The 56561-nt window shown below is 69.7% G+C and carries 55 protein-coding genes, 3 tRNA genes and 1 pseudogene (1 of these 59 running past the window's edge); 33 read left to right on the top strand and 26 right to left on the bottom strand.

What is annotated here, in order from left to right; all coding sequences use genetic code 11:
• Window positions 1-314 precede the first annotated feature (314 nt).
• The 5 genes from sigM to FM051_RS33280 all read left to right on the top strand — a co-directional run bounded on the left by sigM (window position 315) and on the right by FM051_RS33280 (window position 4494).
• Window positions 315-932 (top strand): RNA polymerase sigma factor SigM, encoded by a 618-nt coding sequence (sigM, locus tag FM051_RS33260; protein WP_158850414.1) that lies wholly within the window; start codon window positions 315-317, stop codon window positions 930-932.
• Window positions 929-1690 carry a hypothetical protein gene (locus FM051_RS33265; RefSeq protein ID WP_158850416.1) on the top strand — a complete coding sequence of 254 codons (762 nt, stop codon included), beginning with the start codon at window positions 929-931 and terminating at the stop codon, window positions 1688-1690. Before sigM ends, FM051_RS33265 begins: the two co-directional genes overlap by 4 nt.
• 138 nt (window positions 1691-1828) lie before the next feature.
• The gene (gene trxB, locus FM051_RS33270; protein WP_158850418.1) at window positions 1829-2821 is read left to right on the top strand and encodes a thioredoxin-disulfide reductase; all 993 of its coding nucleotides are present in this window, start codon (window positions 1829-1831) and stop codon (window positions 2819-2821) included.
• A 32-nt stretch (window positions 2822-2853) separates the two neighbouring features.
• Window positions 2854-3180, top strand: a complete 327-nt coding sequence (trxA, locus tag FM051_RS33275; protein ID WP_158850420.1) for a thioredoxin — start codon at window positions 2854-2856, stop codon at window positions 3178-3180.
• 171 nt (window positions 3181-3351) lie between these two features.
• Window positions 3352-4494, top strand: a complete 1143-nt coding sequence (locus FM051_RS33280; protein ID WP_158850422.1) for an N-acetylmuramoyl-L-alanine amidase — start codon at window positions 3352-3354, stop codon at window positions 4492-4494.
• A gap of 222 nt (window positions 4495-4716) precedes the next feature.
• Here the strand turns inward: FM051_RS33280 and FM051_RS33285 are convergent, their stop codons facing one another.
• Window positions 4717-4941 carry a hypothetical protein gene (locus FM051_RS33285; protein ID WP_158850424.1) on the bottom strand — a complete coding sequence of 75 codons (225 nt, stop codon included), beginning with the start codon at window positions 4939-4941 and terminating at the stop codon, window positions 4717-4719.
• A 41-nt stretch (window positions 4942-4982) separates the two neighbouring features.
• Here FM051_RS33285 and FM051_RS33290 point away from each other — a divergent pair, with 41 nt between their 5' ends.
• Window positions 4983-5402, top strand: a complete 420-nt coding sequence (locus FM051_RS33290) for a hypothetical protein (RefSeq protein ID WP_158850426.1) — start codon at window positions 4983-4985, stop codon at window positions 5400-5402.
• A gap of 51 nt (window positions 5403-5453) precedes the next feature.
• Here FM051_RS33290 and FM051_RS33295 read toward each other — a convergent pair whose 3' ends face one another.
• Together FM051_RS33295 and FM051_RS33300 are read right to left on the bottom strand one after the other, a co-directional pair.
• A complete protein-coding gene (locus FM051_RS33295; protein WP_158850428.1) occupies window positions 5454-6206 on the bottom strand; it encodes an ArsR/SmtB family transcription factor in 753 nt (250 codons plus the stop codon).
• 70 nt (window positions 6207-6276) lie between these two features.
• On the bottom strand, window positions 6277-6909 hold the full coding sequence (locus FM051_RS33300) for a GNAT family N-acetyltransferase (protein WP_158850430.1): 633 nt from the start codon (window positions 6907-6909) through the stop codon (window positions 6277-6279).
• A gap of 143 nt (window positions 6910-7052) precedes the next feature.
• On the opposite strand from FM051_RS33300, the gene FM051_RS33305 reads away from it, so the two are divergent.
• Together FM051_RS33305 and FM051_RS33310 are read left to right on the top strand one after the other, a co-directional pair.
• Entirely contained in the window at window positions 7053-8369 is a 1317-nt protein-coding gene (locus FM051_RS33305) for an aminotransferase-like domain-containing protein (RefSeq protein WP_158850432.1), read from the top strand.
• Between the two features lie 14 nt (window positions 8370-8383).
• Window positions 8384-9328, top strand: a complete 945-nt coding sequence (locus tag FM051_RS33310; RefSeq protein ID WP_158850434.1) for a D-alanine--D-alanine ligase family protein — start codon at window positions 8384-8386, stop codon at window positions 9326-9328.
• Window positions 9329-9464: 136 nt separating this feature from the next.
• Here the strand turns inward: FM051_RS33310 and FM051_RS33315 are convergent, their stop codons facing one another.
• The 4 genes from FM051_RS33315 to FM051_RS33330 form a co-directional block, all read right to left on the bottom strand.
• On the bottom strand, window positions 9465-10457 hold the full coding sequence (locus FM051_RS33315) for a ParB/RepB/Spo0J family partition protein (protein WP_158850435.1): 993 nt from the start codon (window positions 10455-10457) through the stop codon (window positions 9465-9467).
• Window positions 10454-11362 (bottom strand): ParA family protein, encoded by a 909-nt coding sequence (locus tag FM051_RS33320; protein WP_158850436.1) that lies wholly within the window; start codon window positions 11360-11362, stop codon window positions 10454-10456. Before FM051_RS33320 ends, FM051_RS33315 begins: the two co-directional genes overlap by 4 nt.
• A gap of 116 nt (window positions 11363-11478) precedes the next feature.
• Window positions 11479-12156 (bottom strand): 16S rRNA (guanine(527)-N(7))-methyltransferase RsmG, encoded by a 678-nt coding sequence (gene rsmG / locus FM051_RS33325; protein WP_158850437.1) that lies wholly within the window; start codon window positions 12154-12156, stop codon window positions 11479-11481.
• A gap of 176 nt (window positions 12157-12332) precedes the next feature.
• Window positions 12333-12791 carry an NUDIX domain-containing protein gene (locus FM051_RS33330; protein ID WP_158850438.1) on the bottom strand — a complete coding sequence of 153 codons (459 nt, stop codon included), beginning with the start codon at window positions 12789-12791 and terminating at the stop codon, window positions 12333-12335.
• A gap of 45 nt (window positions 12792-12836) precedes the next feature.
• On the opposite strand from FM051_RS33330, the gene FM051_RS33335 reads away from it, so the two are divergent.
• Complete coding sequence (locus tag FM051_RS33335) at window positions 12837-13826, top strand: methyltransferase domain-containing protein (RefSeq protein ID WP_158850439.1); 990 nt, start codon at window positions 12837-12839, stop codon at window positions 13824-13826.
• A 68-nt stretch (window positions 13827-13894) separates the two neighbouring features.
• On the opposite strand, the gene FM051_RS33340 is transcribed toward FM051_RS33335, so the two are convergent.
• The 5 genes from FM051_RS33340 to rpmH are packed head-to-tail and all read right to left on the bottom strand — an operon-like array spanning window position 13895 to window position 16330.
• A complete protein-coding gene (locus FM051_RS33340) occupies window positions 13895-14437 on the bottom strand; it encodes a Jag family protein (RefSeq protein WP_158850440.1) in 543 nt (180 codons plus the stop codon).
• 18 nt (window positions 14438-14455) lie between these two features.
• Window positions 14456-15502 (bottom strand): membrane protein insertase YidC, encoded by a 1047-nt coding sequence (gene yidC, locus FM051_RS33345; RefSeq protein WP_158850441.1) that lies wholly within the window; start codon window positions 15500-15502, stop codon window positions 14456-14458.
• A 3-nt stretch (window positions 15503-15505) separates the two neighbouring features.
• Window positions 15506-15778 carry a membrane protein insertion efficiency factor YidD gene (yidD, locus tag FM051_RS33350; RefSeq protein ID WP_053714550.1) on the bottom strand — a complete coding sequence of 91 codons (273 nt, stop codon included), beginning with the start codon at window positions 15776-15778 and terminating at the stop codon, window positions 15506-15508.
• Window positions 15775-16173, bottom strand: a complete 399-nt coding sequence (gene rnpA / locus FM051_RS33355) for a ribonuclease P protein component (protein ID WP_158850442.1) — start codon at window positions 16171-16173, stop codon at window positions 15775-15777. Before rnpA ends, yidD begins: the two co-directional genes overlap by 4 nt.
• A 13-nt stretch (window positions 16174-16186) precedes the next feature.
• Window positions 16187-16330: a 50S ribosomal protein L34 gene (rpmH, locus tag FM051_RS33360; protein ID WP_081915316.1), complete on the bottom strand. Its 144-nt coding sequence runs from the start codon at window positions 16328-16330 to the stop codon at window positions 16187-16189.
• 455 nt (window positions 16331-16785) lie between these two features.
• On the opposite strand from rpmH, the gene dnaA reads away from it, so the two are divergent.
• The 11 genes and pseudogenes from dnaA to FM051_RS33410 all read left to right on the top strand — a co-directional run bounded on the left by dnaA (window position 16786) and on the right by FM051_RS33410 (window position 29711).
• Window positions 16786-18348, top strand: a complete 1563-nt coding sequence (gene dnaA, locus FM051_RS33365) for a chromosomal replication initiator protein DnaA (protein WP_158850444.1) — start codon at window positions 16786-16788, stop codon at window positions 18346-18348.
• Between the two features lie 1384 nt (window positions 18349-19732).
• Window positions 19733-20869 carry a DNA polymerase III subunit beta gene (gene dnaN / locus FM051_RS33370; RefSeq protein WP_158850446.1) on the top strand — a complete coding sequence of 379 codons (1137 nt, stop codon included), beginning with the start codon at window positions 19733-19735 and terminating at the stop codon, window positions 20867-20869.
• A gap of 44 nt (window positions 20870-20913) precedes the next feature.
• Window positions 20914-21828, top strand: coding sequence for a phosphogluconate dehydrogenase (NAD(+)-dependent, decarboxylating) (gnd, locus tag FM051_RS33375; RefSeq protein ID WP_158850448.1), 915 nt, complete (start codon window positions 20914-20916; stop codon window positions 21826-21828).
• Between the two features lie 4 nt (window positions 21829-21832).
• Window positions 21833-22948 (top strand): DNA replication/repair protein RecF, encoded by a 1116-nt coding sequence (gene recF / locus FM051_RS33380; protein WP_158850449.1) that lies wholly within the window; start codon window positions 21833-21835, stop codon window positions 22946-22948.
• Window positions 22941-23567: a DciA family protein gene (locus FM051_RS33385; protein ID WP_274383811.1), complete on the top strand. Its 627-nt coding sequence runs from the start codon at window positions 22941-22943 to the stop codon at window positions 23565-23567. Before recF ends, FM051_RS33385 begins: the two co-directional genes overlap by 8 nt.
• A 236-nt stretch (window positions 23568-23803) precedes the next feature.
• Window positions 23804-25774 (top strand): DNA topoisomerase (ATP-hydrolyzing) subunit B, encoded by a 1971-nt coding sequence (gyrB, locus tag FM051_RS33390; RefSeq protein ID WP_158850451.1) that lies wholly within the window; start codon window positions 23804-23806, stop codon window positions 25772-25774.
• Window positions 25775-25808: 34 nt separating this feature from the next.
• Window positions 25809-28337: a DNA gyrase subunit A gene (gene gyrA, locus FM051_RS33395; protein ID WP_158850453.1), complete on the top strand. Its 2529-nt coding sequence runs from the start codon at window positions 25809-25811 to the stop codon at window positions 28335-28337.
• A gap of 26 nt (window positions 28338-28363) precedes the next feature.
• Window positions 28364-29314, top strand: coding sequence for a DUF3566 domain-containing protein (locus FM051_RS33400; RefSeq protein WP_158850455.1), 951 nt, complete (start codon window positions 28364-28366; stop codon window positions 29312-29314).
• Between the two features lie 63 nt (window positions 29315-29377).
• A tRNA-Ile gene (locus FM051_RS33405) sits at window positions 29378-29451 on the top strand.
• 35 nt (window positions 29452-29486) lie between these two features.
• Window positions 29487-29603, top strand: a pseudogene (locus tag FM051_RS52215) (DLW-39 family protein); the annotation flags it as partial.
• A gap of 35 nt (window positions 29604-29638) precedes the next feature.
• Window positions 29639-29711: transfer RNA gene (locus FM051_RS33410), tRNA-Ala, on the top strand.
• A gap of 325 nt (window positions 29712-30036) precedes the next feature.
• Here the strand turns inward: FM051_RS33410 and FM051_RS33415 are convergent.
• Entirely contained in the window at window positions 30037-30453 is a 417-nt protein-coding gene (locus FM051_RS33415) for a DoxX family protein (protein ID WP_158850457.1), read from the bottom strand.
• Between the two features lie 127 nt (window positions 30454-30580).
• On the opposite strand from FM051_RS33415, the gene FM051_RS33420 reads away from it, so the two are divergent.
• Window positions 30581-31135, top strand: a complete 555-nt coding sequence (locus FM051_RS33420; RefSeq protein ID WP_158850459.1) for a DUF2020 domain-containing protein — start codon at window positions 30581-30583, stop codon at window positions 31133-31135.
• Between the two features lie 57 nt (window positions 31136-31192).
• On the opposite strand, the gene FM051_RS33425 is transcribed toward FM051_RS33420, so the two are convergent.
• Window positions 31193-31804, bottom strand: a complete 612-nt coding sequence (locus FM051_RS33425) for a hypothetical protein (protein WP_158850461.1) — start codon at window positions 31802-31804, stop codon at window positions 31193-31195.
• Between the two features lie 87 nt (window positions 31805-31891).
• Here FM051_RS33425 and FM051_RS33430 point away from each other — a divergent pair, with 87 nt between their 5' ends.
• Genes FM051_RS33430 through FM051_RS33440 form a run of 3 tightly spaced genes read left to right on the top strand, consistent with a single transcriptional unit; the run spans window position 31892 to window position 34062 of the window.
• Window positions 31892-32449, top strand: coding sequence for a peptidylprolyl isomerase (locus FM051_RS33430; RefSeq protein WP_158850463.1), 558 nt, complete (start codon window positions 31892-31894; stop codon window positions 32447-32449).
• Window positions 32450-33334 (top strand): rhomboid family intramembrane serine protease, encoded by an 885-nt coding sequence (locus FM051_RS33435; protein ID WP_158850465.1) that lies wholly within the window; start codon window positions 32450-32452, stop codon window positions 33332-33334.
• Between the two features lie 2 nt (window positions 33335-33336).
• On the top strand, window positions 33337-34062 hold the full coding sequence (locus tag FM051_RS33440) for an MBL fold metallo-hydrolase (RefSeq protein ID WP_158850467.1): 726 nt from the start codon (window positions 33337-33339) through the stop codon (window positions 34060-34062).
• 15 nt (window positions 34063-34077) lie between these two features.
• On the opposite strand, the gene FM051_RS33445 is transcribed toward FM051_RS33440, so the two are convergent.
• Both FM051_RS33445 and crgA read right to left on the bottom strand, forming a co-directional pair.
• Window positions 34078-34491, bottom strand: coding sequence for a PH domain-containing protein (locus tag FM051_RS33445; RefSeq protein ID WP_238412832.1), 414 nt, complete (start codon window positions 34489-34491; stop codon window positions 34078-34080).
• Window positions 34492-34707: 216 nt separating this feature from the next.
• Window positions 34708-34974, bottom strand: a complete 267-nt coding sequence (gene crgA / locus FM051_RS33450; RefSeq protein WP_053714567.1) for a cell division protein CrgA — start codon at window positions 34972-34974, stop codon at window positions 34708-34710.
• Between the two features lie 1066 nt (window positions 34975-36040).
• Here crgA and FM051_RS54115 point away from each other — a divergent pair.
• Window positions 36041-37306 carry a class E sortase gene (locus FM051_RS54115; protein ID WP_158850469.1) on the top strand — a complete coding sequence of 422 codons (1266 nt, stop codon included), beginning with the start codon at window positions 36041-36043 and terminating at the stop codon, window positions 37304-37306.
• Complete coding sequence (locus FM051_RS50835) at window positions 37306-37464, top strand: hypothetical protein (protein WP_202919153.1); 159 nt, start codon at window positions 37306-37308, stop codon at window positions 37462-37464. The genes FM051_RS54115 and FM051_RS50835 overlap by 1 nt, the downstream gene beginning before the upstream one ends.
• 14 nt (window positions 37465-37478) lie before the next feature.
• Here FM051_RS50835 and FM051_RS33460 read toward each other — a convergent pair whose 3' ends face one another.
• Complete coding sequence (locus FM051_RS33460) at window positions 37479-38867, bottom strand: FAD-dependent oxidoreductase (RefSeq protein WP_158850471.1); 1389 nt, start codon at window positions 38865-38867, stop codon at window positions 37479-37481.
• A gap of 65 nt (window positions 38868-38932) precedes the next feature.
• Here FM051_RS33460 and FM051_RS33465 point away from each other — a divergent pair, with 65 nt between their 5' ends.
• Window positions 38933-39577 (top strand): aminodeoxychorismate/anthranilate synthase component II, encoded by a 645-nt coding sequence (locus FM051_RS33465; RefSeq protein WP_158850473.1) that lies wholly within the window; start codon window positions 38933-38935, stop codon window positions 39575-39577.
• A gap of 75 nt (window positions 39578-39652) precedes the next feature.
• On the opposite strand, the gene pknB is transcribed toward FM051_RS33465, so the two are convergent.
• The 7 genes from pknB to FM051_RS33500 form a co-directional block, all read right to left on the bottom strand.
• Entirely contained in the window at window positions 39653-41662 is a 2010-nt protein-coding gene (gene pknB / locus FM051_RS33470; RefSeq protein ID WP_158850475.1) for a Stk1 family PASTA domain-containing Ser/Thr kinase, read from the bottom strand.
• Between the two features lie 72 nt (window positions 41663-41734).
• On the bottom strand, window positions 41735-43201 hold the full coding sequence (locus FM051_RS33475) for a serine/threonine-protein kinase (protein WP_158850477.1): 1467 nt from the start codon (window positions 43199-43201) through the stop codon (window positions 41735-41737).
• The gene (locus FM051_RS33480; RefSeq protein ID WP_158850479.1) at window positions 43201-44670 is read right to left on the bottom strand and encodes a peptidoglycan D,D-transpeptidase FtsI family protein; all 1470 of its coding nucleotides are present in this window, start codon (window positions 44668-44670) and stop codon (window positions 43201-43203) included. The genes FM051_RS33475 and FM051_RS33480 overlap by 1 nt, the downstream gene beginning before the upstream one ends.
• Window positions 44667-46130 carry an FtsW/RodA/SpoVE family cell cycle protein gene (locus FM051_RS33485; protein WP_158850481.1) on the bottom strand — a complete coding sequence of 488 codons (1464 nt, stop codon included), beginning with the start codon at window positions 46128-46130 and terminating at the stop codon, window positions 44667-44669. Before FM051_RS33485 ends, FM051_RS33480 begins: the two co-directional genes overlap by 4 nt.
• A gap of 4 nt (window positions 46131-46134) precedes the next feature.
• Complete coding sequence (locus FM051_RS33490; protein ID WP_158850483.1) at window positions 46135-47559, bottom strand: PP2C family protein-serine/threonine phosphatase; 1425 nt, start codon at window positions 47557-47559, stop codon at window positions 46135-46137.
• Entirely contained in the window at window positions 47556-48017 is a 462-nt protein-coding gene (locus tag FM051_RS33495) for an FHA domain-containing protein FhaB/FipA (RefSeq protein WP_158850485.1), read from the bottom strand. Before FM051_RS33495 ends, FM051_RS33490 begins: the two co-directional genes overlap by 4 nt.
• Before the next feature lie 55 nt (window positions 48018-48072).
• Window positions 48073-49257 carry a DUF3662 and FHA domain-containing protein gene (locus FM051_RS33500; RefSeq protein WP_158850487.1) on the bottom strand — a complete coding sequence of 395 codons (1185 nt, stop codon included), beginning with the start codon at window positions 49255-49257 and terminating at the stop codon, window positions 48073-48075.
• A 116-nt stretch (window positions 49258-49373) separates the two neighbouring features.
• On the opposite strand from FM051_RS33500, the gene FM051_RS33505 reads away from it, so the two are divergent.
• The 3 genes from FM051_RS33505 (at window position 49374) to FM051_RS33515 (ending at window position 51177) form a co-directional block, all read left to right on the top strand.
• Window positions 49374-49459 (top strand) — tRNA-Leu (locus tag FM051_RS33505).
• 453 nt (window positions 49460-49912) lie between these two features.
• Entirely contained in the window at window positions 49913-50530 is a 618-nt protein-coding gene (locus FM051_RS33510) for a hypothetical protein (protein ID WP_158850489.1), read from the top strand.
• Window positions 50531-50544: 14 nt separating this feature from the next.
• Entirely contained in the window at window positions 50545-51177 is a 633-nt protein-coding gene (locus tag FM051_RS33515; protein WP_158850491.1) for an NAD(P)H-binding protein, read from the top strand.
• 206 nt (window positions 51178-51383) lie between these two features.
• Here the strand turns inward: FM051_RS33515 and FM051_RS33520 are convergent, their stop codons facing one another.
• Window positions 51384-52661 carry a D-arabinono-1,4-lactone oxidase gene (locus FM051_RS33520; protein WP_158850493.1) on the bottom strand — a complete coding sequence of 426 codons (1278 nt, stop codon included), beginning with the start codon at window positions 52659-52661 and terminating at the stop codon, window positions 51384-51386.
• Between the two features lie 72 nt (window positions 52662-52733).
• Here FM051_RS33520 and FM051_RS33525 point away from each other — a divergent pair, with 72 nt between their 5' ends.
• Window positions 52734-53921, top strand: coding sequence for an amino acid deaminase/aldolase (locus FM051_RS33525; protein ID WP_158850495.1), 1188 nt, complete (start codon window positions 52734-52736; stop codon window positions 53919-53921).
• Window positions 53922-53941: 20 nt separating this feature from the next.
• On the opposite strand, the gene FM051_RS33530 is transcribed toward FM051_RS33525, so the two are convergent.
• Window positions 53942-54556: a TetR/AcrR family transcriptional regulator gene (locus FM051_RS33530; RefSeq protein ID WP_158850497.1), complete on the bottom strand. Its 615-nt coding sequence runs from the start codon at window positions 54554-54556 to the stop codon at window positions 53942-53944.
• Window positions 54557-54675: 119 nt separating this feature from the next.
• Here FM051_RS33530 and FM051_RS33535 point away from each other — a divergent pair, with 119 nt between their 5' ends.
• On the top strand, window positions 54676-55920 hold the full coding sequence (locus FM051_RS33535) for a glycoside hydrolase family 1 protein (RefSeq protein ID WP_238412833.1): 1245 nt from the start codon (window positions 54676-54678) through the stop codon (window positions 55918-55920).
• A protein-coding gene (locus FM051_RS33540; protein WP_158850501.1) for an MFS transporter crosses the window boundary here: on the top strand, window positions 55917-56561 show its 5' portion. The gene runs 579 nt beyond the window's last position; the window shows 645 of its 1224 coding nt (coding positions 1-645); its start codon is at window positions 55917-55919; its stop codon lies off the right edge, out of view. The genes FM051_RS33535 and FM051_RS33540 overlap by 4 nt, the downstream gene beginning before the upstream one ends.

The following is a 56561-nucleotide window of genomic DNA, read 5'->3' on the forward strand; positions in this document are numbered from 1 at the left end:
CGGCGGTGGTCCGCAACCGCCTCAAACGGATGCAGTACCGCCCCGACCTGCTCGACGGGTTCATCGCACAAACCGGATTGATCACTACGCCACCATGACGTCACCCTGAACTGAAAAGGTCAGTAGCTTGTCGGTGTGGCCGAAGTGGGGGGGATCTCCGGTTGACCGCGCGCCCGCGGCGCCGTTCAGGCCGTGCGGCGGGCACTTCTCGTCGTCGTGGTGCGCGGTGATCAGGCGCGGGTCGCGCAGGTGCCACCGCCGACCCCGTGCAGGTGATCGAAGCCCGGTTGATCGAGCCCGATAGGCTCCCGGGCGTGACCGCCGCAGCCAGCTCGGACGCAGACCTCATCGCGGCGCACGCCGCGGGTGACCCTCATGCCTTCTCCGAGATCGTGCGCAGGCACCGAGATCGCATGTGGGCCGTCGCGCTGCGCACGCTGCGCGATCCCGAAGAGGCCGCGGACGCGCTGCAGGAGGCGTTCATCTCGGCCTTCCGCGCGGCGGCGAGCTTCCGGGCCGAGTCCCAGGTCACCACCTGGCTGCACCGAATAGTCGTGAACGCCTGCCTGGACCGGATGCGCAGGCGACAAACCAGGCCGACCGTGCCGCTGCCCGAGGCAGGCCCCGGCGAGCCGGTGGCTCCCCGTGACGCGATGGCCGAACGCGAGACCCGGCTGGTCGTCCAGGCCGCCCTCAACGAGCTGCCGGAAGAGCAGCGCGCCCCGATCATCCTGGTCGACGTGGAGGGCTACTCGGTCGCGGAAACGGCGCAGCTCCTGGGTATCGCGGAGGGCACCGTCAAGTCGCGGTGCGCCCGTGGACGGGCCAAGCTCGCCAAAGTTCTGGGTCACCTCCGGAACCAAAGTGCAGATGCGAACGTCCCAATGAACGATGTGCAGGTGCAACAGGGACGTCAGTTGGAGGAACGATGACCGGCAATGCGCGGCGTACCGGGCCGCCGTGGTCCGTCGACCTGCTGGCTGATCTGCACGCGGGGGTTCTGGACCCGCGGACCGAGGCCGAGCTGCGGCCACTGGTCGAGAACGATCCCGAGGCGCGGGAGATCCTGGCCGCCCTCGACGCGACGCTCGAAGACCTGCACAACCTGCCGCCGATCCCCATGCCGCGCCACGTGGCCGACCGGATCGACGCGGCGCTCGCCGAAGAGGCGCGCCCGACCGCACCCGTGATCGACTTCGCCCGGGCCAAGGCCCGCCGCAACAAGCGCCTCGGCTGGGGCGCGGGGTTGCTCGCGGCGGCCGCGGTCGCCGTCGGCGTCGCCGTGGTAGCGCTTCCACCGAGCACCACCGCAGGTCCCGACGGCGGTATCGCCAAGCCCGCCGAGACGACGTCGTCCCCGGTCACCGGCAGCGCCGCACCCGGCGACAGCGACCGGATGCCGGCGGTGCGCGACCAGAACTTCGGCCCGGTGTTCGGCGACGTGCTCAAGGCGCAGAACTACGGCCCGCTGGAGAACCAGGACAAGCTGGCCGACTGCCTGCGCGGCGCGAACATCGCGGCGGGCAAGCCGCTCGGTGTCAGCCCCATCACGCTGGACGACAAGCCGGCCGTGATGGCGATCCTGCCCGCGGGCGCGCCCGGCGCGTACCGGATCGTGGTGGTCGACCCCCAGACGTGCGGTCCGGACAACCCGGACGGCGTCCTGGCGAACAGCACGATCGAGCCGTGACCGACGCCGTACCCCACGCGGTAACCGCTACGTAGCCGAGCTCACTCGAATGGTGCGGAATTACCGCACCCTACGATCCGTTGTGCGAAGAGCCGGCCCGGGTGATCCCAGGCCGTGAGCGACTAACGGAGGTCGAGGGTGTCGGACGTTCGGAACCTGATCGTCGTGGGATCGGGGCCCGCCGGGTACACCGCGGGGGTCTACGCGGCGCGCGCCCAGCTCGAACCGCTGGTGTTCGAGGGCTCGCAGTACGGCGGCGCGCTGATGACCACGACCGAAGTCGAGAACTACCCCGGTTTCCGCGACGGCATCATGGGCCCCGACCTCATGGAGCAGATGCGGGAGCAGGCGAAGCGCTTCGGCGCCGAGCTGCGCGCGGAGGACGTCGAGGCGCTGGAGCTCGACGGCCCGGTGAAGTACGTCACGGCCAACGGGCAGCGGTACGCCGCCCGCGCGGTCGTGCTGGCCATGGGCGCGGCGGCGCGCTACCTGCACGTCCCCGGTGAGCAGGAGCTGCTGGGACGCGGCGTGTCGGCCTGCGCCACGTGCGACGGCTTCTTCTTCCGCGACCAGGACATCGCGGTGATCGGCGGCGGCGACTCGGCGATGGAGGAGGCGACGTTCCTCACCAAGTTCGCCCGCAGCGTCACGATCATCCACCGCCGCGAGGAGTTCCGCGCCTCCAAGATCATGCTGGAGCGCGCGCGGAACAACGAGAAGATCAAGTGGCTGCTGAACGCCGAGGTCGTCGAGGTGCTCGGCAAGAACTCGGTGTCCGGCGTGAAGACCCGCGACACGCGCACCGGTGAGGTGACCGAGCACCCGTTCACCGGGTTCTTCGTCGCCATCGGCCACGACCCGCGCAGTGAGCTGGTCAAGGGCCAGATCGAGCTGGACGGCGAGGGTTACGTCCAGGTCGTCGGCCGGACCACTCACACGAACGTGGACGGCGTGTTCGCCGCGGGCGACCTGGTCGACCACACCTACCGCCAGGCAATCACCGCCGCCGGGTCGGGCTGCGCCGCCGCGATCGACGCGGAGCGCTGGCTCGCCGAGCACGGGACCACGGAGGCCGCGGTCACCGCCGAGCACGTCGGCGGCGGCTACAGCGAGCCCGTCACCACCAGCTGAACCCGCTTCTTTTCTCACTAGGGAGAACACACATGGCAGGCTCCACCGTGGTCACGTCCGCTCAGACGTTCACCGACGACGTCCTGACCAGCGAAAAGCCGGTCCTGGTCGACTTCTGGGCGACGTGGTGCGGCCCGTGCAAGATGGTCGCCCCGGTGCTCGAGGAGATCGCCGCCGAGCACGCCGAGAAGATCACCGTCGCGAAGCTCGACATCGACGCGAACCCGTCGATCGCGCGTGACTACCAGATCATGTCGGTGCCGACCATGATCCTGTTCCAGGGTGGCCGCCCGGTGAAGCAGATCGTGGGCGCCAAGCCGAAGGCCGCACTGCTGAAGGACCTGTCCGACGTGCTCTGAGTGCAACCAACCGGGTGACCCGTCCGTCTTCCACAGAGACGGGCGGGTCACTCTTTTGTGGACGATTGACCACTGGTAGTAGCCCCGTCCCTGGCACCGGCTCGAGCAAGGCACAATAGGGCGTCAAGTTCAGCGTCGACGGGTGTCGGCGCCTTAGTGAGCGAGGGGTGCATGCTGCTACTCCGCCGCGGGGATTTCGGACCGGACGTCGCCGAGGTCAGGGCAACGCTGACGAAGCTCGGTCTGCTGTCCGATCCGCATCCGTCCCAGGTGTTCGACCTGCCGGTCGAGCACGCTGTGCGCGCGTTCCAGCAGCAGCGGGGTCTGATCACCGACGGTGTCGTCGGTCCCGCCACCTACCGGGCGCTGCGGGACGCGACCTACCGGCTCGGCGACCGCCCGCTGGCGTTCCTGATGGCACAGCCGGTGACCGGTGACGACGTGTCGGCGTTGCAGGAACGGCTGCTGGAGCTGGGTTACGACGCCGGCCGGGCCAACGGCGAGTTCGGTCAGCAGACCGAGCAGGCGTTGCGGAGCTTCCAGCGCGACTACGGCCTGATCGTGGACGGCATGTGCGGTCCCGACACGGTGCGCGCGCTGCGCCAGCTCCAGCCCAAGGTGCGCGGTGGCCGGCCGGTGTTCCTGCGCGAGCAGGAGCGGGTCCGCCGGGCCGGGCCGAGGCTGTCCGGGAAGCGCATCATCATCGACCCGGGTCACGGCGGTGACGATCGCGGTGTCGTGGTCGACGGCGTGGCCGAGGCCGACGTCATGCTCGACCTGGCCAGGCTGCTCGAGGGCAAGATGGCCGCCACCGGCATGGAAGCCCTGCTCACGCGCGGGCCGAACCACAACCCGGACGAGGGTGAGCGGGCGCGGTTCGCCAACGAGGCGGGCGCCGACCTGATCCTGTCGCTGCACGCCGACAGCAACTCGTCGCCGCTGGCGTCCGGTGTGGCGACGTTCCACTTCGGCACGGGCAACGGCACGTCGTCCACGGTCGGTGAGGCGCTGGCCGGGTTCATCCAGCGCGAGATCGTGGCGCGGACCGGGATGCTGGACTGCCGGACGCACCCGAAGACGTGGGACATGCTGCGGATGACCCGCTGCACGGCGGTCCGGGTCGAGGTCGGCTACCTGACCAACGCGGGCGACCGGCAGCGGCTGGCGAACCCGTCGTTCCGGGACGTGGTGGCCGAGGGCATCCTCGTCGCGGTGAAGCGGCTGTACCTGCTCGGCAAGGACGACCAGCCGACCGGCACGTTCACCATGGACGACCTGCTGCGACACGAGGTGGCCACCGGCAAGATCCGCTAGGCGATTCGTCCACTGGGCAAGATCGCGCTCAACGTGCTCCCTTGAGGTGGATTAGCGGCCTGATCAGGGCTTTTTGCCCCCACGGGGCGCTAGTTTTCGGCAAGGTGCCCGCGGAACACGGGTCCAGGTCGTTGGGCTGGTCGCTGGGTCGGCTCAGCAGGCCCCACCCTGGCCTTCCCGAGGGCAACTGGCACGCGTTCCTCCGCACCCAGCGCGCCTGACTCACCAGTCCGCCAGGACGTCGAGCACGTCGGCGACGGCGTCCTCGTCGTCCGCACGGTTCTGCGCGCGCAGGTCGAGCATGAGGTCGGTCAGCTCGTCGACCAGCCGCTCCGCCGGGATGCCCTCGGCCTGCCAGCCGTCGAGCAGTGTGCGAATCTTCTGGAAATCCCGCGATCCCTCGATGATCGCGAGTACCTTGCGCTGGATCTCCACCCCCATGTCCACAAGTCGATCTTATTGGCCGGCCGCCGCCGGCGAGGAGCACGATGGAGTTCTACCGCCTCGAACCAGAGGTAGCCGGTGCACTGGACGAAGGGACCGTCATCGACGCCGCGGCTCACCCGCCGCGCATCGAGGCGGTGCACTACGAGATCAGCGACTGGTCGGGTGATGACCTGATCGAGGCGTTCCCGGTGTACCTCGTCACCGACGACCTCGCCGACACGCTGGTCGACAGCGGCCTGGACGCGTTCCGCATCCGCCGCGCCACGGTGACCCTCTCCGAAGAGGCGCAGGAGATGCTGGAGGGCAAGGAGCTGCCGACCTTCCACTGGCTCGAGGTGACCGGCCAGGCCGGGGTGGACGACATCGGCGTCACCGACCAGGGGCAGCTCGTCGTCAGCGAGCAGGCGCTCGACCTCTTCCAGGGCGGCACGCTGGAGAGCTGCGAGATCGACCGCTTCTAGCACCGCCTCCCGACCGCTTCACGACCGCTTCCTGCCGGATCCGACCGGGCCTCAGCTCACGGGCATCTCCCACGGGATGCCCGGCAGCACGTGCCCGGTCTCCAGCAGCGACTTCAGGTTCGACAGCACCGCCGCCCAGCCGGCGGCCGCCTGCGCGCGCTCCGCGCCGTCGGCCAGGCCCTCGTGCGTCACGGTCAGCCGCACGATCTCGCCGTACGCCTCGATGCGGAACGTCACCGTGGACGTCACCGACGGCTCGGCCGGGTCCGCCCACGTGGTCACCAGGCGGCGCGGCGGGTCGGCCTCGACGACCTCGCCCACCACGTCGTCGACCTCCGACCCGTCCGCGCGCCGGTGCGCCCAGGTCGACCCCACCTGCCAGTCCGAGATGTTGCGATGACCCCAGTACTCGGCCGTCAGATCGGCGTCGGTGAGGGCCTCCCACACCCGCTCGGGCGTGCTCTCGATGTACGTCACGTACACGAACTCCGGCTTCACCGGTTCCTCCGCTCGTCGTTTCACGTCGCTGAGCACCCGCAACCGCGGCCGCTCGAACTTGTCGATCCACCGCTCCTGCACCTCGTGCAGCGGCACGGGGTTGAGGTAGTGCAACTTCTCCCGCCCCCGGCGGACGGTGCTGACCAGGTTCGCCGCCTCCAGCACGGCCAGGTGCTGGGTGACGGACTGCCTGGTCATGCCCAGTCGCGCGCACAGCTCGCCGAGCGTCTGCCCGCTCTCCTCGTGCAGCCGGTCGAGGAGGTAGCGGCGGGTCTCGTCGGCCAGGGCTTTGAACACCTTGTCCACGCCGCACGATATGCAGGCAATTACCTGCATGTCAACGCACGCCAAGAAACCCGCAGGTCAGAACGGGGTTTTACACGGGTCGGAAGCTGGGCTCCGCGGTCGACACGGTCACCGAGTTGAGCAGCCGCTCCAGCGCCGACTCCACGTCTTCCTTCCACGAAGACGCGCTGCGCAGCTCCAGCCGCAACCGCGGCCACCGGGGGTGGGGGCGCAACGTCTTGAAGCCCACCTGCAGGAGGAAGTCGGCCGGCGTGACGCAGCCCGGCCCGTCCTCGTCCGGCCTGGCGTCGCCGAACGCCTCGATCGCCTTCACGCCACGACGGGTGAGGTCCTTCGCCACCGTCTGCACCAGCACCCGGCCGAGGCCGCCGCCGCGGAACTCCGGCAGCACCTCCAGGCCCGTCATCAGCACCGCGTCGGGGCTGACCGGGGAGGTGGGGAACGCCAGTGACCTGGGCACGGCCGCCGGCGGGGCGTAGAAGACGGAACCGGCGGGAATGCCGTCGCAGTAGATGATCCGGCCGCAGGAACCCCATTCCAGCAGGACGCTGGAAACCCAGGCTTCCTTCTCGAACTCGGTGTCCCCGAACTCCTCGGCCTGGTCCTTCAGGTGCGGCGCGAGCTCCCAGAAGACACAGGTCCGGCTGTGCTTGGAGAGGTTCTCCAGGTTGTCCAAGGTGACGCCCACGACACGACGCGACACCCCGACCTCCAAGCCCCCGAATACATCCCCCACGAGGATAGGCGGATGTGACCCCCGCCCGGAAGGCAGATGCCACGAACGGGACGGCCGTTACACTCGGGCGGGAACAAACCCGCCGGTAACAGCCACCTACGGAGTTTCCCGTGAACCTACCCGGATTGCCCCCCAAGCAGGGAGCCAGAAGCCTCGACCCCCACCTGCGCCGGTACGCGGCGCGCACGGCGGGCATGACGGCATCGGAGATCCGGGCGCTCTTCGCGGTGGCGAGCAGGCCTGAGGTGGTGTCCCTGGCGGGAGGGATGCCCCACCTGGCGGCACTGCCACTGGAGTCGCTCAGCGCGGAGGTGGCCGACGTCATCGCCACCGAGGGCCTGGTCGCCCTCCAGTACGGCAGCGCGCACGGCGTGCCCGAGCTGCGTGAGCAGATCTGCGAAGTGATGGCGCTGGAGGGCATCAACGCCCACCCGGACGACGTGGTGGTGACCGTCGGCTCCCAGATGGGCCTCGACATGGTCACCCGGATCTTCTGCGACCCCGGTGACGTGGTGCTGGCCGAAGGCCCGTCGTACGTGGGCGCGCTCGGGTCGTTCGCCGCTTACCAGGCGCAGGTCGTGCACGTCGGCATGGACGCGGACGGCCTCATGCCGGACGCGTTGCGGGAAGCCGTCGCGGCCGTCCAACGCGCCGGGCAGCGGATCAAGTTCCTCTACACGATCCCGAACTTCCACAACCCGGCCGGCGTGACGCTCGCCGTCCAGCGCCGGGCCGAGGTCCTGGAGATCTGCCGCACGCACGGCATCCTCGTGGTCGAGGACAACCCGTACGGCCTGCTCGGCTTCGACGGCATCACCTACCCGGCGCTGCGGTCGACCGATCCGGACAACGTGGTGTACCTCGGTTCGTTCTCCAAGACGTTCGCGGCGGGCCTGCGGGTCGGCTGGGTGCTCGCGCCGCACGCGGTGCGGGAGAAGCTGGTGCTGGCCGCCGAGTCGGCCACGCTGTGCCCGCCGACGCTCAACCAGCTGATCGTGTCGCGCTACCTGACGACGCACGACTGGAAGGGCCAGATCAAGACCTACCGCGAGGCCTACCAGGAACGGCGTGACGCGGCGATCTCGTCGTTGGAACAGCACATGCCGGTTGGTTCCACGTGGAACAAGCCGAACGGCGGGTTCTACGTGTGGGTGACCGTCCCTGAGGGCGTCGACACCAAGGCGATGCTGCCGCGCGCCATCACCCAGCGCGTCGCGTACGCGTCGGGCACCGGCTTCTACGCCGACGGCCTCGGCAGCCGCCAGCTCCGCATCTCGTACTGCTACCCGACGCCCGAACGCATCCGCGAGGGCGTGCGGCGGCTCGCGAACGTCATCAAGGACGAGATCGAGCTGCACGAGACGTTCGGCCCCACGGTCGGCCGCGCGGTCTCCGGTCCGCACAGCCCATCGCCCGACACCGCTTGATCAGGAGTAGAGAGTTGTCGAACCGCTGGGTCGCAGTCCTGTCCGGGGGCCTTTCGCACGAGCGGGAGGTGTCCTTGCGATCCGGTCGCAGGTTGTCCGCCGCCCTCCGCTCGGCCGGCCTGGTCGTGGAGGAGTGGGATGCCGACGGCAACCTGCTCACCCGGCTCAAGGAGCACCGGCCGGACGCCGTCGTGGTGGCGCTGCACGGTGGCGAGGGCGAGAACGGGTCCGTGCAGACGATCCTGGAGCTGATGGACGTGCCGTTCGTCGGCACGGACTCGCGGGCGTGCCGCCGGGCCTGGGACAAGCCGACCTCCAAGGCGGAGCTGGCCCGTGCGGGTCTGACGACGCCGGAGTGGGCCGTGCTGCCGCACGCGACGTTCCGGGAGCTGGGCGCGCAGCCCGTGCTGGACGCGATGGTCGAACGGCTCGGGCTGCCGTTGATGCTCAAGCCGGACCAGGGTGGGTCGGCGTTGGGTGCCCGGGTGGTGCGTGACGCGGCCGACCTGCCGACCGCGATGGTCGGGTGTCTGGCGTACGGCGACACCGTGCTCGCCGAGCGGTACGTGGAGGGCGTCGAGGTGGCCGTGGCGGTGGTCGACGGTCCCGACGGGCCGTACGCCCTGCCGCCGGTGGAGATCGTGCCGGAGAACGGCGTCTACGACTACACCGCTCGGTACACCGCCGGGTTGACGGACTTCCACGCGCCGGCGCGGTTGGACGAGAAGGCGGCGCAGGCGGTCGGCGAGCTGGCGGTGTCGGCGCACCGGCTGTTGGGTCTGCGGGACGTGTCGCGGACCGACGCGATCGTGGCCGCCGACGGCACGGTGCACTTCCTCGAAGTGAACGTGTCGCCCGGTTTGACCGAGACCTCGCTCCTGCCGATGGCGGTCGAGGCGGCGGGGAAGTCGCTCGGCGAGATCTACGCGGGTCTGGTGGAGCGCGCCGTCGAGCGTTAGAGGTTCTCACTTTTACCTGACGGCCCGTGTCCGATTGGACACGGGCCGTCATCGTCACCGTGACATAAGGCCCCTGGGTGATCCCTTGCGGCCCGAACGAATCCCTTTTGTCCGTTTTTTCGCCGTGCCCGACGACCTACTCGGGAGACCGCGTTCGTTGCGCCGCTTCGGGCGACATGAGCTGAATAATGCGCTCCAAGTCGTCCACGGACCCGAACTCGACCACGATCCGCCCCTTCCGCTGGCCCAGTTCGACCTTCACCCGGGTGTCGAAGTTGTCGGACAACCGCTCCGCGAGCTCCTGCAGACCGGGCGCCTGCATCTGCTTGCGCCGCACCTGCTTCGCCTTGGCGGGCTCGGCGCTCTTGGCGAGCGTCACCGCCTCCTCGGTCGCGCGGACCGACATGCCCTCCGCGACGATCCGGGTTGCCAGCTCCTCCTGAACACCGGGGTCCTCGATCCCGAGCAACGCGCGGGCGTGGCCGGCGGACAGCACGCCCGCCGCGACCCGCCGCTGCACGGGCAGGGGGAGCTTCAGCAGCCGGATGGTGTTGGTGACGACCGGGCGGCTGCGGCCGATGCGGTCGGCCAGCTCCTCGTGCGTCACGCCGAACTCCTCCAGCAGCTGCTGGTAGGCCGACGCCTCTTCCAACGGGTTCAGCTGGACGCGGTGGATGTTCTCCAGCAGCGCGTCGCGCAGCATCACGTCGTCGGCGGTGTGCCGGACGATCGCCGGGATCGTCTTCAGGCCCGCGAGCTGGGTCGCCCGCCACCGCCGCTCGCCCATGACGAGTTCGTAGGTGTCCGCCCCGGTGGCGCGCACCACGATCGGCTGCATGAGCCCGAACTCGCGGATCGAGTGCTCCAGCTCGCGCAGCGCTTCCTCGTCGAAGACCTGCCGCGGCTGCTTCGGGTTGGTGCGGATCGCGGTGACCGGCAGCTCCTGGTACACCGCGCCGGCCACCTCCCCGGACACGTCGGGGTGCCCGGAAGAAGCAAGCGCAGGGGAGGACGACCCACCATTCGACAGAGACCGGAGCGTCGGCGCCCCCGGTGTGCCCGGCGGTGGGCCGCTCGGGATCAGGGCCGCGAGCCCGCGACCGAGGCCACCCTTGCGCTGTTCCGTCATGCCTGCCCCATCTCCGCGCCGAACTCGGCGATCTCCCGTGCCGCGTCGAGGTAGCTCATCGCGCCCCGTGAGCCGGGATCGTAGGTGAGCACCGTCTGAGCGAATCCTGGTGCCTCGGAGACCTTCACGCTGCGCGGGATCACCGTTTTGAGGACCGTGTCGCCGAAGTGGCCGCGCACCTCGCTGGTCACCTGGTCGGCCAGCTTCGTGCGGCCGTCGTACATGGTGAGCAGGATGGTGGACACGTTCAGCGTGGGGTTCAGGTGCGCCTGCACGAGTTCGATGTTGCGCAGCAGCTGCCCCAGACCCTCCAGCGCGTAGTACTCGCACTGGATCGGGATCAGCACCTCCTGCGCGGCGACCATCGCGTTGACGGTCAGCAGGCCGAGCGACGGCGGGCAGTCGATGAACACGTAGTCCGGCTTGATCGGGTCCAGCGCCTCGGGGCTCAGCGCCTCCTTCAGCCGGGACTCGCGGGCCACCATCGAGACCAGTTCGATCTCGGCGCCCGCGAGGTCGATCGTGGCGGGCACGCAGTAGAGGTTGGGGGACTGGTTGCTGACCTGAGCCGCCTCGGTGACGGACAGCTCACCGATCAGCACCTCGTACACGGACGGTGTGCCGGAGCGGTGTTCGACGGCCAACGCGGTGCTCGCGTTGCCCTGCGGGTCGAGGTCGATGACGAGGACCTTGAGCCCGTGGATCGCGAGGGCGGCGGCCAGGTTCACCGTGCTCGTGGTCTTGCCGACGCCACCCTTCTGGTTGGCGACCACCATGACCCGGCGACGGTCCGGACGGGGGAGTTGGAGGGAGTCGGGGTGCAGGACGCGGGTGGCGCGTGCCGCTTCTTCCGCGATGGGGGTCCACACGGTGCTGTCTCCTGCCGGTTCCACGTTGTTAGCCAAGTCTGCGTTGCCTACCGGGCGGAGCACTTCGCCCGCGCCCACCACACCTTCGGGTTCGGTTTCACGTGGAACACCGGCCGCTCGGAACACCGGTTGCAAGGGGTCGGGGTACACGTTCACCGATCCTTCCTTTTGCGACGCGCGCCTTCACGGCGGCTCGCCTGCTCGTCGCGCTCCAGGAGCACGACCGTCGTCGGCAGTTCGAGTACATCGCCACCGCAGGTGATGACGCGTGGCCGGACTCCTCCGGCCCTGCGCACCGCCTCGGCGTCGCGTTCCAGCTCTTCCGCTGCGCTCTCGCCCTTGAGAGCCACCAGACGTCCACCGGGCCTCAGCAGCGGTAGGCACCACCGCGTCAGCCGCTCCAGCGGAGCCACCGCGCGGGCCGTCACGACGTCGCTGCCGGACAGCTGGTCGCGCACCGGCCCCTCCTCGGCTCGTCCGCGGATCACGGTGATTTTGAGGTCGAGTGCTTCGACGCACTCGTTCAGCCACGCCACCCGACGTGCCATCGGTTCGAGGAGCGTGAGGTTGAGATCCGGCCGTGCGATCGCCAGGGGGATGCCCGGCAGGCCCGCGCCTGAGCCTACGTCTACGACGCGTGAACCTTCGGGAAGCAACTCCGCGACGACGGCCGAATTGAGGATGTGACGATCCCAGAGCCGGTCGACCTCACGCGGACCGATGAGCCCGCGTTCGACACCGTGCTCGGTGAGCAGTGCCGTGAAGGCGACCGCCTTGTCGTAGTGGTCACCGAAGACCCTCTTCGCGCGGTCTTCCACCTCTGCGGCCATGGCTCCGTCCGGGACGTTTCACGTGAAACCACACACGACGCCGGCGAGGGGCCGGTGTGGGCGATGGGGTTGGGCGACTCGTCAGGAGCGGCGAGGCCCCGCGAGATGTGCCGGTGCCCACTATGACGGATCACCCCGGCGACACGCCAAATCGAAGTGACGAGATCTACGGCGTTTCACGTGAAACTTGCGATCCGACCGTCCTTGGGCAACGAGCGGAGGAGTTCGAGCGCGTAGTCGACCGACTCGACGTGGTCGAGGTGCGGTACCTCGTCGAGCGGGAACCACGCCGCCTGGTCCGTGCTGCCGTCCACTTCGAAGGTGAGTTCGCCGCCGACGATGTGCGCCTCGTACATGATCCGGATGCGGTGGTAGTCGACCTCGACGCCGTCGTGAACCATCGGGCCGGAGAAGTTCTGGATGCCGAGCAGGCGGTCGACCTCGGCGCGGTAGCCCGTCTCCTCGAACACCTCGCGGACGACCGCGTCGTACGGATCCTCGCCGTGGTCGAGCCCGCCGCCGGGCAGGATCCACATCGGCCGGCCCGGATTCTGCAACCGGGAGAGGAGCAGCCGACCGTCCTCGATGATCACGGCGTAGGCGGCGACTCGGAGGTTCCGGATGATCTCAGTCATGCCGCGACCGTTTCACGTGAAACACGGCGAGGGGAAGGGGTTGCGATGTACGCGATCAGACCTGGGGTGCTCAGCACGATGGGACACCCGCACGACCTCCGGCACGTCAGCGATCTGGCGACTGCCGGAGTGGACGTGATCGTGTGCGCGCTGACCGAGACGGAGTTGGCGGAGCTGGATCTCACCGGCGAGGCGGAGACGGCGCGGGACGCAGGCATGGCGTTCCACTGGGTGCCGATCCCGGACTTCGGCGTGCCCGCCGCCGCGCTGGAGTTGGACGCCGTGGTGGAGGACATGCGCGCGGGTCGGCACGTCCTGGTGCACTGCTGGGGTGGGATCGGTCGGTCGTCGTTGGTGGCCGGTGCGCTGTTGGTGATGGACGGCGCGTCACCCGAGGCGGCGTGGCAGGCGATCGGCGAGGCGCGCAAGCGGGACGTGCCGGAGACCGACGAGCAGCGGGCGTGGCTGACCACGTTCGCGCAGGCTCGGTTCTGGGACGCCCAGGCGGCGGCGTTCGACGAGGAACCCGACCACGGGCTGCGCGACCCGGACGTCCGGCGGGCGTGGGCCGAGCTGCTCCTGCCGTTGCTGCCGCCGACGCCGGCGTCCGTGGTCGACCTCGGGTGCGGCACCGGCAGCCTCACCGCGTTGCTCACCGAGGCCGGGTACGAGGTGCGCGGGCTCGACCTGTCCGAGCGGATGGTCGCCGCCGCACGGGCCAAGGTCGCCGGGGTCGAGTTCCGCCAGGGCGACGCCGCACGCCCGCCGTACCCGCCGGGGTCGTTCGACGTGGTGCTGGCGCGGCACGTGCTGTGGGCGTTGCCCGACCCGGCCGCCGCGCTCGACCGGTGGCGCGCCCTGCTCAAGCCGGGCGGTCGCCTGGTGCTGGTCGAGGGTCGCTGGTCCACCGGCGCCGGGCTCACCGCCGCCGAGTGCGTGGCGCTGCTGGGCGGGGGAGAGGTACGCCCGCTGACCGACCCGCTGTTGTGGGGCCGCGAGATCGACGACGAGCGCTACCTCGTCGTCAGCGGGTAGAGGTCGGCCGGTGAAAAGCGACGGCCCCGGCTCCCATCAGGGAACCGGGGCCGTCGAGGCAAACCCGCTCAGGGCTTGGGCAGCACCACCACGCGGCGCTGCGGCTCCTCGCCCTCGCTCTCGCTGTGCACGCCCGCCACACCCGCGACGGCGTCGTGCACGACCTTCCGCTCGAACGGCGTCATCGGGTGCAGCCGCACCTTCTCACCGGTCGCCAGCACCTTCTCCGCCGTCGTCCGGCCGAGGTCGGCCAGTTCGGCACGCCGTCCGGCGCGCCACCCGGCGACGTCCAGCATGAGCCGGCTGCGCACACCGGTCTCCTGCTGCACGGCGAGCCGGGTCAGCTCCTGCAACGACTCCAGGACCGTGCCGCGGGGGCCGACCAGCTTCTCCAGGTCGTCACCGCCGTCGATGCTCACGATGGCCCGACCCGCCTCGACGTCGAGGTCGATGTCGCCGTCGTAGTCGAGGAGGTCCAACAGCCGCTCGAGGTAGTCCCCGGCGATGTCGCCCTCCTGGACGAGCAGGTCCTCCGAACTCCCCGACCGCGCCGGCGGGGCCTGGTCGGCCTCCGGTGCGTCCACGTCGGCCGCCTGCAACGTCTCCGACACGATGTCTCCTCTCCAGGGTCAACGACGCTTCTTGTTGCCCTGCTTCTTGCCAGGGGATCGGTCTGGGCTCAGACCGGGAATCTCGGTGGACGGCTTCGCGGTCTCGGCGGACTCGCTCACGTCCTGGTCCTGCGCCGGATTGGCGGCAGCGGGCTTCGCGGCGGCGGGCTGCGTGCCCGCGGGCTTGCGCGCCTGCGGCTTCTGACCGGGCCTCGGCTTGACGGCGGGCTTCACGCCCGGCTTCGGCGCGAGCGCCTGGCGCTGCGTGGTCGCCTCGACCTTCTTCTGCTCTTCCTCGCGGTCGATGCGGTGGTACACGACGTACTGCTGCCCCAACGTCCACGCGTTGTTGCTCAGCCAGTACAGCAGGATCGCGACGGGGAAGAACAGACCACCGACGAGAACACCCACCGGGAAGATGTAGAGCGTCAGCTTGTTCATGATCGCGGTCTGCGGGTTGTCCGCCGCGGCCTGCGTCTGCCGGGCCACCGAGTGGCGCGCGGTGAAGTGCGTCGCGATCGAGGCGACGATCATCAACGGGATCGAGACCAGCAGCACCGCGTTGCGGCTCGTGGCGAACTGCGCGAGCTCGTTGGCGGGCATCGTGATGAACGTCGACAGGTTCGCGCCGAACAGCTTGGCGTTGACGAACGACTCCACGCCCTGCGCGTCGAAGAAGTAGACCTCGCCCCAGCCGGGCCTGAACGAGCGCAGCACGTGGAACAGGCCGATGAACACCGGGATCTGCACCAGCATCGGCAGGCAGCCGCCCAGCGGGTTGACGCCGTGCTCCGACTGGAGCTTCTGCATCTCCTGCGCCTGGCGCTGCTTGTCGTTCCCGTACTTCTTCTTGATCTTCTGGAGCTCGGGGGCGAACTCCTGCATCTTGCGCATCGAGCGGACCTGGCCGACGAACGGCTTGAACAGGATCGCGCGCAGCGTGAAGACGAGGAACACCACGGCCAAGGCCCACGCGAACCCGCTCGACTCGCCGAAGATGTGGCCGAACACCCAGTGCCAACACCACAGGATGAAGGACACCGGGTAGTAGATGAAGTTGAGCACTAGCTACTCCTCGGCAGGAAGGTCGGGGACCGCGTTTCGCCTCGGCGGAACCGGGTCCAGGCCACCAGGGTGCCAGGGTCCGCAGCGGCCCAGCCGGCGGAGGGTCAGCCAGGAACCGCGCAGCGCACCGTGGACGGTCAACGCTTCCACCGCGTACGCACTGCAACTCGGGTGGAAACGGCAGGTCGGGGGTAGCGCCGGTGAGATGAACTTCCGGTAGAAGCGCACCGGTAGCAGCAGAGCCCGGACGACAGGGCTCACCTGGACGGTCGTCATCGCAGCACCTTGTGCAGCGCCGCATCGAGGTCACGGCCGAGCTCGGCGCTGTCCGCATCGGCTGACGGTGCCAACGCGCGCACGACCAGCGAAGTTCCGGGCGGCAGCGCGTCGAGCCGGTCCCGCACCAGGTGCCGCAGCTTGCGGCTGACCCGGTGCCGGACCACGGAGTTGCCCACGGCCTTGCTCACGACGAAGCCCACCTTGGACTGGTCCAAGGTGGGCTGCGCCGAGGTACGTGGCTCCGCCGAGGCGCCATCGGGTGCCGCCGAGGTACGCGGCTCCACCGGTGTCAGGACGTGCACCACCAGCCGGGACCGGCCGGCCCGGCGGCCTCGGCGGACCACCAGGCCGAAGTCCTGGCTGCGGGTCAGCCGATTGGCCGCGGGTAGCACGGCGCTGCGGCGATCAGGCGGACAGTTCTTTGCGACCCTTGCCACGGCGCGCGGCCAGGATGGCGCGACCGGCACGGGTGCGCATGCGCAGCCGGAACCCGTGCGTCTTGGCGCGGCGGCGGTTGTTGGGCTGGAAGGTGCGCTTACCCTTGCTCACGGTCGGACTCCCGGTGCTTAACTGCCAAGCAGGTCTGTGGTTGTCCCCAGCGAACAAGCCTTAGGCGCGCGAAAAGCACCCCACGCAAGCGGGAGACGGTTACGAGGGTACGCAGCCGGCGGGACGAGCTCCAAATCGGGGTCGCACCCGGGCGCGCGACACGATCTCCGGCCCACGTAAAAGGCTTGCGGGGCGGTACGCCTTGTGGCAAGGCCCGCACCTTGTTAGCGTGCTGCCTTCGCGGGTAGGTGCGGGCCGGGCCCAGAGGGGGCAGAGCCGCCGCCACGCGGGACCGCAGGTGCTCGGAAGCAACGGGGGGATCCGCTGCGCGCCGAGGCGCGTTCGTGCACAGTTGTGGATAACTCTGTGGATGCCTCTATTCTCCGTGTCCACGTCGTGGAAGTTCCCCGGGGGACTGACCGCGGAGCCGTCACCGAGGGGAGGGGAGCGCGGAGGTGTCCGACCACCAGGCCGATCTGGGTCTCGTGTGGGAGCAGGTCGTGCAGGAGCTAGCTGCCAGCACGTTGTCTCCCCAACAGCGCGCTTGGATGCGCGTGACCCGACCCATCGGGCTGCTCGACGGGACCGCGCTGCTCGCCGCGCCGAGTGACTTCGCGAAGGAAGCCATCGAGCGCGCGCTGCGCGAGCCCATCACCGCGGCTCTGTCCCGTCGACTGGGGCGTCCCGTCTCGCTGGCCGTGAAGGTCGACTCGCCCGACCCCGTGACCGCGCCCATCCCGGTGCCGGGGGCCGTGCCGATGCCGGGTCCCGTGCCGATCGCGCCGGGGCCGGTGTCCCTCAACGGCGGGCACGCGGTCGAGGTGGAGACCGAGGGCGACACCGACGGTGAGGGCGAGGAGGTCGACGAGGAGGGCGAAGCGCTCGCCGCGGTGACTGAGATCTGGCCCACGTTCGGCGGTGGCAACGCCGCGCCGAGCGGCACCCCGTACACGCGGCCCGCGAACCCCGTCGCCTCGCAGACCAGGCTGAACGAGAAGTACAACTTCGACACGTTCGTGATCGGCGCGTCCAACCGCTTCGCGCACGCCGCCGCGGTGGCGGTCGCCGAAGCGCCGGCCCGTGCGTACAACCCCCTGTTCATCTGGGGTGAGTCCGGGCTCGGCAAGACGCACCTGCTGCACGCGGTCGGGCACTACGCGCAGCGGCTGTTCCCCGGGATGCGCGTGCGGTACGTGTCGACCGAGGAGTTCACCAACGACTTCATCAACTCCCTGCGTGACGACCGGAAGGTCGCGTTCCAGCGCCGGTACCGGGACATCGACGTGCTGCTGGTCGACGACATCCAGTTCCTGGAGGGCAAGGAAGGCACGCAGGAGGAGTTCTTCCACACGTTCAACACGCTGCACAACGCGAACAAGCAGATCGTGGTCTCGTCCGACCGGCCGCCCAAGCGGTTGGAGACGCTGGAGGACCGGCTGCGGACGCGGTTCGAGTGGGGCCTGATCACGGACATCCAGCCGCCCGAGCTGGAGACCCGGATCGCCATCCTGCGGAAGAAGGCGGCGCAGGACAGGCTCGCGGCGCCCGCCGAGGTGCTGGAGTTCATCGCGGCGCGGATCGAGCGGAACATCCGCGAGCTCGAAGGAGCCCTGATCCGCGTGACGGCGTTCGCGTCGTTGAACCGGCAGCCGGTCGACGTGCAGCTGGCCGAGATAGTGCTCCGCGACCTCATCCCGGACTCGCACGCGCCGGAGATCACCGCGCCGACGATCATGGCGGTCACGGCGGAGTTCTTCAGCGTGTCCATAGACGATCTGTGCGGGCCCGGTAAGACGAAGGTGCTGGCCCAGGCGAGGCAGATCTCGATGTACCTGTGCCGCGAGCTGACCGACCTCTCGCTGCCGAAGATCGGCCAGACGTTCGGCGGCCGTGACCACACGACGGTCATGCACGCGGACAAGAAGATCCGCAAGGAGATGGCCGAGCGCCGCCGGGTCTACGAGCAGGTGCAGGAACTGACGTCGCGCATCAAGCAACGCGCCCGCCACACCCCCTGACCAGCCCGCAAACGCTTGCGCCCACGCCGAGACCGCAGCCGGATCGCGCAGCGAGATCGGGTTCGACGGGCGCGGGGCCGTTTGTCCGCAGGCGCGCCCTGACCGCTCGGCGATGTCGGTCCGTTCCGGCAGGATAAAAGCAGGGGTCCCCCCTGGGCGGGGGACGCCTGCGGAGCAACCACCGCGTCCGCGCCCGAACCCGAACCCGGCTGCCGCGAACCGGCGAACGGCGACACTCGAACCCCGTCCCACGCCGCCGCCCACTCGCCCGCTGCCCAAGCCGCGGCACGCCATCCGCTCGCAGCCGCCCGCTCGCAGCTATCCGCTCGCCAGCCGCCAACCGCCGCACCCAGCACCGGGCACACCGGCCACCGAGCCCGCCGGCCGTCGGCCGTCGGCCGTCGGCGCCACCCATTGCCCGCCGGCCGTCAGTGCACACCGGCTGTCAGCTGTCAGCACCCAGCGACCTCCCACTTGCCGTCGGCGCACCCCATAGCCGGCCCCATCGCCGGCGCCGGCCGCGCCGCTCGCCGATCGCCACCGGCCGTCCCGCTCGCCGCCGCGCCGACGGGACGGATCTGGCCCACCGTGTCCCCGGGTGGCGCCGTCGCACCCGGGGACACGGCGAACCGCACCCGGGTGCGGTCGCGATCGAACGCCGGCTCGCCGACGGCGCCCGGGTGCGACACCCGCGGCGGGGTCCGGGGACGGACCTGCGGGGCGTTGAAACCCGGGTGCGGCGGCGGGACCAGTGGGGGTCATTTCAGGTCACCCGTGTGGGTTACCTCCGCCCCACGTGGGCCGCGTCGAGGGGCTTCGCGATGGGGCTCAAGGGTCCAACCGCACGCGGGGACGCAGGTGAACGACCGGCTACGAGTTGTCCACAGCCCCAGAAAAGTGCCCCGTCAGGGGAGATTCGGGCCACGATCACCCTGTGCAGCACCCGGGTACAACCCGGCCCACACCCGGGGATTAACCCGGGGACAACTCGGCCTTCCTGTGGACCGAACGGAGGATCGCCGTAGTTCTCCCCGGGTGCGCCGATCTGTCCCCGGGTGACACCCCGTGTTCATCCACACGTCCAAGTGGGCGACACGCTGCGGGAACGGACGTTGTCCACACAATCCACAGCCCTTACTGCTGTTGCTGTTGTCTTCCCTTGAAGAGAAGAACAAAGAAAAAACAGGCGGTGGCCGACCCCGGGGACGAGCGCTCGGCAGCGCTTCGCCCCGGGTGTGGCCCCGAGGTGACGGAGTCGGCCCCGACGCTCTACGGTGAGAGCCTCCGCGCCGAGGGTCGGAAGATCCGGTGACGGACACGGCTCCCCAACCCCCACCGCAACGCATGCTGTTGTTGGTCATGCCGACTTGAGGAAGGACGCCTCATGAAGATCCGCGTCGAGCGCGACGGCCTGGCCGACGCCGTCGCCTGGGTCGCCCGCAGCCTGCCGTCCAGGCCGCCTGTCCCGGTGCTCGGTGGCGTCCTGCTCGACGCCGGGGCGGAGGACGGCTCCGGCGAGGCGCTGACGGTCTCCGGCTTCGACTACGAGGTGTCCGCCCAGTGCGGCGTCCCGGCCACGATCGCCGACGGCGGCAAGGCGCTCGTCAGCGGCCGCCTGCTGGCCGACATCACCAAAGCGCTGCCGAACCACCCGGTCGAGATCGCGGTCGACGGTTCGCGCATGACGATCTCCTGCGGCAGTGCCCGGTTCAGCCTGCCGACCATGCCGGTCGAGGACTACCCGCAGCTGCCGTCCATGCCTCAGCTCGCCGGCGAGCTGCCGGGCGAGGTGTTCGGCGAGGCCGTGGCCCAGGTCGCCGTCGCGGCCGGCAAGGACGACACGCTCCCGATGCTGACCGGCGTCCGGCTGGAGATCGGCGAGGGCAAGGTGACCCTCGTCGCCACCGACCGCTTCCGGCTCGCCATGCGCGAGTTCCCGTGGGAGCCGAACGAGTCGCTCGGCGAGGTCGCGGTGCTCGTCCCGGCCAAGACCCTGAACGACTCGGCGAAGACCCTCGGCGCGTCCGGCGCGAAGATCGAGCTCTCGCTCGCCGCGAACGACGGTCTGCTCGGCCTGTCCGGCACGGGCCGCCGCACGACCACCCGCCTGCTCGACGCCGACTTCCCGAAGTACCGCCAGCTGCTGCCCACCGAGCACTCGGCCGCCGCGATCATCGAGGTCGACGCGCTGGTGCAGGCGATCAAGCGCGTGTCGCTGGTCGCCGAACGCGGCACGCAGGTCCGGCTGGAGTTCGTGGACAGCAGCCTGCGCCTGTCCGCCGGTGGCGACGACGAGGGCAGCGCCGAGGAAGAGCTGCCGGTCGACTACACCGGTGACGCGGTGACCATCGCGTTCAACCCGACGTACCTCCTGGAGGGCCTCCAGGCCGTCCGGACGCCGAGGGCGCACTTGTCCTTCACCACACCCAGTCGGCCCGCATTGCTCAAGCCGGTGGACGAGGATGGGAACGTGGCGCCGGGCTACCTCTACCTGCTGATGCCCGTGCGCCTGCCCGGCTGATCGACAAAGATCGACGACCACAGACGTAGGGAAGAGGAACGACCGTGCAGCTCGGACTCGTCGGCCTCGGCAAGATGGGCTTCAACATGCGCGAGCGGATCCGCCGCGCGGGGCACGATGTGGTCGGCTACGACCGCAACCCCGAAGTCACCGATGCCGACTCGCTCGCCGACATGGTCGGCAAGCTCGCCGCACCGCGCCTGGTGTGGGTGATGGTGCCCGCCGGTGACATCACCCGGCAGACGATCGCCGAACTCGGCGACCTGCTGGAGCCGGGTGACCTGGTGATCGACGGCGGCAACTCGCGCTTCACCGATGACGAGATCAACGCCAAGGCGCTGGCCGACAAGGGCGTCGGGTACATGGACGCCGGCGTGTCCGGTGGCGTGTGGGGCCTGGAGAACGGCTACGGCCTGATGGTCGGCGGCGACGCCGAGCACGTCGAGCGCGCCATGCCGATCTTCGACGCGCTGCGCCCGGAGGGTCCGCGCGAGGAGGGCTTCGCGCACGCGGGCTCGATCGGCGCGGGCCACTTCGCGAAGATGGTCCACAACGGCATCGAGTACGGCCTGATGCAGGCCTACGCCGAGGGCTTCGAGCTGCTCGAGGCGTCGAAGCTGGTGGAGAACGTGCCGGCCACGATCAAGGCGTGGCAGCGCGGCACCGTGGTCCGCTCGTGGCTGCTGGACCTGCTGGTCCGCGCGCTGGACTCGGACCCGGAGCTGGACGACCTGCGCGGTCACGTCGAGGACTCCGGCGAGGGCCGGTGGACCGTCGAGGAGGCGATCAAGCACGCGGTGCCCGCACCGGTGATCTCCGCCGCGCTGTTCGCCCGGTTCGCGTCCCGCCAGGACGACTCGCCGGCGATGCGGGCGGTCGCGGCGCTGCGCAACCAGTTCGGCGGTCACGCCGTGCAGGCCGCGGGTCCTTCGTCCGGTTCCGGCACCACCCAGAGCTGACGAGTTGTACGTCCGGCACCTGCAGGTCACCGACTTCAGGTCGTGGGAGCACGCGGACCTGGCGTTCGAGCCGGGCGTGAGCGTGCTGGTCGGGCGCAACGGCCAGGGCAAGACGAACCTGGTCGAGGCGCTCGGGTACGTGGCCACCCTCGGTTCGCACCGGGTGGCCACGGACGCGCCGCTGATCCGGCACGGCGCGTCACGCGCGGTGGTCCGCACGGCGGTGGTCAACGAGGGGCGCGAACTGCTGGTCGAACTGGAGATCACGCCGGGCAAGGCGAACCGGGCGCGGATCAACCGCGGCCCGGTGCCGCGCCCGCGTGACGTGCTGGGCATCCTGCGCACGGTGCTGTTCGCGCCGGAGGACCTGGCGCTGGTGCGCGGCGATCCCGGCGAGCGGCGGCGGTTCCTGGACGAGTTGCTGACCACGCGCGCCCCTCGTTACGCGGGGGTGCGCAGCGACTACGAACGGGTGCTCAAGCAGCGGGGCGCGTTGCTGAAGAGCGTGCGGGCGTCGCGGAACGCGGACATCAGCACCCTCGACGTGTGGGACGGGCACCTGGCCCGGCACGGCGCGGAGCTGTTGGCCGCGCGGCTGGACCTGGTCGCGGACATCGCGCCGCACGTCGCCGCGGCGTACGCGGAGGTGGCGCCGGAGTCGCGGCCCGCGCGGATCGCGTACCGGTCGAGCCTGGGCGAGGCGTTCCCGGAGTCGCACGACCGGGAGGTGCTGGAGGACGCGATGCTCGCCGAGCTGCACCGGGTGCGCGGGCAGGAGGTCGAACGGGGGGTTTGCCTGGTCGGGCCGCACCGCGACGACCTCGACCTGGCGCTCGGCGACCTGCCCGCGAAGGGCTACGCCAGTCACGGAGAGTCGTGGTCGTTCGCGTTGGCCCTGCGTCTCGGTGGGTACGAGTTGCTGCGTGTCGAAGGGGCTGAACCGGTGCTCGTGCTGGACGATGTGTTCGCCGAACTGGACCGCGGCAGGCGTCGCCAGTTGGCGAAGGTGGCCGCCGGCGCGGAGCAGGTGTTGATCACGGCGGCGGTCGCGGAGGACGTGCCCGAGGAGCTGGACGGGCTCCGGTTCGACGTTCGCCACGGGGAGGTGCGTCGTGTCTGACGAGATGCCCCAAACGAGTGTGACCGCACACACATCTGGGGACAACCCTGTGGATGGTGTGGATAACTCGCGGTCGGAACCGGACATATCCACAGCTGAAGGCCCACAAGAGGGTGGTTTGCGCGGGTCGGACCTTGCTCGTGCCGCACTGGCAGCCGCCCGTGCCTCGGCCAAGGAACGCGGTGTGCGCGGTACGCGCAAGGGTGCGGTGGGCGCAACGGGTCGTCGTCGGCGGCGCCGTTGGTCGGGTCCCGGACCGGACGACCGCGACCCCCAGCCGCTCGGTCGGCTGGCGTCCCGGATCGCCGCCGACCGCGGTTGGGCCGAGCGGCTGGCGGGTGGCCAGGTGTTCGGCCGATGGGCGAAACTGGTCGGCGAGGACGTGGCCGACCACGCGCAGCCGGTTGCGCTGAGTGACGGCGAGCTGACCGTCCAGGCCGACTCGACGGCGTGGGCGACGCAGCTGCGGCTGTTGCAGCGCGACCTGCTCAAGCGCATCGCCGCGGGGGTGGGCGACGGCGTGGTGAAGAAGTTGAAGGTGCAGGGCCCGGCGGCGCCCAGCTGGCGCTATGGCCCCAGGCACGCTCCGGGCCGCGGACCACGTGACACCTACGGGTGACGGTCGCCAGAGCCTCAGCGGCGATTCTGTGGCGCGATGAGCGCTCACCAGCCGATTTGGACCCCGCGAACGGCAGTGGCGACCCATCTGCGTTCACTTTGGGCCTCCTGTGAGCAAACCAGGGGTGTCCTAAGTGCGTTTCTGTCGGTCTGGCCCGGTAGAATCGTGGGGTAGCGCAACCCAGCGTCGCCCGGCGACGGTCCCAGTCGCGTGAAGTCCGAGGAGACACCAGGCCCGTGGCAGCCAAGAAGAATGAGTACAGCGCGTCCTCGATCACTGTCCTGGAGGGCCTGGAGGCGGTCCGCAAGCGGCCCGGCATGTACATCGGGTCCACCGGCGAGCGCGGTCTGCACCACCTGATCCAGGAGGTCGTGGACAACTCGGTCGACGAGGCCATGGCGGGCCACGCGACGGTGGTGGACGTGACGCTGCTGGCCAACGGCGGCGTCCGGGTCATCGACGACGGTCGCGGCATCCCGATCGACATGCACCCCGTCGAGAAGAAGCCGACGCTGGAAGTGGTGCTGACCAAGCTGCACGCGGGCGGCAAGTTCGACAGCGACTCCTACGCGGTGTCCGGCGGCCTGCACGGCGTCGGCATCTCGGTGGTGAACGCGCTGTCGACCGCCGTCGACGTCGAGGTCAAGCGCCAGGGTTTCACGTGGAACCAGCGGTTCGAGAACACCAAGCCCGCGCACGAGCTGCGCAAGGGCGAGCCGACCGACGAGACGGGCACCGCCATCACGTTCTGGGCGGACCCGCAGATCTTCGAGACCACCGACTACAACATCGAGACGATCTCCCGCCGCCTGCAGGAGATGGCGTTCCTCAACAAGGGCCTCACCATCATCCTGCGCGACGAGCGCGTGCAGGAGGGTGACGAGGAGGCCGACGCCGAGGGGCACGTCGCGGCCGTGCGCGAGCGCACGTTCCACTACCCCGGCGGCCTGGAGGACTTCGTCCGCCACATCAACCACACCCGCGAGGCCGTGCACCAGAAGGTCGTCTCGTTCGAGGCCAAGGGCGAGGACCTCGAGGTCGAGGTGGCGATGCAGTGGAACACCGGCTACACGCCGTCGGTGTACACGTTCGCCAACACGATCAACACCCACGAGGGCGGCACGCACGAAGAGGGCTTCCGCGCCGCGCTGACCCGGGTGGTCAACGAGTACGCGCGCGACAAGAAGGTGCTCAAGGAGAAGGACACCAACCTCACCGGCGACGACATCCGCGAGGGCCTGGCCGCGATCGTCTCGGTCAAGCTCAAGGAGCCCCAGTTCGAGGGCCAGACGAAGACCAAGCTGGGCAACAGCGAGGCCAAGTCGTTCGTGCAGAAGTCGACCAACGAGCACCTGGCCGACTGGTTCGAGCGCCACCCGAACGAGGCGAAGACGATCGTCACCAAGGCGGTGTCGTCGGCGCAGGCCCGCATCGCCGCCCGCAAGGCCCGCGAGCTGGTCCGCCGCAAGGGCGCGCTCGACATCGGCGGCCTGCCCGGCAAGCTCAAGGACTGCCGCTCCACCAACCCGGAGGAGTGCGAGATCTACGTCGTGGAGGGCGACTCCGCGGGCGGCTCGGCCAAGGAGGGCCGGGACTCCATGTTCCAGGCGATCCTGCCGATCCGCGGCAAGATCATCAACGTGGAGAAGGCGCGCATCGACCGCGTGCTGAAGAACACCGAGGTCCAGTCGCTCATCACCGCGTTCGGCACCGGCATCCACGAGGACTTCGACCTCGCCAAGCTGCGCTACCACAAGATCGTGCTGATGGCCGACGCCGACGTGGACGGCCAGCACATCCGCACCCTGCTGCTCACCCTGCTGTTCCGCTTCATGCGCCCGCTGATCGAGCACGGCCACGTGTACCTCGCGCAGCCGCCGCTCTACAAGATCAAGTGGCAGCGGACCGACCCGGAGTACGCCTACTCCGACCGCGAGCGCGACGGCCTCATCCAGGCGGGCCTGGCCGCGGGCAAGAAGATCGGCAAGGAAGACAACATCCAGCGCTACAAGGGCCTCGGCGAGATGAACGCCGCCGAGCTGTGGGAGACGACGATGGACCCGGCACACCGGGTGCTGCTGCAGGTCACCATGGACGACGCCGCGACGGCCGACGAGCTGTTCAGCGTGCTGATGGGCGAGGACGTGGAAGCCCGCCGGTCGTTCATCACCCGCAACGCCAAGGGCGTGCGGTTCCTCGACGTCTGATCCTCTCCCGGCACCTGTTTAAGGAAGTAGAACCTTGAGCGAGACGACGCTGCCCCCGGCCGGTGGAGACCGCACCGAGCCGCGCGACATCCAGCAGGAGATGCAGAACTCGTACATCGACTACGCGATGAGCGTGATCGTGGGACGAGCGCTGCCCGACGTGCGCGACGGTCTCAAGCCGGTGCACGTCCGCGTGCTGTACTCGATGTTCGACTCGGGCTTCCGCCCGGAGCGCAGCTACAACAAGTGCGCCCGCGTGGTCGGCGACGTGATGGGCAACTACCACCCGCACGGCGACTCGGCCATCTACGACGCACTCGTCCGCCTCGCCCAACCGTGGTCGCAGCGGTACCCGCTGATCGACGGCCAGGGCAACTTCGGCTCCCCGGGCAACGATCCGGCAGCCGCCATGAGGTACACCGAGTGTCGGTTGACCCCGTTGGCCATGCAGATGCTGGCCGACATCGAGGAAGACACGGTCGACTTCCGCGACAACTACGACGGTCGCATCCAGGAGCCGACGGTCCTGCCGTCCCGCGTGCCGAACCTGCTGATCAACGGCAGCTCGGGCATCGCGGTCGGGATGGCGACCAACATCCCGCCGCACAACCTGCGCGAGGTCGCGGAGGGTGTGGTGTGGGCGCTGGACAACTGGGAGGCGTCCGACGAAGAGACCCTCGAGGCGCTGATCGCCCGGATCAAGGGCCCGGACTTCCCGACGTACGGTCAGATCCTGGGCACGGCCGGCATCGAGGACGCGTACCGCACCGGGCGCGGCTCGGTGAAGATGCGCGCGGTCGTGGAGATCGACGAGGACACCAAGGGCCGCACCATCCTGGTCGTCACCGAGCTGCCCTACCAGGTGAACCCGGACAACCTGGTGGAGAACATCGCCACCCTGGTCCGCGACCAGAAGCTCACCGGCATCGCGAACATCGCCGACGAGTCCAACCGGCGTTCCGGCATGCGCATCGTGGTCACGCTCAAGCGCGACGCGGTGGCCAAGGTGGTGCTGAACAACCTCTACAAGCACACCCAGCTGCAGTACTCGTTCGGTGTGAACATGCTGTCGCTGGTCGACGGCGTGCCGCGCACGTTGCGCCTGGACCAGATGATCCGGCACTACGTGAAGCACCAGATCGAGGTCATCGTCCGGCGCACCCGCTTCCGGCTGCGCAAGGCCGAGGAACGCGCCCACGTCCTGCGCGGCCTGGTCAAGGCGCTCGACCAGCTCGACGCGGTGATCGCGCTGATCCGCCGGTCGGAGACGCCCGAGGCGGCGCGCACCGGCCTGATGCAGCTGCTGGAAGTCGACGAGATCCAGGCCAACGCGATCCTGGAGATGCAGCTCCGCCGCCTGGCGGCCCTGGAGCGGCAGAAGATCATCGACCAGTTGGCCGAGATCGAGCTGGAGATCGCCGACCTCAAGGACATCCTCGACAAGCCGGAGCGGCAGCGCGCGATCGTGCGCGAAGAGCTGATGGCGATCGTGGACAAGCACGGTGACGACCGGCGCACCAAGATCGTGCCGTTCGACGGCGACGTGTCGATGGAAGACCTGATCGCGGTCGAGGACGTCGTCGTCACGATCACTCGGACGGGTTACGCGAAGCGCACGAAGACCGACCTGTACCGCTCGCAGAAGCGCGGCGGCAAGGGCGTCCAGGGCGCCCAGCTCAAGCAGGACGACATCGTGCAGCACTTCTTCGTGTGCTCCACGCACGATTGGATTCTTTTCTTCACCAACAAGGGTCGGGTGTACCGGGCGAAGGCCTACGAACTGCCCGAGGCCAACCGCAACGCGCGCGGCCAGCACGTGGCGAACCTCCTGGCGTTCCAGCCGGAGGAGGAGATCGCCCAGGTCATCCAGATCAAGAACTACGACGTCGCGCCGTACCTGGTGCTCGCCACCAAGAAGGGCCTGGTCAAGAAGTCGAAGCTGTCCGACTTCGACTCCAACCGATCGGGTGGTTTGATCGGCATCAACCTGCGTGACGACGACGAGTTGGTCGGTGCGGTGCTGTGCTCGGCGGATGACGACCTGCTGTTGGTGTCCAAGGACGGCCAGTCCATCCGGTTCCACGCGAGCGACGAGGCGCTGCGCCCGATGGGCCGGGCCACGTCCGGTGTGCTGGGCATGCGCTTCAACAGCGGTGACGAGCTGTTGTCGATGGGCGTCGTCCAAGAAGGTTTGTTTGTTTTGGTGGCCACCGATGGCGGGTACGCCAAACGCACGCCGATCGAGGACTACCCGGTCCAAGGTCGTGGTGGAAAGGGTGTGCTCACGATCCAGCACGACCGCAGGCGTGGGAGGCTGGTCGGCGCGCTCATCGTCGACGTCGACGACGAGCTGTATGCGATCACCTCTTCTGGCGGGGTCATCAGGACCAGCGCCAAGGAGGTGCGCAAGGCAGGACGGCAGACGAAGGGCGTCCGGTTGATGAACCTCGGTGAAGGGACCACCCTGATCGCGGTGGCACGCAACGCCGATGAGCCCGCGGACGTCACCACTGGTGAAGACGTCACCACTGGTGACGGGGACCAGGCTGAGCCTGCCAACTAGCGCGAACGAGAGGTTGAGGACAGCTCGTGACTCCACCCGAGAAGCCAGAGGACAAGACCGCGGTGATCACCCGGCCCGGTGGCGGGTCGACACCGGCGGCCGGCGCCACGCCGACCGGCGCCGACAAGCCGGCGGTCGGCGCCTCGGGGGCGTCCGAGCAGCCCGAGACGCCCTCCGCCGGTGCGACGTCGGCCGGTGCGACGCCGGCCGACAAGGTCAAGGCCAAGACCGACAAGCCTGAGAAGGCCGACAAGGCCGACAAGGCCGCCGACAAGACCAAGGCGGCCGAGAAGGTCGACAAGGCGGCAGCCGAGAACGAAGGCCACCAGGTCGCCGCGCCGCCGCCCTGGCAGCGCGTGACCAGTGACACGCAGTACGGCGAGGCGCAGCAGGTCGGTCCCTCCGACTTGGTGGCCGCGCAGGACCAGCCGACGGTCGAGGCGTCACAGCCCTCGTACCCGTCGACCGACCCGGACACGGTGGCAGTGGCCCGACCTGTGCCGCCCGGCGCGTCGCCCGCCCAGGGGATCCCGGGCGCGGGCCGGACGCAGGTGAACCTGGGCGGGGCGAGCGGTCGTCCGGCCGCCGCGCCGTCGGCCCGCCGTCCGGGCCGTGGTCCGCGTCGGGCCAGCCTGCAGGTGAAGCGGGTCGACCCGTGGTCGGTGTTGAAGCTCGCGCTCGTGTTGAGCGTGGCGCTGTTCTTCGTGTGGCTCGTGGCGGTCGGCGTGCTGTACGGCGTGCTGAACGGCATGGGCGTGTGGGACAAGATCAACAACACCGCGAACGACCTGTTGCAGGGCAACGAGCCGAGCGGCGACCCGTTGATCAGCGCCGGTCGTGTGTTCGGCGTCGCGGCGATCGTCGGCGCGGTGAACATCGTGTTGTTCACGGCCCTGGCGACCGTCGGATCGTTCGTCTACAACGTGTCGGCTGATCTCGCGGGCGGTCTGGAAGTGACGTTGTCCGAGCGCGAGTGATCGCCTACCACCCGATTTGGGGCCTCGACGGGAGGTGCTGTAGTCTTGCCGTCGTTGCCCCGAGGGCCTATAGCTCAGACGGTTAGAGCGCTTCGCTGATAACGAAGAGGTCGGAGGTTCGAGTCCTCCTAGGCCCACTGGAAGTTCACAGGTGTTGCAGAGGGGAATCGCCGTGAAGAAGATCATCGCACTTGTCGCAGTCGCCGGTGCGGTTCTGTTCTTCGTCAAGCGCAGCCGCTCGGCCAAGGCCGAGGCGGACCTGTGGCGCGAGGCCACCGCTCCCACCGACTGACCCGCGAGGGCGGTTCATCTGCCGCCCCGTGAGGGGACGTAGCTCAATTGGCAGAGCACCGCCTTTGCAAGGCGGGGGTTAGGGGTTCGATTCCCCTCGTCTCCACGAGCTCGGGCGAGGTGTGTCGACGGAAAGCGTCGACCATCTCGCTCGTCGTGTTTTCTGGGGGTGCAACCCCCAGGCCCCGCCCGGCGGGCTTCGCCCCCGGACCCCCACTGGGGCTGCGCCCCCTAGACCCTGCTTCGGGGCGGCGCCCCGGACCCCCGCCGAAGATCGCCTCCGTTGGAGTCGAGTAGGCGTTGACGGGTCCGGTGGGTGTTTACTGGTTGTGCTGCTCCCAGGCGTTGGCTTGGGGTGGCAGTCGCGGTTGGAAGTGGATGAGGGCCCGCACCCAATGCCGCTGGGTGCGGGCCCTCGTTTTGCCCCATTGCTATGCGTCGACCAGCGCCTGTTCCTGCTTGCGGGAAGCGATCAGCCGGTCCACGGCCCAAGCGCCGGGACCGATGAACGCCAGCAGCAGGAACACCCACGAGTACATCGCGGCCAGTTCGCCCTTGTTCTGGATGGGCAGGAGCCCGTCGGGCTGGTGGGCCACGAAGTACGCGTAGGCCATCTCACCGGATGCGATCAGGGCGACGATCCTGGTGCCGAAGCCGATGATGATCAACGCACCGGCGACGAACTCGATCAGCGCGGCCGGGCCTGACGGCCAGGTCGTGATCGACACAGCACCCTTGGCGCCCATGACGCCGAACAACTTCTGCACGCCGTGGCACATGAACAGCGCGCCGACGACGATCCGGGTTAAAGCGATGGCGTGGTCTCGACCGCGGTCAAAGATGGTCATCTTTGCTCTGTCCTCACATGGCAGGGGCGGCCGGCAGGGTAAGGACACCGTAATGTGGATGACGTTGCGTGCCTAGGTCGTCACCCTGTCGGTTCAGCGTTCGGGCATCTGATTGACTGGCGCCCCTATGAACCGAGTGCTGCTCACCGCCCTGCCATCCCTGCTGGTCCTCGGTGCGTTGGCCGCCTGCGGCGCCGGCGACACCCCTTCGGGGGCCACCAGCGGGCCTGCCACCAGCGCAGTGGCGACGACTACGACGACTACGTCCGCCGGGCCGCCGCCCGTGCCGGAGCCCACCGCCGACGGGCAGTGCCCGTACCTCGCCTCTTCGTTCGTGCAAGAGGCGAACGGGCAGTTGGTGCGGAAGGTTCGGCTGTCCGCAGACCAGCCCAACCCGGCGTGTTTCTTCTACGCGAACGCCAGTGACATCCAGTTGTCCGTGTGGGTGTTCCAGGGTGATCCGACGACCGCGAAGGCCGTGGTCGACCGGGCCGCGCCGGTCGCCGAGTCCAGTCCGGCGACGGCGCCGACCGGGTGGAAGGGCGGGTCGCTGACCACCGAGACGGGCGCGGTCTACGCGGTCGCCAAGGACGGCAACGCGGTGGTCGTGACCAGCAACCAGAAGCAGACGATCAAGACCCGCCGGGTGGTCGAGACCGTGGTCGGCAACCTGGGTCTGTAGGGCCACACGACTTCGCGCCCGTTCCGGTGCGGGACGGGCGCGAAGTGGTTCTCCCGGTCAGCTGCGGCTGTGCTGGTCGGAGACCTGGCCGTTGCGGGCCGCGTGCGGGCGCACGGACTCCGGGGTGGTGTCCGAGGTCCCGGTGGTCTCGGTCGTGGGCTCCACGTCCTCGTCCTTCAGGTGCACTTCCTGCGGGCGCTTGGTCAGCGCGATGTACCCCGCCACCGCGGCGGCGGCGAACACGCCCAACACCCACGGCCAACGACGGCGTTGGGGCTGCTTGGCCGCGGCCAGTTCCTTGCGCGCCTGCTTCGCGGCCTTGCGCACGTCCTTGGCGCGCACCTTGGCCTCCCGGCGAGCCCGCTCGGCGGCCTTCAGCACGTCCTTGCGGACGCCCTTGGCCCTCTTCGCGAACTGCTTGCGACCGCGCCGGGTGGACTTCTCGACCTCTTCGGCCTTCTCCACCAGCACGCCCGCCTTGTCCGCGACGATGCCCCGGACGTAGTCCTTGGTCATGCCGCGCTCGGCGAGCTTGCCCTCGGCGCGTTCCGCGAGTTGAACAGCCGCGTCCGCACCGGCGTGACCAGCGCGGACGGCACCGCGGCGAACAGACCGCACCGCCTTGCCGACCGACTCCCCGGCCCGGGTCATGGCGTCTACCTCATCCATATCGCGCTCCAGAAGCTGTCGGTCAGTCACGTTCCAGGCAATACCCATCGTGCCCCTTCCCCAACCACCTCGCCCGGTGATGGCACGATGGTGTGCGTGGCAGACAGCAACGAATCGTTCGTCGGGACCAAGGTGACGGCGACCCTGCACACCTCGCAGGGCCCGATCCGCATCAACCTCTTCCCCGACCACGCCCCCAAGACGGTGGCCAACTTCGTCGGCCTGGCCGAGGGAACCAAGGACTACTCCGACCCCAATGCGAAGGGTGAGTCGTCCGGCCCGTTCTACGACGGCTCGATCTTCCACCGGGTGATCGCCGGTTTCATGCTCCAGGGCGGCGACCCGACCGGCACCGGCCGCGGCGGGCCGGGCTACAAGTTCGCCGACGAGTTCCACCCGGAGCTGCAGTTCAACAAGCCGTACCTGCTGGCGATGGCGAACGCCGGGCCCAACACCAACGGCTCGCAGTTCTTCATCACGGTCGCGCCGACCACGTGGCTGAACTTCAAGCACACGATCTTCGGCGAGGTCGCGGACCAGGACTCGCGCAACGTGGTGGACGCGATCGGCGCCACGCCGACCGGTGCCGGTGACCGCCCGGTCACCGACGTGGTGATCGAGAAGGTCTCGGTGGAGCGGTCCTGAGTGGCCGACTCACCGATCTCCCCGCCGCCCGGTGAGCCGATCGGGGCGCGACCAGACCTGCCGGTCTGCGTTCGCCACCCCGATCGGGCCACCGGGCTGCGGTGTGTCCGCTGCGACCGGCCGGCGTGTCCGGAGTGCCTGCGCGAGGCGTCCGTCGGCTACCAGTGCGTCGACTGCGTGAACGAGGGCCGGTCCACGGTGCGCAGGCCGCGCACGTTCGTCGGCGCGGAGTTCTCCCAGCGCATGGTGGTCACACCGGTGCTGATCGCGGTGAACGTGCTGATGTACGCGATCACCGCGTTGCAGGCGGGCGACCTGATGCGCAACCAGTCGTCGCCGCTGTTCCTCGACTTCGTCATGTGGACGCGCGCGGTCGCCGCCGGTGACGAGTGGTGGCGGCTGGTGACGTCCGGGTTCCTGCACTACGGGCCCGCGCACCTGGCGCTGAACATGATCGCGCTGTACGTGCTGGGCCGTGACCTGGAACCGGTGTTCGGCAAGCTGCGGTTCTCCGCGGTGTACCTGGTGTCGCTGCTCGGCGGCGGTGTCGCGGTGTACCTGTTCGGCGGGGTCGACACGTTCGTCGCCGGAGCGTCCGGCGCGGTGTACGGCCTGATGGGCGCGATGCTGGTGGCCGTGCTGCGGCTCAAGCTCAACCCCGGACCGGCGCTGGGCGTGATCGGGTTGAACGTCGTGCTCAGCTTCACCCTGCCGGGTATTTCCCTGCTCGGGCACCTCGGCGGGTTGGTGATCGGCGCGGCGGTGACGGCCGGGCTGGTCTACGCGCCGGTCCAGAAGCGGGACAACTGGCAGACGTCGGCAGTGGTGGGCGCGTTCGTGCTGCTGGTGGTGCTGGCGTTCGTGCGGACCGGGCAGCTGGTCTGACGGTGCGGCTGACCGTCCTGGGCGGTGTCGGCGCGTGGCCGACGGCCGCCCAGGCGTGCAGCGGTTACCTCGTGGAACACGACGGGTTCACACTTCTGGTGGATCCGGGGTACGCGACTTTCCCCGTTCTGCAGGCGTTGGTGCCGGTTTCCGCGGTGGACGCCGTCCTGGTGAGCCACGGCCACCCGGACCACTGCGCCGACCTGAACCCGTTGCTGCGAGCCCATGCGCTCGGGACTTCGGCTCCCGCGCTGCCGCTCCACGCGCCGGAGGGTGCGCTGGACCGCGTGCTGGCGTTGGACCAGGTGCGGCTCGATTCGGCGTACTCGGTGCACACGATCGAGCGATCGTTCGAGGTGGGGCCGTTCCGGGTGGACACCTGGGACCTGCCGCACTTCGTGCCCAACGCCGGCCTGCGGCTGACCGCCGGTGGACGCGTGATCGCCTACACGGGTGACACCGGGCCGAGCCCGGCGCTGGTGGACCTGGCGCGGGACGCCGACGTGTTCGTGGCCGAGGCGACGTTCGCGCGGCAGGTGCTGCCGGCGGACAACGCGCCCTACCTGTCGACGGCCGAGCAGGCAGGGGTGAACGCCCGCCGGGCCGGGGTGGGTCGGCTCGTGCTGGCCCACCTGTGGCCGGGATCGGACCCGGCGGGGCACCTGGAGGCGGCCGGCTACCCGGGTGACGTGGACGTCGCCGCGTCCGGGCTGGTCATCGACCTCTAGTTCACGACCTCTGGTTCACGGCCGCAGCGCGTGCAGGACGTCCGCCACGTCGCGCGGGTCGGTGCCCAGGTCGATCGGGGTCAGCACGTACAGCTGCTCGTCCTCGCCCCGCTGCCAGTCCAGCTCCAGCGTGGCCGTCTCGCGGCCGAGCCTGCGCGTTCGGGTGAGGCGCACCTTCACCTCGTGCCACGGCAGCTGCCGCGTCCCGGTCAGGGTGCGGATGGTGAGGCCCGAGTCGTCCACCAGCAGCCTGGGGCGGACGAACGTGCCGTAAGCGGCCAGCCCGAGCAGCAGGACGGTGGCGAGGCCGAGGAAGACCCGGCTCGTCGCCTCGGAGCTGAGGACCGTGACCAGCAGTGACACGGAGGCCAGGCCCCAGGCGAGGCCGACCATGCCCGGTTGCGGTGACCAGGAACGCGATGGGTTCACGCATTTGAGTCTGCCGCACTTGTGGACAACTAGAGCCCCCGACCGGCGCTTGTGCAATATGGCGCAAAGTTATCCACAGGAGTTGTCCCCATTGGGGATGACTTACATCCGTGTGCTTCGGTGACCGTCAGGTGAACCAGGTAAACGACCGGGTAACGCGGAACGACCCGGACGTGGAGCACGTCCGGGCCGTCAGCCACTTGGCGTAGCGCGTGGTCAGCGCCATTTCATGGTCATCAGCAAGCCGACGATCATCAGGGCGAATCCGATGCCGAAGTTCCAGGACCCGAGGTCCATCATCACCGGGACCTTCTCGCCCGCGATGTAGTTGACCACCAGCCACGCCAGCCCCAACAGCATCATGCCGAGCATCACGGCGACGTAGACGGGGTGCGACGGCCCCGCTGCCTTGACCTTCACCGGGGTGCGGCGATCGGCAGGCGCCGTGTAGACGGCCTTCTTGCGGACCTTGGACTTGGGCATGCTGTCCTCGCCTGACGGGTGGATAGGCCTCCAGTGGCACGAGTTCACGTCCACTGCTGGATGAACACGTTAACGTAACCGAGCAGGTCCCTGAAGCACCGTGTGTTCTGGAACGTTCGGCTTGGGAGGTTTTCCGGTGAGCTACGACCCGCCCCCGCCGCAAGGCGGCCCGCCGGGCCGACCGCCACGCCCCAGGCCCCAGCCGCCCCAGGCACCCGGCGAACATCCGCCACCAGGCTACCGCCCGCCCACTCCACCAGGGGGTTTCGACCGGCCACCGACCCCTCCGGGCGGTTTCGACCGGCCCGTGGGACGTCCCGGCGGCCCGGACCGGCCGCCCACCCCACCAGGGGGTTTCGACCGACCGCCGACCCCTCCGGGTGGTTTCGACCGGCCCGTGGGACGTCCCGGCGACCCAGTTCGGCCGCCCACCCCACCAGGGGGTTTCGACCGACCGCCGACGCCGCCGGGTGGTTTCGACCGGCCCGTGGGACGTCCCGGCGACCCAGTTCGGCCGCCCACTCCACCCGGCGGATTCAACCGTCCGGGGGACTACCGACCGCCTCGCACCGAGCCGCCGCGCCCGGAGCAGCCTCGCGTCGAGCCGCCTCGGGCCGAGCTTCCGCCGACCGGTCGCCGTGCGCGTCGAGACGACGTGGGGCCGCGTGCTGAACCGCCGTACGGCGAGCCGCCGTACGGTGAGCCGCCCAGGGTTGAGCCGCCGCCGACTGCCCGTCGTGCGCGTCGAGATGACGTCGCGCCGCCTGTCGAGCCGCCGTACGGCGAGTCCCCGCGTGTCGAACCGCCCAGGGGTGAGCCTCCGTACGTTGAACACCCTCGGGCTGAGCCGCCGCCGACCGGCCGTCGTGCGCGTCGTGACGATGTCGGGCCGCGTGCCGAGCCGCCCTACGGCGAGCCGCCGTACGGTGAGCCGCCCAGGGTTGAGCCGCCGCCGACGGGCCGTCGTGCGCGTCGTGACGACGTCGCGCCGCCTGTCGAGCCGCCCTACGGCGAGCCGCTTCGGGCTGAAGCTCCGCCGACCGGTCGCCGCGCGCGTCGAGACGACATGGGACCGCGTGTCGAACCGCCGTACGTCGACCCCTCGCGCGTCGAACCCGAACCACCGCCGTCAGGCCGCCGCGCGTTGCGCGACGACACGGGACCCCAGCCCGAGCCCGTTCCGCCCGCCGGCGGCCGTCGCCGTGCGCCCGAGGACCCGGCGATCCGGGCCGCGGCACCCGACGTGGCCGCCCGACTCGGCGGGGCGGCGCCCCCTGCCCCACCGGCCGGTGGTCCGCGTCCCCGACCGGCGGCACCGCCGGAAGCCGACGCCACCCGCTACACCAACGCGTTCTCCGGCAGCCTCCCGCCGCCTCCGGGAGGCCGCCCACCCGCGCCGCCGCGCCGTCCCCGTCCCGTGGATCCGCCCACCGAGGTCATCGCACCCGTGGACGACTACGACGACGAGTACGAGGACTACGACGACGAGTACTACGAGGACGACGACTACTACGACGACGAGGACGAGCAGCCCGCACCGCCGCCGGACAGCACGGCGCGCAAGACCGTCCGCACCATCGGCGAGCTGCTGATCACGGCGGGCCTGGTCATCCTGCTGTTCGTGGTCTACGAGGTGTACGTCACCGACCTCATCTCGGCCGGCAAGCAGGACGACGCCACCCAGGCGCTGGACGACCAGTGGAGCTCGAACACGGTCGCGACCGACCCCCAGCGCGAGGTCAAGTACGACCTGCTGGACGGCCAGGCGTTCGCCAAGATGTACATCCCGGTGTTCGGCCCGGACTACAAGTTCTCCGTCGTCGAGGGCACCACCGACAAGGACCTGGAGATCGGCCCCGGCCACTACAAGGGCACCGCGCTGCCGGGCGAGCCGGGCAACTTCTCCGTGGCGGGCCACCGGGTCGGCAAGGGCGCCCCGTTCAACGACCTGGACCTGCTGAACTCGTGCGACGCGATCGTGGTCGAGACGCAGACCCAGTGGTTCGTCTACCGGGTGCTGCCGATGGCGGGCGAGGCGGCCGGCTGGGCGGAGAAGCAGGCGAACCCCAAGTGCGCGAAGGTCTCACCGCTCGGCGCGCCGTACGACAAGACGGTCGGCCAGGAGATCGTGCTGCCCACCCAGGGCGAGGTGATCAGCCAGGTGCCGCACTTCACCGGCGAGGTGCCCGCGGCGCAGCAGGCGGCGTTGATGACGCTGACCACCTGCCACCCGCGGTTCTCCGACCGGCAGCGGCTGATCGTGCACGCGGTGCTGACGATGAGCTACCCCAAGGCCCCGGACTTCGTCCCCGAAGAGATGAAGGAATCCTGATGTACCCGTGGATCTGGCGCCACCTCCCCGGCCCGCTGCCCGTGCGCATCCTGGAGGCCGTGGTGCTCGTGGCCGGGGTGGTGGCGTTGCTGATGTTCGTGGTGTTCCCGTGGGCGGAGCCGAAGTTGCCGTTCAACAACGTGACGACGCCCCAGTGAGGCACGCCTCGGCGCTATGACCGGCAGATGTCGGTCATCTCCGCCCGGTCCACGACCTTGACCCGGTCGCGGTCCCGGTCGGCGCCGAGGGCGATCTCGTGCGCGTCCAGCTTCCGCCACCCGTCCACGGTGGTGAACGGCACCGCGCGCTGCTCCAGGAACCGGACCACGGCGTCCGGCTCACGGCTCGGCGCGACCGGCAGCGTCGGCGCGTCGGCGAGCAGGCTGGTGACGGTCTCCAGCGCGTCGCCCTTGGTGTGGCCGATGAGCCCGATCGGGCCGCGCTTGATCCAGCCGGTGACGTAGACGCCGGTCATGGCCTGCTCGTCCAGGTCGAGCACCCGGCCCGCCTGGTGCGGCACGGTGCCGGAGGTGTGGTCGAACGGCAGGTCGACCAGGTGCGTGGACAGGTAGCCGACCGCTCGGTACACCGCCTGCGCGGGCCAGTCGGTGAACTCGCCGGTGCCGCGCACGCCGCCGTCGCCGGTCAGCTCCATGCGCTCGGTGCGCAGCCCGGTCACCTCGGTGGAGCCGAGCACCTCGACGGGCGCTTCGAGGAAGTGCAGGTGCAGTCGGCGAGGCCGTGAGCCGACATCGCGGATGGCCCACTCCTGGAGCGTCTTGACCACCATCTCAACCTGCTTGTTCGACCGGATCGTGGCCATGCTGGCCTGGTCGAAGTCGATGCCCTCGGGGTGCACGATGACCTCGACGTTCGGCGAGTGGTCGAGTTCACGCAGCTCAAGGGGGGTGAACTTGGCCTGGGCCGGTCCGCGGCGGCCGAAGACGTGCACGTCGGTGACAGGGCTCGACTTCAGGCCCTCGTAGACGTTGTCCGGGATGTCGGTGCTCAGCAGCTCGTCGGCGGTCTTGGCCAGGACGCGGGCCACGTCGAGCGCGACGTTGCCGACGCCCAGGACGGCGACCTCGCGGGCCCGGAGCGGCCAGGTGCGCGGCACGTCGGGGTGGCCGTCGTACCAGGAGACGAAGTCGGCCGCGCCGTAGGAGCCGTCGAGGTCGATGCCGGGGATGTCCAGCGCCCGGTCCTTCTCCGCGCCGGTGGAGAAGATCACCGCGTCGTAGAAGTGCCTGAGGTCCTCCAGCTTGAGGTCGACGCCGTACTCGACGTTGCCGAAGAACCGGATCCCCGGCCGGTCCAGCACGCGCTGGAGGGCGTTGACGATGCCCTTGATGCGCGGGTGGTCCGGCGCGACGCCGTACCTGATCAGGCCGTACGGGGCCGGCATCCGCTCGAACAGGTCGATGCTCACGTCCAGTCCCGAATCAGCGGAGCCCGAATCAGCGGAGCCCGAATCAGCGGGCACCGACTTGGTCAGGATGTCCGCGGCGTAGATGCCGGCGGGACCGGCGCCGACGACGGCGACGCGCAGGGAACGGGTCATACCTCCAGGTTAGGTTAGGCTAAGATCACTTCTGGCGAGAGGTTCGTCACGGCTAGGCTGGCGGCATGCGCGTGCTCGTGGTCGACAACTACGACAGCTTCGTCTACAACCTCGTCCAGTACCTGGCCCAGCTCGGGGCCGAGTGCGTGGTCCGGCGCAACGACGCCGTCGAGCTGGACGAGATCGGCGAAGTCGGTGGTGTCCTCGTCAGCCCAGGCCCCAGCACGCCGGACAAGGCGGGCAAGAGCATGGACGTCATCCGCCACTGCGCGGACAACGGCGTCCCGGTGTTCGGGGTGTGCCTCGGCCACCAGGCCATCGGCGCGGTGTGGGGCGGCACGGTCGACCTCGCGCCGGAACTCCTGCACGGCAAGACCAGTGTCGTGCACCACAACGGCGGCGGCGTGCTGAACGGCGTGCCGAGCCCGTTCACCGCGACCCGCTACCACTCGCTGACCGTGCTGCCGGACACCATCCCGGCCGAGTTCGAGGTGACCGGCCGCACCGAGTCCGGTGTGGTGATGGCCATGCGCCACCGCGAACTGCCGGTCGAGGGCGTCCAGTTCCACCCCGAGTCCGTGCTGACCGAGGGCGGCCACCGGATGCTGGCGAACTGGCTCGCGGTGTGCGGTTTCGAGGTGCCCGAGGGCACCGTGGCCCAGTTGGAGAACGGCATGCGCGAACTCGCCGCGGCCGCCCGCCAGAAGTAAGCGCTCCGGACCTCAGCCGACGAAAGCCGACGAAAAGGCCCCCTCCACGCGGAGGGGGGCCTTTTTCGGTGCTCGCTACCTGGTTGTCGTCGTCGGTCCGCCGCCGACCTTGAACTCGCCGAGGATCACTTCGATCCGCGCGTTCTTGGCCGCGGGCTGGTCCGCCTTGATCGCCTGGTCCAGGATCTTGTTGTTCTGGCTGAGGTCGGTGACCGGGTCCCGGCGGGTGATGGTCAGGTCGTTGCCCGTCCACCCGGCCTGGTTGAGCCTGCTGCGGGCCTGGTTCTCGGTCAGACCGCGCAGGTCCGGCATCAGGAACTGGTTGTTCTTCGACACGTTCAACGTCACCACGGTGCCCTTTTCGGCCCGCCCCGGCCCCGGGTTCTGGCCGACGACCTCGTTGAGGTCCTCAGGGCTGTCGACGTCCTTGGTCTGCACCCTGAACCCGCTGCCCTCGAGCGTCGCCTTGGCGTTGTCGACCGTCTGGCCGACCACGTCCGGCAGCTGCACGGTGTCCGGCGCCTTGCCCAGCTTCACCGTGATCACGCTGCCCTTGGGCGCCGTGGTGGCCGCCGCCGGCGACTGTTCGACCACCTTGCCGACCTGGTTCGCGTCCTCGACCTCGACGGTCTCGGTGCTCTGCTGGAAGACCCAGCCCTCGGCTTCCAGCTTCTTCTGCGCGTCCTGCGGCGACAGGCCGGTCACGCCCGGCACCGGCGCGGGCTCCGGCTCGCCGCCGATCACCAGCTTGACCGAGCTGCGCTTGTCCACCTCGCGGTTCGCGGGCGGGTCGGTCTCGATCACGTTGCCGATCTGCTCTTTGGCGCAAGTCGGCTCCGGGCCCGGCTGGCACGGCCGCACTTCGATCTGCGGCTTGAGATCCTTGGCCTCCAGCTCGGACGTCGCGGCCTGCTGCGTCTTGCCCACCAGCGCCGGCACCTGCACCTTGTCCGTGGCCGCGGTGTTCCCGCTGTTGTTCAGCAGCAACGTGGTGATCCACACGGCGAGCGCCAGCACGGCGACGCACAGCAGGACGACCACGGTGACCATGACCGCCTTCTTGCGCCGGGCGCGCCGCTCCTCCTCTTCCTCGGCCAGCGGGTCGTACTCGTCCGCCGGCTCCTCGCGCTGCGCCGCCGGGCGGTGCCGGCCACCGACCGACGCGACCTCGGTGCGCGGCGACGCCGACTGGTTGAGCACCGCGGTGCGGTCCTCGGCCGTCATCACGGCGGGCGCCGAGGGGCGCTGGCCGGACAGCACGCGCACCAGGTCCGCGCGCATCTCGGCGGCCGACTGGTAGCGGTTGGCCGGTCCCTTGGCCATCGCCTTCAGCACGATCGAGTCCAGCGCGGGCGTCACCTTCGGGTTCAGCGACGACGGCGGCTTCGGCTCCTCCCGCACGTGCTGGTAGGCCACCGCCACGGGCGAGTCGCCGGTGAACGGCGGCTCCCCGGTCAGCAGCTCGAACAGCACGCAGCCCGACGCGTACACGTCGGAACGCCCGTCGACGGCCTCGCCGCGCGCCTGCTCCGGCGACAGGTACTGGGCGGTCCCTATCACCGCCGCGGTCTGGGTCACCGCGGCCTGGCCGTCGTGCACCGCGCGGGCGATGCCGAAGTCCATCACCTTCACCGCGCCCGACCGGGTGATCATGACGTTCGCGGGCTTCACGTCCCGGTGCACGATGCCGTGCCGGTGGCTGAAGTCCAACGCGGCCGACACGTCGGCCATGACCTCCATCGCCCGCTTGCCCGACAGCGGCCCCTGCGTCTTCACGATGTCGCGAAGCGTGCGGCCGTCGACGAACTCCATCACGATGTAGGGCAGCGGGCCGTACTCGGTCTGGGTCTCACCGGTGTCGTAGACCGCGACGATGGCGGGGTGGTTCAGCGCGGCCGAGTTCTGGGCCTCGCGACGGAACCGTTCCTGGAACTGGGTGTCACGGGCGAGGTCGGCGCGCAGGACTTTGATGGCCACGTCCCGGCCGAGCCGGACGTCCCGGCCCTTGTGCACCTCCGACATGCCGCCGTAGCCGAGGGTCTCACCCAGTTCGTAGCGGTTGGAGAGCAGTCGCGGAGTGCTCATCAGTGCTTCGTCCCGCTCCTCGTCAACGGTCTCACCATCAAGCCTTGCGTTCGCTTTAGTACCGTTTCGGCCTTAGGTCGGTACACACGTCACCGTGACCCGTGAGCCGATCGCAACCTCGCCGGTCGGCGCCAGGTCCGACACCAGGCACCGCTTCTCGTCCAACGGCGCGCCTCCGTCCGCGGAGTGCACCTCGGGTTCCAAGCCGTTCCCGGAGAGCTTCTTCGCGACTTCGTCCACCGGCAGGTCGACGTAGTCCGACTTCGTGATCGTCACCTTCGGTTTGCCGGGGAGTCGATCGGTGGAGTCGTCCAACGGGCGGGCGCTCGTGGTGCCCTGCGGGCTCGCCCCGTCCGGTGACGCCCCGTTGGACAGGGCGTCTTCCTTCAGCGCCCAGCGCAAGATGAGCACGCCGAGCACCAGCAGCGCTACCACCAGCACAGCGACCATAACCCACAGCACGGCGCGGTTGCGCCCCGGCGGCAAGGGTCCGGGAGGCAACGGACGGAAAGCACCCGTGTGCGGAGTGTTCATCCCTGGTGGGACGGGCTGCATGGTCGGACGGGAGCCGGGGTGGCTCACCGGGATGCCGGGATGGGTGAGCTGCGCCGGCTGCGGGGGGATGTTCGGGGGTGTCATCGGCGGAGCCGGCGCCAGGGGCGGCGCGCCGACGGCCATCGCCAGACCGGACGGCGCGGGCAGCGGCTGACCGGCCCGCACCGCGCCCACCGCGGCGGCGAACTCGCCGCCGTTGCGGTAGCGCTGGCGCGGGTCCTTGACCAGGGTCGCCTCGATCAGCGCCCGCGGACCCGGCGGCACGTCCGGCGGCAGCGGCGGCGCCAGGTCGCGGATGTGCATCATCGCGACCGTCACCGCGTTCTCCGACAGGAACGGCCGGTGCCCGCTCAGGCACTCGTAGCCGCACACGGCCAGCGCGTACACGTCCGACGCGGGCTCGGCGGCGTGACCCAGGGCCTGCTCGGGCGCGATGTAGTGGGCGGTGCCCATCACCATGCCGCTGTGCGTGACCGGCGCTGCATCGGCGGCCTTCGCGATGCCGAAGTCGGTGATCTTCACCTTGCCGGTGGGGGTCACCATGATGTTGCCCGGCTTCACGTCCCGGTGCACCAGCCCGCGCTCGTGCGCGGCCTGCAGCGCGTTGCCCGCCTGTTCCAGCAGGTCCAGCGTGCGGTCCGCGCCGAGCCTGCCGCGGGCGATGATCGCGGCCAGCGGCTCGCCCTCCACCAGCTCCATCACCAGGTACGCGGTGTCCTCCGGCCCGTCCGGGATCGACGCGGTCTCGCCGTAGTCGTGCACCGCCGCGATACCGGGGTGGTTGAGCGACGCGGTGGTGCGCGCCTCGATCCGGAACCGGTTCAAGAACTCGGCGTCGCCGCTCAGCTCCGCCTTCAGCACCTTCACCGCGACCTTGCGGTCCAGCCTGGAGTCGTCGGCCTCCCAGACCTCGCCCATGCCGCCGACCGCGATCCGCCTGCTCAGGCGGTACCGCTCGGCGAGCAACTGGCCGGAGGTCAGCATCAGCGTCCCCCGAGGTAGGCGCCGATGACCGCGCGGCCGATCGGGGCGGCGACCCGGCCACCGGTGGCCGAGAGGCCCTGCTGGCCGCCGTTCTCCACGATCACCGCGATCGCGATCTCCGGCTTCTCGGCGGGCGCGAACGCCACGTACCAGGCGTGCGGGTTGGTCGACCCCACGTCCTCGCCGTGCTCCGCGGTGCCGGTCTTGGACGCGATGGTCACGTTCCTGAGCTTGCCGCCGCCGCTGGTGTTGTTCTCCGAGGCGATCATCATGTCGCGCAGCACCGCGGCCTGGTCGGCGTCCATGGCCTCGTCGACCTCGTCCGGCTTGGTCTCGCTGATCGTCTGGAGGTCGGGCGCGAGGATCTTGCCGACCAGGTGCGGCTGCATCCGCACGCCGCCGTTGGCGATGGTCGCCGCGACCATCGCGTTGGCCAGCGGCGTCACCCGGACGTCCTTCTGGCCGATGCCCGTCTGGTACAGCGACGGCGTGTCGGAGATCGGGCCCAGCGTCGACGGCACCACCGACAGCGGGATCGTCAGGTCCTGCTCGCCGATGCCGAACTTGGCCGCCTGGTCGCGCAGCTTGTCCGCGCCCAGCTCGTTGGCCAGCACCGCGAACGCCGTGTTGCACGACTTCGCCAGTGCCTCCTCCAGCGTGGCGGTGACGCCGTTGCCGCAGTTGGTGTCGTTGAAGTTGGGCAGCGGGGTGTTCGTGCCGGGCAGCGTGATCACCGGCCTGCCGTCGACCTGGCTGTCCTTGGTCTTGCCCTCCGCCAGCGCCGCCGCGGCCACCACCAGCTTGAACGTCGAGCCGGGCGGGTAGTTCTCGTGCACCGCGCGGTTCAGCGTCGGCTTGCCCGGGTCGGCGTCGAACGCCTTCCAGGCCTCTTCCTGGGCCTCCGCGTCGTGGCTGGCGAGCACGTTCGGGTCGTAGGACGGGGTGCTGGCCATGGCCAGGATCTCCCCGGTCTGCGGCCGGATCGCGACCACCGTGCCGGTCACGTCCTGGCTCTGGAGCTGGTCGAACGCCGCCTGCTGCAACTTCGCGTCGATGGTCAGCTGGAGGCTGCCGCCCTTGGGGTCGCGACCGGTGATCAGGTCGGACACCCGGCGGGTGAACAGCCGGTCGTCCGAGCCGTTGAGCAGGTCGTCCTCGGCGCGTTCCATGCCGCCCGCGCCGTAGATCCACGAGAAGTAGCCGGTGACCGGCGCGAACACCGGACCGTTGCTGTAGGTGCGCAGGTACTCCAACCGGTCGTCGGTCTTCTGCACGGCCGCCAGCGGGGTGCCGTCGGAGGCGATGATCTGGCCCCGCTCACGCGAGTACTGCTCCAGGATCACCCGGTCGTTCAGCGGGTCCTTGCGGTAGTCGTCGCCCTTGATGACCTGCACGTACGTGGCGTTGCCCAACAGCAGCAGGAACATCGCCATCATGGCGAGGCCGACCCGGCGGAGCGGTGTGTTCATTTCGGACGCTCCACCATGACTGTGAACTGGTCGGCGATGGCCGGCTGCTGCGGGCGTGGCTTCGGCGTGGTCTTCGGCGCGCGCGCCGCGTTCGAGATCCGCAGGAGCAGCGCGGCCAGGATGTAGTTGGCCAGCAGCGACGAGCCGCCGTAGGACAGGAACGGCGCGGTGATGCCCGTCATCGGGATCAGCTTGGTCACACCGCCGACGACGATGAAGATCTGGAACGCCACCGCGAACGCCAGACCACCGCCGAGCAGCTTGCCGAACGTGTCGCGCACGGCGAGCGCGCTGCGCAGACCCCGCAGCGCGAACACGGTGTAGATCAACAGCACCGCGGACAGGCCGACGAAACCGAGCTCCTCGCCGATCACCGCGGTGATGAAGTCGGTGTTGGCCTCCGGGATCTCGTCCGGCCGTCCGCCGCCCAGTCCCGCGCCGAACAACCCGCCGGTGCCGAGGCCGAACAGCGACTCGAGGATCTGGTGACCCCTGTCGTACGGGTCCGCGAACGGGTCCAGCCAGTTCTGCACGCGGATCTGCACGTGGCCGAACAGCTTCCACGCCGCGAACGCGCCGACGCAGAACATCACCACGCCCAGCACGACCCACGCGGCCCGTTCGGTCGCCACGTACAGCAGCACCAGCACGATGCCGAAGAACAGCAGCGAGCTGCCCAGGTCCTTCTGGAGCACCATGATGCTCACGCCGACCGCCCACGCGGCGACCAGCGGACCCAGGTCGCGGGCACGCGGCAGGTCCAGACCCAGCACCCGGCGTCCGGCGATGGTGAACAGGTCCCGCTTCGACACCAGGAACGCGGCGAAGAACACCATCAGCAGGATCTTCGCGAACTCACCCGGCTGGATGGAGAACGCGCCGAAGCTCAGCCAGATCTTCGCGCCGTTGATCTCCGGCGCGATGAAGGACGGCAGCACACCGGGCAGCACCAGGGCGAACAGGCCGAGCAAGCCGAACGTGTAGCCGTAGCGGGCCAGCGTGCGGTGGTCGGACAGCACCTTCAACGCGGTGCAGAACAGCACCAGCGCGATCGCGGTCCACAGCACCTGCTTGGGCGCGGCGATCGACCAGGTGCTGCCGTCCGCGTACTTCACGTCCGCCATGGCCAGGTCGATCCGGTGGATCATGACCAGGCCCAGGCCGTTGAGCAGCGCGACGCACGGCATGATCACCGGGTCGGCGTAGGGTGCCCACTTGCGCACTGCGAGGTGCACCACGGTCAGCAGCCCCAGGTACGCCAGACCCAGCCACACGATCTGCATCGAGAGTTCCCGCTCCTGGTTGGCTTCCACCAGGATCAGGGCGCACGTCACCAGCACAGCGGCGAACGCGAGCATGAACAGTTCCGTGCTGCGTCGCGTGGGCGGCCTCAACCCGGGCGACGTGCTGCTCGCCGCCGCGAGCGGTGTGCCCTCCGCGCCGGGGACCGGCGAACCCATGCGACTACTGACCCTTTCGACAGTCCGTGCCCGGCTTCTGCACGGGCGTGGTGAGGGGAGTCCCCTCCGGAGTGGTGGACGTCGGCGCCACGGTCGAGGTTGCCGCCGGATCCGCGGTCGTGGTCGCCGTCGGCGCCGCGGCCGTGGTGGACGTCCCCGTGGTGTTCCCCGCGGTGCTCTCGGTGCTGTCCTTCCCGCAGAGCGGCAACGTCTGCTCCGTGCGCAGCCTGCGGATCGCCTCCCGGGCGCCCTCCAGGCCGTCCACGTCGGTGATGCCGTTGCGCACCACGTCCCTGGTGGCGACCTTCAGGTCGTCCACCGTGATCGGCTCGCACGCCTGCGCGCCCGGCGGGCACGAGCCCTCCACCCGGCTGTGCAGGTCGACGCCGAACACACTGCCCGTGACACCGCGGAACACCGACACCTCGCCGTTGTCCGCCGTGCCGACGTAGTACTGGCGCAGCACGTACCAGCGGGTGCCCATACCGGCCGCGGCCAGCAGCAGGAGCAGGAGCACCACCAGCGCGAACGCCTTGATCTTGTTGTTGCGCGACCGCCGGGGGTCCGGCGGCGGCTGCATCGGCTCGACCCGCTGCGGTATCGGCCGGGGCCCCGTGATGGAACTCGCCCGCGAGGCGGGCGAGTCGGGTGGGGGTGGGTCTTCGCTGCCGTCTCCGGCCGCGCCGCCCACTATCGGGGCGTCCTCCCCGAAGTCGACATCGACCACGTCGGCGATGACGACCGTCACGTTGTCGGGGCCGCCGCCCTTGAGCGCCAGCTCGATCATCCGGTCCGCGCACGCCTGCGGATCCGGGATCCGGATCGCCTCGTCCAGCGTCTCCATGCTGACCACGCCGGACAGGCCGTCCGAGCACAGCAGGTAGCGGTCGCCCGGTCGGGCCTCCCGCACCATCAGCCTCGGCTCCACCTCGTGGCCGGTCAGCGCACGCAGCAGCAGCGAGCGCTGCGGGTGCGTGGCCGCCTCCTCTTCGGTGATCCTGCCCTCGTCGATCAACGACTGCACGAACGTGTCGTCGTGCGTGATCTGCGTGAACACACCGTTGCGGAGCATGTAGGCGCGCGAGTCGCCGATGTGCACCATGCCCAGGCGCGTGCCCGCGAACAGCACGGCGGTGAGCGTGGTGCCCATGCCGTCCAGGTCGGGGTCGCTCTGCACGAGCTCGGAGATCGCGCCGTTGCCCGCGATCACCGCGTCGCGCAACTGGCCGAGCAGGTCGTCGCCGGGCTCGTCGTCGTCGAGCGGTGCCAGGGCGGCGATGACGACCTTGCTGGCGACCTCGCCCGCGGCGTGGCCACCCATGCCGTCGGCGAGCGCGAGCAGGCGGGGGCCCGCGTACACGGAGTCCTGGTTGTTCGATCGGACCAGGCCCCGGTCGCTGCGGGCCGCGTATCGGAGGACGAGGGTCATGAGCGCAGCTCGATCACCGTTTTGCCAATTCGGATCGGGGAGCCGAGCGGGACCCGGAGTGGGGCCGTGACCTTCGCCCGGTCGAGATAAGTGCCGTTCGTGGAGCCGAGGTCCTCCACGTACCAGTCGGTACCGCGCATCGACAACCGCGCGTGCCGGGTCGACGCGAAATCGTCGTCCAGCACGAGCGTGGAGTCGTCGGCGCGGCCGATCATGATCGGCCGGCCGTCCAGGGAGATGCGCGTGCCCGCCAGCGCGCCGTGTGTCACGACGAGCTGTCGGGCCGCCTTGTTGCCCCGGGCGGCCTTCTTAGCGCCTCTGCCGAACTTCGGCGTCGGGACGCGGAGCCCCGACGCCGCGTACAGGTCGGAGCGGACCACTCGAAGCGCAGCCAACACGAACAACCAGAGCAGGACGAGGAAACCCGCTCTGGTCAGCTGCATCACCAGCTCTGGCACCGGTTGTAACCGCTCCTGACTTGAGTGCCGTCACGCCTACGCTCGAATCGACCGCTCAGCCCTGGGTGCGGTAGACCAGCGAGGAGTGGCCGATGCGGACGACGTCGCCTTCCGCGAGCTGCCAAGTCTGCACTGGAGTGCCGTTCACCGTGGTGCCGTTTGTCGAACCGAGATCAGCGAGCATGGCACTGTGCCCGTCCCACGTGATTTCCAGGTGCCTCCTGGAGACCCCGGTGTCGGGAAGTCGGAAGTCCGCTTCCTGCCCGCGGCCGACCACGTTGCCACCCTGCTTGAGGTTGTAAGTGCGGTTGGAACCGTCGTCCAGGTGCAGCGTCGCGTTCAGCTGCCGGGGACCTGACTGGACCGCCGGGGGCGCGTAACCCTGTGCCGGGTCGCCGTACCCCTGCTGGCCGTAGCCCTGGTCGTAACCGGCCTGCTGACCGTAGCCGGCCTGCTGGCCGTAGCCCTGGTCGTAACCGGGCTGCTGGCCGTAGCCCTGGTCGTAGCCCTGCTGACCGTAACCGGGCTGCTGCTGACCGTAACCCTGGTCGTAGCCGGGCTGGCCGTAACCCTGGTCGTAGCCCGCGGGCTGCTGCTGGCCGTAGCCCTGGTCGTAACCGGGCTGCTGGCCGTAACCCTGTTCGTAGCCGGGCTGCTGCTGACCGTAGCCCTGTTCGTAGCCCGGTTGCTGCTGACCGTAACCCTGCTGGTCGTAGCCCTGCTGCTGCTGGCCGTAGCCGCCCTGTGCATAGGGGTCGTAGGCGGGCTGGCCCTGTCCTTGTCCGTAGCCGGGAGGCTGGCTCATGGATCCGTCTCCTGCAGTGCGAGGTGGTGCTGACCGTCGGCTGGCAACTTTCACGTCGGGGTCGACGGACGAGCTGGTTCGGAACTGTCCCGTGTGCAGCGCGTCGGAGCGCTCAAGGGAGACTACGACGTCACCATAGGTATCCCATCCGCTCTCTTCGAGGTGCTCCCGGATGGAGTCCCCCAGAAGCTGGGTGATGCGTAGTTCATCCTGGCCGTCCCCGGCAAGCCGATCGTGGTCCTGCGGACCCAGCAGGACCTGGAAGTGGTTCGGAGCGAGCAACCTGCCACCCGCCAACTCGCGGATGTTGCCCTCCGCCTCCCGCTGCAGTGCCTGGGCCACTTCCTGCGGGACGACGTTGCCACCGAACACACGCGCGAAGGTGTTGCCAACGATGCCTTCGAGACGGCGCTCGAAGCGCTGTACGAGGCCCACGGCAACCCTCCGACCCGGTCGACTTCTGCTACCGATCGTATCCGGGCTGACGTGCCGGGACACGGGCCAGTTGGTAACCCGGACGGGGACCATGCTAGTGTTCCCCACGTCGCTCCGGGCGAGTGGCGGAATGGCAGACGCGCACGGTTCAGGTCCGTGTGTCCGAAAGGACGTGGGGGTTCAACTCCCCCCTCGCCCACCAAACCAGAAGTCCCATCCACTGACGTGGGTGGGACTTCTGGTTTTTCCTGTGTTTTAGCCCTCGGCGGACGCGTGATGTGTGTCACCTGTTCGGTCGCGGCCGAACGTGGTGACCGCGGGCGGTCGGTCGATTTCGCACGGCGAGCGGTCGGCGGTGCGGTGTGCGATGCGGGTTCCGGGTCGGGTGGGCGGTCGCCGGCGGTCGTTCCAGGCGAGGAACGGACACGCTGAGCACGCGTCCGGGGGTCCGAGGACCGCCGGGGTCACCCAGACGGCAGCACCGCCGGGCCGAAGTCCCATTTCCGGTCTGCGACCGGTTACCGACCGCTCGACGCCGTCGATCGCAGGAGGCTCGTCGGCCTGGGGATGCGACCGTTCCCAGCTGGTACGCCTTACCCAGAGCACGAGTCGAACGCGGCGGACATCCCGTCGTGGTTGCCGAGGAGGCCCTGGCGTGAGCAGCACACCAGCACGGATCGCGGACACCGATGACGCCAGGGCGCTGTCGGCTACCGCTGTTCCGGTTCCCGAACTACCCGGTTCCGCCGAGGAGTTGGCGGCCGCGGCGGCCGTCCGCCTCGGCTGGCACGGCGTGGTGCTGCCCGAGATGGTTCTCATGGGGCGCAAGGTGATCGTGGTGGCGGAACTGCTGGCCGACGCGCACGCCGAGCGGCTGTGCCTCGGCGCGGGTCCCGAGCCGGACCGCACCACCGTGTCCACGTGGGTGTGGCCGGAGATGGACGGCCGCGTGCCGCCCGCCGCGGTCCGGATCGTCGGCGTGCTGGCGGTCGCCCGCCACTGGCGGACCGCGTTGGCCTCCGCGGTGCCGTTCGCCCGCTTCGGCAACGCCGCCGCCGTGCTGCCGTCGTCGGTCGCGTTCACGCACGACTACCTGGCGAACTGCCTGCCGCGGGTGCGCCGCTACGGCGTCTCGGTTTTGCTGGCCGACGAGGAGCAGCAGCTGAGCACGGATGTCGCCGGTCGCAACGAGACCGTGCCGGTCGAGGACACCGCGACCACGCGCTGGGTGAACGAACTGGTCTACGAGCAGGTGCTGACGACGGTGTCTTGACCTACGGTCGGACCATGCGGGTAGTGATCGCGGGCGGACACGGCAAGATCGCGTTGTGGGTGGAGCGGCTGTTGGCCGCGCGGGGTGACAGCGCCACGGCGTTGGTGCGCAATCCCGACCACCACGCGGATGTACTGGACGCGGGGGCGGTCCCCGTCCACTGCGACCTCGAGGCGACGGATGCCGCTTCGGTCGCGGAATTCCTGAACGGCGCGGACGCGGCGCTCTTCGCCGCGGGCGCCGGGCCCGGCAGCGGGGTGGCGCGCAAGGACACCGTGGACCGGGCCGCGTCGGCGCTGTTCGCGGAGGCCGCCGAACGGGCGGGCGTCCGGCGTTTCATCCAGATCAGCAGCACCGGCATCGGCCGCACCACGGGTGACGAGGTGTTCGACGCCTACCTGGCGGCCAAGGCCGCCGCCGAGGACGACCTGCGCGAACGTGATCTGGACTGGACGATCCTGCGGCCCGGCCGGTTGACCGACGACGAGCCGACCGGCCTGGTGCAGCTGGCCGAAACACCCCTACGGGGTTCCGTAGCGCGCGCCGACGTGGCGGCCGTCGTGGTGGCCCTCCTGGACCGCCCCGGCACCTCTCGCCGCACCTACGAACTGATCTCCGGCACCACCCCGATCCCCGACGCCTTCTAACCACGCGAGTCGAACCCTCAAGTCGCGTGAGTCGAACCTTCAGGTGGCGTGAGTCGAACGTTCAGGACCGGCGAGTTCTACGTTCAGGCCTCGCGAGTTGTCCACAGGCGCCCGCCCGACCGGCCGATCTTGTCGGTCCGATCTGGCAGGATCAAAACAAGGGATCCCCTTGGCGGGGACCCCTGCGAAGCATCGCGCCGGGCGGGTCAGCCGAGGACGCGGGCCAGGTAGGCGTTGGTGAACTTGCCGGTCGGGTCGACGTCGGCGCGGACCCGGCGGAAGTCGTCGAAGTGCGGGTAGCGGTCGCGGAGGGTGTCGGCCGTGAGGCTGTGCATCTTGCCCCAGTGCGGACGTCCGCCGACCGCGCCCGCGATCTTCTCGAACGCGTCGAAGTACCGCCGGTACGGCATCCCGAGGTACTGGTGGACGGCGATGTAGGCGGTGTCGCGGCCGTGCGCGGTGGACAGCCAGATGTCGTCGCCCTGCGCTACTCGCACTTCGACCGGCACGATCACGCCGTGATCGAGCCGGTCGACCGCCGACCGCAGTTCCCGCAGCACGTCGTGCAGCGCCGCCCGCGGCACCGCGTACTCGGTCTCCACGAATCGGACCCGGCGCGGCGTGGCGAAAACCCGGTGTGAAACGTCCCGGTAGTCGCGCTCGGAGATCAGCGCCCCGCACACCCGGTTGAGCGTCCTGGTGGTGGCCGGCACGGTCTTCGCCAGCTTGCAGACCAGCCCGAACGCCCCGTTCTCCATCACTTCGTACTCGTAGAACCGACGCAGCCGGGATAACGGCGCGGCCGGCTCGTCCACCCGGTTGTTCCGCTTCACGATCACCCGATCGGAATGCGGGAACCAGTGGAACTCCACGTGGTCCTCGACCGCGGTGAGGTGGTCGAACTCCTCCAGCACCGCGTCCAGCCGACCGGGGAACTCGCGGGCGTGCAGCACGAACGCGGGCACGCACCGCAGCGTGACCGTGCTGATCACGCCCACCGCACCGAGCCCGATCCTGGCCGCCTGGAACAGCTCGGGCCGTTCGTCGGCCGAGCACCGCACCACCGACCCGTCGGCGAGCACCAGTTCCAGCGCGACGACCTGCGTGGCGAGGCCGCCGAGCTTCGCGCCGGTGCCGTGCGTGCCGGTGGAGATGGCGCCCGCCACGGTCTGCGCGTCGATGTCGCCGAGGTTCGCCATGGCCAACCCGAGAACGTCCAGCAGGGCGTTGAGCTGCTGCAACGTCGTGCCGGACCGGACCGTGACGAGCGTGCCGGACACCTCGACGATGCCGGTCCACGCGTCGAGGTCCACCGCCACGCCGGGCGCGACCGCGATATCGCTGAACGAGTGCCCGCTGCCGCGCGGCCGCACGCTTGACGCCCCCGCCACGGCGGAGGCGATCTGGTCGACGCTCGCCGGGTGTTCCACCCGGTGTGGATTCGCGGACGCGGTGCGCGCCCAGTTCGTCCACGGGGTCCCCATGCCCACCTCCGGTGTGACGCGTTCCACGAACCGTAGGTGAAAGCTATTCACCTTTCAAGTACCGTGACGTCCATGCAGCCCCGCACGCGCCTCGACGCCGCGACGAAGGAGCACGATCCTCCGTTCGCGATCGTCGACCTGGACGCCTTCGACAGCAACGCGGCCGACCTCGCGCGCCGCGCGGGCGGGCGGCCGATCCGGGTGGCGAGCAAGTCCGTCCGGGTCCGCGCCCTCCTGGAACGGGTGCTCGCGCGGCCCGGCTTCGAGGGCGTCATGTGCTATTCGCTGGCCGAGGCGCTGTGGCTGTCGTCGGTCGACCTCTCCGAAGACCTCCTGGTCGCGTACCCGACCGTGGACCACGCCGCGTTGAAGCGGCTCGCCGACGACGACAAGGCACGCGGGCGCATCACGATCGTGGTCGACTCGACCGCCCACCTCGACCTGGTCCAGGCCGCGCTCGGCGTCGACCACCCCGAGATCCGGGTGTGCCTGGAACTGGACGTCTCGTGGCGTCCCCTGCCCGGCCTGCACATCGGCCCACGCCGGTCTCCCGTGCACACGGCACGCCAAGCGCGCGCTCTGGCGGAGGCGATCACGCGTCGGCCGGGGTTCCGGCTGGTCGGCGTGATGGCGTACGAAGGCCAGATCGCGGGCCTCGGCGACCAGCCGCCCGGCAAGCCGCTGCTCGGCGCGGTGCTGCGCTGGATGCAACGCCACTCCGCCGCCGAACTGGTGCAACGCCGCACGGACGCGGTCGCCGCCATCCGCCGGGTCACCGACCTGGAGTTCGTCAACGGCGGCGGCACGGGCAGCCTGGAGGTCACCGGCGCCGACCCGTCGGTCACCGAACTCGCCGCCGGCTCCGGCCTGATCGGGCCGACCCTGTTCGACGGCTACCGCGGTTTCCAGCCCAAGCCCGCGGTGATGTTCGCGCTGCCCGTGGTGCGCAGGCCGAAGCGGCACGTGGCCACCCTCTTCTCCGGCGGCTACATCGCGTCCGGCACCGCGACCGCCGACCGCCAGCCCTCCCCGTACCTCCCGGTCGGCCTGAACCTGCTGCCGATGGAAGGCGCGGGCGAGGTGCAGACCCCGGTGGTGGGCCGGGCGGCCGACTCACTGCGCCTCGGCGACCGCGTGTGGATGCGGCACGCCAAGGCGGGCGAGCTGGCCGAGCGGTTCACCCACTACCACGTCGTCCGAGGCGACGTGGTGGAGCGGACCGTGCCCACCTACCGGGGCGAAGGTCACTCGTTCGGGTAGAGCCAGGGCTGGGACTGGGGCTAATCCGGGAGCCGGGTCGACAGGTACCCGCGGACCAGGGCCTTGGCCTCGTCCAGGATCCGCTGGTCACCGGCGGGATCGCGGCGGAACGCCAGGTTCAGCACGCCGTCCGCCGCCTCGACCGCGATCGAGATCGGCAGCTGCAGCTCGGCGAACGGGATGTCGAACTTGGCCGAGATCATCTCCGCGATCCGGTCGGAGATGACCGTGTTGTTGTCACGCCGGTCGTCCAGCAGCCGCATGTCGACGACGTCGCCGAAGTGCAGCTTGGAGAACGCGGGCACCTCGCGGTGCATCGAGACGTACACGTCGAAGATCGAGTCGACGGCGTCCCACCAGTGCTCGAGCGTGGTCGAGGTGAACCGACCGTCCACGGTCTGGATGAACTTCTCCAGGTTGCGCAGGGTCAGCGCCTGCACGACCGCCCGCTTGTCAGGGAAGAACTGGTACAGCGAGCCGACCGCGACACCCGCGCGTTCGGCGATCGATGTCGTTGTGACTCCGTCGTAACCGACCTCCTCGATGAGCTGTGCGCAGGCTTCGAGCATCCGCTCGACGCGCTTGGCGCTGCGCTGCTGCACCGGCTGGCGGCGCAGTGGGGTCGTACTGGTCACGGCGACTCCTGCTGAATGGGCTGCGGGCCTCCATAGTGCCCGGTCCTGGACCTCTCCACTTCACTTCCCGGTGCAACACGCCTACGATCCGAATCACTTTCATGTTCTGGGAGGCTCGTGTGACCTTGTCCAACGATTTTCTGGGCGTCGACGACTTCCTCTGGGGTGTGTCGACCTCGGCCTTCCAGATCGAAGGCGCGTTCACCGCCGCCGGAAGGCAACCGTCAGCGTGGGACGCGTTCCCGGCGTTCGAGGGGCAGAACGCGTCCGTGGCGTGCGACCACTACCACCGCTACCCCGAGGACGTCGCGCTCATGCGGTCCCTCGGCGTCGGCGCCTACCGGTTCTCCGTGTCGTGGCCGCGCGTGCTCGCGGGCGACCTGGCGTTCTACGACCGGTTGGTGGACGAGCTGGTGGAGTCGGGCATCGCGCCCGTCGCCACGCTGTACCACTGGGACACACCCCTGGACCTGGAGGAAGCGGGCGGCTGGCTCAACCGCGACACCGCCCACCGGTTCGCCGAGTACACCGCCTCGGTCGCCGAACGGCTGGCCGACCGGGTCGCGATGTGGATCCCGATCAACGAACCCGCGATGGTGACGCTGCTCGGGTACGCCGTCGGGCAGCACGCACCGGGCAAGACCCTGCTCTACGACGCGCTGCCGACCGCGCACCACCTCAACCTCGCGCACGGGCTGGCCGTGCAGGCGTTGCGTTCCGCCGGAGCGCGCGCTGTGGGCACGGCGAACAACCACACGCCCGCCTGGCCCGCCGGTCCGTCCGACGTCGAGGCGGCATCGGCCTACTCCGATCTGCACAACTGGCTCTACGCCGACGCGCAGCTGGCCGGGCGCTACCCGGACTCGCTGGCCGACCGCTTGCCGATCCTGGACGGCGACCTGGCGATCACCTCGGCGCCACTCGACTTCTACGGCGTGAACTACTACAACCCGACCCGCCTGCGGTCGCCGTCCGAGGGCAACCCCCTGCCGTTCGAGATGGTGGACATCGACGAGTACCCGAAGACCGGCTTCGGCTGGCCGGTCGTGCCGTCCGGGCTGTCGGAGATGATCTCCTCGTTGCGAGATCGCTTTGTCGACCTGCCTCCGGTGTACGTGACGGAGAGCGGGTGCAGCTACCCGCACTCGGCCGAGGACACCGAGCGGATCGAGTACCTGGACGGGCACATCGAGGAGGCCCTGAAGGCGGACGTCCGCGGGTACTTCGTGTGGTCCCTGATGGACAACTTCGAGTGGGACTCGGGGTACTCGCAGCGGTTCGGCCTGGTCCACGTCGACTACGAGACGCAGCGACGCACCCCGCGTGCCTCCTACGAGTGGTACCGCGATCGGATCAAGCGATGAGCACGGAGGCGTTGGCCGAACCGGTGGTCCCGGTCCGGCGGTCGTGGATGACGTGGCTGTTCCTGGCCAACCTGGGGTTGTGGCTGGCGATCTACGCGCCGATCCAGGTGCTGCTGCCGCAACAGGCCGAGATGATCGACGCGGCCGGCAAAGAGGCGGTGTTCGGCCTGGTCACGGGCATCGGCGCACTGGCGGCGCTGGTCGCGAACCCGTTGATCGGGCTGTCGTCGGACCGGACCACGTCCCGGTTCGGGCGGCGCCACCCGTGGACGCTGGCCGGTGCGCTGATCGGCGCGGTCGGCCTGGTGGTGCTGTCGTCGGCGTCATCCGTCGGTGTGATGGTGATCGGGTGGTGCCTGGTGCAGGCCGGGTTGAACGGGATGCTCGCCAGCCTCACCTCGGCCGTGCCCGACCGGGTGCCCGTCGGGCAGCGGGCCAAGGTCGGCGGGCTGGTCGGCGTCTCGCAGATGCTCGGCACCGTGCTCGGCGCGGTCGTGGTGACGGTGCTGGTCAGCGGCCTGCCGGCGGGCTACCTGGCGTGCGCGGCGCTGGTCGTGGCCGGTGCCCTCATGTTCGTGCTGATCACCCCGGACGCGCGGTTGCCGCTCACCGCACGACCGGCGCTGCGCTGGCGTGAGCTG

It is taken from the genome of Saccharothrix deserti (assembly GCF_009769385.1).
Lineage (GTDB): Bacteria > Actinomycetota > Actinomycetes > Mycobacteriales > Pseudonocardiaceae > Actinosynnema > Actinosynnema deserti.

Bases quoted from the DNA above. Each gene is read 5' to 3' on its own strand.
- FM051_RS33265 (WP_158850416.1), top strand. From the start codon at position 929: ATGACCGGCAATGCGCGGCGTACCGGGCCGCCGTGGTCCGTCGACCTG.
- trxA (WP_158850420.1), top strand. From the start codon at position 2,854: ATGGCAGGCTCCACCGTGGTCACGTCCGCTCAGACGTTCACCGACGAC.
- FM051_RS33280 (WP_158850422.1), top strand. From the start codon at position 3,352: ATGCTGCTACTCCGCCGCGGGGATTTCGGACCGGACGTCGCCGAGGTC.
- FM051_RS33290 (WP_158850426.1), top strand. From the start codon at position 4,983: ATGGAGTTCTACCGCCTCGAACCAGAGGTAGCCGGTGCACTGGACGAA.
- FM051_RS33315 (WP_158850435.1), bottom strand. From the start codon at position 10,457: ATGACGGAACAGCGCAAGGGTGGCCTCGGTCGCGGGCTCGCGGCCCTG.
- rsmG (WP_158850437.1), bottom strand. From the start codon at position 12,156: ATGGCCGCAGAGGTGGAAGACCGCGCGAAGAGGGTCTTCGGTGACCAC.
- FM051_RS33330 (WP_158850438.1), bottom strand. From the start codon at position 12,791: ATGACTGAGATCATCCGGAACCTCCGAGTCGCCGCCTACGCCGTGATC.
- FM051_RS33335 (WP_158850439.1), top strand. From the start codon at position 12,837: ATGTACGCGATCAGACCTGGGGTGCTCAGCACGATGGGACACCCGCAC.
- yidD (WP_053714550.1), bottom strand. From the start codon at position 15,778: ATGACGACCGTCCAGGTGAGCCCTGTCGTCCGGGCTCTGCTGCTACCG.
- dnaN (WP_158850446.1), top strand. From the start codon at position 19,733: ATGAAGATCCGCGTCGAGCGCGACGGCCTGGCCGACGCCGTCGCCTGG.
- FM051_RS33415 (WP_158850457.1), bottom strand. From the start codon at position 30,453: ATGACCATCTTTGACCGCGGTCGAGACCACGCCATCGCTTTAACCCGG.
- FM051_RS33420 (WP_158850459.1), top strand. From the start codon at position 30,581: ATGAACCGAGTGCTGCTCACCGCCCTGCCATCCCTGCTGGTCCTCGGT.
- FM051_RS33425 (WP_158850461.1), bottom strand. From the start codon at position 31,804: ATGGATGAGGTAGACGCCATGACCCGGGCCGGGGAGTCGGTCGGCAAG.
- FM051_RS33430 (WP_158850463.1), top strand. From the start codon at position 31,892: ATGGTGTGCGTGGCAGACAGCAACGAATCGTTCGTCGGGACCAAGGTG.
- crgA (WP_053714567.1), bottom strand. From the start codon at position 34,974: ATGCCCAAGTCCAAGGTCCGCAAGAAGGCCGTCTACACGGCGCCTGCC.
- FM051_RS54115 (WP_158850469.1), top strand. From the start codon at position 36,041: ATGGGACCGCGTGTCGAACCGCCGTACGTCGACCCCTCGCGCGTCGAA.
- FM051_RS50835 (WP_202919153.1), top strand. From the start codon at position 37,306: ATGTACCCGTGGATCTGGCGCCACCTCCCCGGCCCGCTGCCCGTGCGC.
- FM051_RS33460 (WP_158850471.1), bottom strand. From the start codon at position 38,867: ATGACCCGTTCCCTGCGCGTCGCCGTCGTCGGCGCCGGTCCCGCCGGC.
- FM051_RS33465 (WP_158850473.1), top strand. From the start codon at position 38,933: ATGCGCGTGCTCGTGGTCGACAACTACGACAGCTTCGTCTACAACCTC.
- pknB (WP_158850475.1), bottom strand. From the start codon at position 41,662: ATGAGCACTCCGCGACTGCTCTCCAACCGCTACGAACTGGGTGAGACC.
- FM051_RS33475 (WP_158850477.1), bottom strand. From the start codon at position 43,201: ATGCTGACCTCCGGCCAGTTGCTCGCCGAGCGGTACCGCCTGAGCAGG.
- FM051_RS33480 (WP_158850479.1), bottom strand. From the start codon at position 44,670: ATGAACACACCGCTCCGCCGGGTCGGCCTCGCCATGATGGCGATGTTC.
- FM051_RS33485 (WP_158850481.1), bottom strand. From the start codon at position 46,130: ATGGGTTCGCCGGTCCCCGGCGCGGAGGGCACACCGCTCGCGGCGGCG.
- FM051_RS33490 (WP_158850483.1), bottom strand. From the start codon at position 47,559: ATGACCCTCGTCCTCCGATACGCGGCCCGCAGCGACCGGGGCCTGGTC.
- FM051_RS33515 (WP_158850491.1), top strand. From the start codon at position 50,545: ATGCGGGTAGTGATCGCGGGCGGACACGGCAAGATCGCGTTGTGGGTG.
- FM051_RS33520 (WP_158850493.1), bottom strand. From the start codon at position 52,661: ATGGGGACCCCGTGGACGAACTGGGCGCGCACCGCGTCCGCGAATCCA.
- FM051_RS33525 (WP_158850495.1), top strand. From the start codon at position 52,734: ATGCAGCCCCGCACGCGCCTCGACGCCGCGACGAAGGAGCACGATCCT.